The 42,464-nt window shown below is 73.8% G+C and carries 47 protein-coding genes; 29 read left to right on the top strand and 18 right to left on the bottom strand.

The annotated features are described in order from the left end of the window. The 8 genes from AB0B83_RS09640 to AB0B83_RS09605 all read left to right on the top strand — a co-directional run. A partial coding sequence (locus AB0B83_RS09640) for an LCP family protein (RefSeq protein WP_357577783.1) occupies positions 1 to 1,088 on the top strand: 1,088 nt, incomplete at its 5' end. A 231-nt stretch (positions 1,089 to 1,319) separates the two neighbouring features. Continuing rightward, positions 1,320 to 2,534 (top strand): LCP family protein, encoded by a 1,215-nt coding sequence (locus tag AB0B83_RS09635; protein ID WP_357577782.1) that lies wholly within the window; start codon positions 1,320 to 1,322, stop codon positions 2,532 to 2,534. A 221-nt stretch (positions 2,535 to 2,755) separates the two neighbouring features. Then, positions 2,756 to 3,694: an LCP family protein gene (locus tag AB0B83_RS09630; protein ID WP_357577781.1), complete on the top strand. Its 939-nt coding sequence runs from the start codon at positions 2,756 to 2,758 to the stop codon at positions 3,692 to 3,694. A gap of 53 nt (positions 3,695 to 3,747) precedes the next feature. After that, positions 3,748 to 4,083, top strand: a complete 336-nt coding sequence (locus AB0B83_RS09625) for a rhodanese-like domain-containing protein (protein ID WP_357577780.1) — start codon at positions 3,748 to 3,750, stop codon at positions 4,081 to 4,083. 10 nt (positions 4,084 to 4,093) lie between these two features. Then, on the top strand, positions 4,094 to 4,885 hold the full coding sequence (locus tag AB0B83_RS09620) for a glycerophosphodiester phosphodiesterase family protein (RefSeq protein WP_357577779.1): 792 nt from the start codon (positions 4,094 to 4,096) through the stop codon (positions 4,883 to 4,885). 73 nt (positions 4,886 to 4,958) lie between these two features. Next, entirely contained in the window at positions 4,959 to 6,416 is a 1,458-nt protein-coding gene (locus AB0B83_RS09615) for a PAS domain-containing sensor histidine kinase (protein ID WP_357577778.1), read from the top strand. Positions 6,417 to 6,452: 36 nt separating this feature from the next. Beyond that, positions 6,453 to 6,902: an ATP-binding protein gene (locus AB0B83_RS09610; protein WP_357577777.1), complete on the top strand. Its 450-nt coding sequence runs from the start codon at positions 6,453 to 6,455 to the stop codon at positions 6,900 to 6,902. Between the two features lie 60 nt (positions 6,903 to 6,962). Next, complete coding sequence (locus AB0B83_RS09605) at positions 6,963 to 7,847, top strand: DUF5926 family protein (RefSeq protein WP_357577776.1); 885 nt, start codon at positions 6,963 to 6,965, stop codon at positions 7,845 to 7,847. Positions 7,848 to 7,930: 83 nt separating this feature from the next. Here AB0B83_RS09605 and AB0B83_RS09600 read toward each other — a convergent pair whose 3' ends face one another. After that, a complete protein-coding gene (locus tag AB0B83_RS09600) occupies positions 7,931 to 9,148 on the bottom strand; it encodes an arginine deiminase (RefSeq protein WP_357577775.1) in 1,218 nt (405 codons plus the stop codon). 163 nt (positions 9,149 to 9,311) lie between these two features. On the opposite strand from AB0B83_RS09600, the gene AB0B83_RS09595 reads away from it, so the two are divergent. From AB0B83_RS09595 to pheA, 5 genes are all read left to right on the top strand, one after another. Next, a complete protein-coding gene (locus tag AB0B83_RS09595) occupies positions 9,312 to 10,052 on the top strand; it encodes a hypothetical protein (protein ID WP_357577774.1) in 741 nt (246 codons plus the stop codon). A gap of 176 nt (positions 10,053 to 10,228) precedes the next feature. Further along, positions 10,229 to 10,687, top strand: coding sequence for a hypothetical protein (locus tag AB0B83_RS09590; protein ID WP_327029994.1), 459 nt, complete (start codon positions 10,229 to 10,231; stop codon positions 10,685 to 10,687). A 75-nt stretch (positions 10,688 to 10,762) separates the two neighbouring features. Continuing rightward, positions 10,763 to 11,152 (top strand): ACT domain-containing protein, encoded by a 390-nt coding sequence (locus AB0B83_RS09585; protein WP_121397477.1) that lies wholly within the window; start codon positions 10,763 to 10,765, stop codon positions 11,150 to 11,152. Positions 11,153 to 11,400: 248 nt separating this feature from the next. Further along, positions 11,401 to 11,898: a hypothetical protein gene (locus AB0B83_RS09580; RefSeq protein WP_357577773.1), complete on the top strand. Its 498-nt coding sequence runs from the start codon at positions 11,401 to 11,403 to the stop codon at positions 11,896 to 11,898. 9 nt (positions 11,899 to 11,907) lie between these two features. Continuing rightward, a complete protein-coding gene (gene pheA / locus AB0B83_RS09575; protein ID WP_327029996.1) occupies positions 11,908 to 12,861 on the top strand; it encodes a prephenate dehydratase in 954 nt (317 codons plus the stop codon). Between the two features lie 126 nt (positions 12,862 to 12,987). On the opposite strand, the gene AB0B83_RS09570 is transcribed toward pheA, so the two are convergent. From AB0B83_RS09570 to AB0B83_RS09560, 3 genes are all read right to left on the bottom strand, one after another. Beyond that, on the bottom strand, positions 12,988 to 13,710 hold the full coding sequence (locus AB0B83_RS09570; RefSeq protein ID WP_311409901.1) for an AIM24 family protein: 723 nt from the start codon (positions 13,708 to 13,710) through the stop codon (positions 12,988 to 12,990). Between the two features lie 65 nt (positions 13,711 to 13,775). Continuing rightward, positions 13,776 to 14,120 (bottom strand): metallopeptidase family protein, encoded by a 345-nt coding sequence (locus AB0B83_RS09565; protein WP_172896728.1) that lies wholly within the window; start codon positions 14,118 to 14,120, stop codon positions 13,776 to 13,778. A 146-nt stretch (positions 14,121 to 14,266) separates the two neighbouring features. After that, positions 14,267 to 14,698 (bottom strand): OsmC family protein, encoded by a 432-nt coding sequence (locus tag AB0B83_RS09560; RefSeq protein WP_121397474.1) that lies wholly within the window; start codon positions 14,696 to 14,698, stop codon positions 14,267 to 14,269. 112 nt (positions 14,699 to 14,810) lie between these two features. Between AB0B83_RS09560 and AB0B83_RS09555 the strand changes: the two genes are divergently transcribed. Then, entirely contained in the window at positions 14,811 to 15,596 is a 786-nt protein-coding gene (locus AB0B83_RS09555) for a hypothetical protein (RefSeq protein ID WP_357577772.1), read from the top strand. Positions 15,597 to 15,691: 95 nt separating this feature from the next. Here the strand turns inward: AB0B83_RS09555 and AB0B83_RS09550 are convergent, their stop codons facing one another. Beyond that, entirely contained in the window at positions 15,692 to 16,213 is a 522-nt protein-coding gene (locus AB0B83_RS09550; protein ID WP_357577771.1) for a GNAT family N-acetyltransferase, read from the bottom strand. Between the two features lie 195 nt (positions 16,214 to 16,408). Here AB0B83_RS09550 and AB0B83_RS09545 point away from each other — a divergent pair, with 195 nt between their 5' ends. Together AB0B83_RS09545 and AB0B83_RS09540 are read left to right on the top strand one after the other, a co-directional pair. Next, a complete protein-coding gene (locus tag AB0B83_RS09545; RefSeq protein WP_357577770.1) occupies positions 16,409 to 17,230 on the top strand; it encodes an HAD family hydrolase in 822 nt (273 codons plus the stop codon). Continuing rightward, positions 17,230 to 18,042, top strand: coding sequence for an HAD family hydrolase (locus AB0B83_RS09540; protein ID WP_357577769.1), 813 nt, complete (start codon positions 17,230 to 17,232; stop codon positions 18,040 to 18,042). Before AB0B83_RS09545 ends, AB0B83_RS09540 begins: the two co-directional genes overlap by 1 nt. A gap of 33 nt (positions 18,043 to 18,075) precedes the next feature. Here AB0B83_RS09540 and AB0B83_RS09535 read toward each other — a convergent pair whose 3' ends face one another. Then, entirely contained in the window at positions 18,076 to 18,684 is a 609-nt protein-coding gene (locus tag AB0B83_RS09535; RefSeq protein ID WP_357577768.1) for a bacterial proteasome activator family protein, read from the bottom strand. A gap of 82 nt (positions 18,685 to 18,766) precedes the next feature. On the opposite strand from AB0B83_RS09535, the gene AB0B83_RS09530 reads away from it, so the two are divergent. Together AB0B83_RS09530 and AB0B83_RS09525 are read left to right on the top strand one after the other, a co-directional pair. Next, on the top strand, positions 18,767 to 19,564 hold the full coding sequence (locus AB0B83_RS09530; RefSeq protein ID WP_357577767.1) for a prolyl oligopeptidase family serine peptidase: 798 nt from the start codon (positions 18,767 to 18,769) through the stop codon (positions 19,562 to 19,564). A 79-nt stretch (positions 19,565 to 19,643) separates the two neighbouring features. After that, on the top strand, positions 19,644 to 20,837 hold the full coding sequence (locus AB0B83_RS09525) for an ABC transporter substrate-binding protein (protein WP_357577766.1): 1,194 nt from the start codon (positions 19,644 to 19,646) through the stop codon (positions 20,835 to 20,837). 58 nt (positions 20,838 to 20,895) lie between these two features. On the opposite strand, the gene ddaH is transcribed toward AB0B83_RS09525, so the two are convergent. Further along, positions 20,896 to 21,729 carry a dimethylargininase gene (gene ddaH / locus AB0B83_RS09520; protein WP_357577765.1) on the bottom strand — a complete coding sequence of 278 codons (834 nt, stop codon included), beginning with the start codon at positions 21,727 to 21,729 and terminating at the stop codon, positions 20,896 to 20,898. Positions 21,730 to 21,788: 59 nt separating this feature from the next. Between ddaH and AB0B83_RS09515 the strand changes: the two genes are divergently transcribed. Next, complete coding sequence (locus AB0B83_RS09515) at positions 21,789 to 22,247, top strand: Lrp/AsnC family transcriptional regulator (RefSeq protein WP_132240496.1); 459 nt, start codon at positions 21,789 to 21,791, stop codon at positions 22,245 to 22,247. A 78-nt stretch (positions 22,248 to 22,325) separates the two neighbouring features. Beyond that, positions 22,326 to 24,209, top strand: a complete 1,884-nt coding sequence (locus AB0B83_RS09510) for a beta-propeller domain-containing protein (protein WP_357577764.1) — start codon at positions 22,326 to 22,328, stop codon at positions 24,207 to 24,209. Between the two features lie 106 nt (positions 24,210 to 24,315). On the opposite strand, the gene AB0B83_RS09505 is transcribed toward AB0B83_RS09510, so the two are convergent. The 3 genes from AB0B83_RS09505 to AB0B83_RS09495 form a co-directional block, all read right to left on the bottom strand. Further along, the gene (locus AB0B83_RS09505; protein WP_357577763.1) at positions 24,316 to 25,422 is read right to left on the bottom strand and encodes a hypothetical protein; all 1,107 of its coding nucleotides are present in this window, start codon (positions 25,420 to 25,422) and stop codon (positions 24,316 to 24,318) included. Between the two features lie 80 nt (positions 25,423 to 25,502). Continuing rightward, positions 25,503 to 25,769, bottom strand: coding sequence for a DUF6457 domain-containing protein (locus AB0B83_RS09500; RefSeq protein WP_132240493.1), 267 nt, complete (start codon positions 25,767 to 25,769; stop codon positions 25,503 to 25,505). Further along, complete coding sequence (locus AB0B83_RS09495) at positions 25,766 to 26,386, bottom strand: NTP transferase domain-containing protein (RefSeq protein ID WP_357577762.1); 621 nt, start codon at positions 26,384 to 26,386, stop codon at positions 25,766 to 25,768. The genes AB0B83_RS09500 and AB0B83_RS09495 overlap by 4 nt, the downstream gene beginning before the upstream one ends. A gap of 50 nt (positions 26,387 to 26,436) precedes the next feature. Here AB0B83_RS09495 and fdhD point away from each other — a divergent pair, with 50 nt between their 5' ends. Beyond that, positions 26,437 to 27,291 carry a formate dehydrogenase accessory sulfurtransferase FdhD gene (fdhD, locus tag AB0B83_RS09490; RefSeq protein WP_357577761.1) on the top strand — a complete coding sequence of 285 codons (855 nt, stop codon included), beginning with the start codon at positions 26,437 to 26,439 and terminating at the stop codon, positions 27,289 to 27,291. Between the two features lie 8 nt (positions 27,292 to 27,299). Here the strand turns inward: fdhD and AB0B83_RS09485 are convergent, their stop codons facing one another. The 3 genes from AB0B83_RS09485 to AB0B83_RS09475 all read right to left on the bottom strand — a co-directional run bounded on the left by AB0B83_RS09485 (position 27,300) and on the right by AB0B83_RS09475 (position 28,642). Continuing rightward, on the bottom strand, positions 27,300 to 27,995 hold the full coding sequence (locus tag AB0B83_RS09485; protein WP_357577760.1) for a GAP family protein: 696 nt from the start codon (positions 27,993 to 27,995) through the stop codon (positions 27,300 to 27,302). Positions 27,996 to 28,136: 141 nt separating this feature from the next. Then, positions 28,137 to 28,382: a flavin reductase gene (locus AB0B83_RS09480; RefSeq protein WP_357577759.1), complete on the bottom strand. Its 246-nt coding sequence runs from the start codon at positions 28,380 to 28,382 to the stop codon at positions 28,137 to 28,139. Beyond that, a complete protein-coding gene (locus tag AB0B83_RS09475; RefSeq protein ID WP_357577789.1) occupies positions 28,379 to 28,642 on the bottom strand; it encodes a hypothetical protein in 264 nt (87 codons plus the stop codon). Before AB0B83_RS09475 ends, AB0B83_RS09480 begins: the two co-directional genes overlap by 4 nt. Positions 28,643 to 28,905: 263 nt before the next feature. On the opposite strand from AB0B83_RS09475, the gene AB0B83_RS09470 reads away from it, so the two are divergent. The 3 genes from AB0B83_RS09470 to AB0B83_RS09460 all read left to right on the top strand — a co-directional run bounded on the left by AB0B83_RS09470 (position 28,906) and on the right by AB0B83_RS09460 (position 31,104). Continuing rightward, positions 28,906 to 29,649: a helix-turn-helix transcriptional regulator gene (locus AB0B83_RS09470; RefSeq protein WP_357577758.1), complete on the top strand. Its 744-nt coding sequence runs from the start codon at positions 28,906 to 28,908 to the stop codon at positions 29,647 to 29,649. Next, positions 29,637 to 29,831 (top strand): DUF397 domain-containing protein, encoded by a 195-nt coding sequence (locus tag AB0B83_RS09465; protein WP_357577757.1) that lies wholly within the window; start codon positions 29,637 to 29,639, stop codon positions 29,829 to 29,831. The genes AB0B83_RS09470 and AB0B83_RS09465 overlap by 13 nt, the downstream gene beginning before the upstream one ends. 397 nt (positions 29,832 to 30,228) lie before the next feature. Continuing rightward, complete coding sequence (locus AB0B83_RS09460) at positions 30,229 to 31,104, top strand: alpha/beta hydrolase (RefSeq protein ID WP_357577756.1); 876 nt, start codon at positions 30,229 to 30,231, stop codon at positions 31,102 to 31,104. A gap of 117 nt (positions 31,105 to 31,221) precedes the next feature. On the opposite strand, the gene AB0B83_RS09455 is transcribed toward AB0B83_RS09460, so the two are convergent. Beyond that, the gene (locus AB0B83_RS09455) at positions 31,222 to 31,818 is read right to left on the bottom strand and encodes a methyltransferase domain-containing protein (protein WP_357577755.1); all 597 of its coding nucleotides are present in this window, start codon (positions 31,816 to 31,818) and stop codon (positions 31,222 to 31,224) included. Between the two features lie 77 nt (positions 31,819 to 31,895). On the opposite strand from AB0B83_RS09455, the gene coaD reads away from it, so the two are divergent. Together coaD and AB0B83_RS09445 are read left to right on the top strand one after the other, a co-directional pair. Then, positions 31,896 to 32,318 (top strand): pantetheine-phosphate adenylyltransferase, encoded by a 423-nt coding sequence (gene coaD, locus AB0B83_RS09450; protein ID WP_357577754.1) that lies wholly within the window; start codon positions 31,896 to 31,898, stop codon positions 32,316 to 32,318. Between the two features lie 69 nt (positions 32,319 to 32,387). Continuing rightward, entirely contained in the window at positions 32,388 to 33,638 is a 1,251-nt protein-coding gene (locus AB0B83_RS09445; RefSeq protein ID WP_357577753.1) for an MFS transporter, read from the top strand. Positions 33,639 to 33,707: 69 nt separating this feature from the next. On the opposite strand, the gene AB0B83_RS09440 is transcribed toward AB0B83_RS09445, so the two are convergent. Continuing rightward, the gene (locus AB0B83_RS09440; protein ID WP_357577752.1) at positions 33,708 to 34,214 is read right to left on the bottom strand and encodes a VOC family protein; all 507 of its coding nucleotides are present in this window, start codon (positions 34,212 to 34,214) and stop codon (positions 33,708 to 33,710) included. Positions 34,215 to 34,317: 103 nt separating this feature from the next. Here AB0B83_RS09440 and AB0B83_RS09435 point away from each other — a divergent pair, with 103 nt between their 5' ends. Both AB0B83_RS09435 and AB0B83_RS09430 read left to right on the top strand, forming a co-directional pair. Then, the gene (locus tag AB0B83_RS09435) at positions 34,318 to 35,082 is read left to right on the top strand and encodes a helix-turn-helix domain-containing protein (RefSeq protein ID WP_357577788.1); all 765 of its coding nucleotides are present in this window, start codon (positions 34,318 to 34,320) and stop codon (positions 35,080 to 35,082) included. A 107-nt stretch (positions 35,083 to 35,189) separates the two neighbouring features. Continuing rightward, positions 35,190 to 36,353, top strand: a complete 1,164-nt coding sequence (locus AB0B83_RS09430) for a serine hydrolase domain-containing protein (RefSeq protein ID WP_357577751.1) — start codon at positions 35,190 to 35,192, stop codon at positions 36,351 to 36,353. Between the two features lie 15 nt (positions 36,354 to 36,368). On the opposite strand, the gene AB0B83_RS09425 is transcribed toward AB0B83_RS09430, so the two are convergent. The 3 genes from AB0B83_RS09425 to AB0B83_RS09415 all read right to left on the bottom strand — a co-directional run bounded on the left by AB0B83_RS09425 (position 36,369) and on the right by AB0B83_RS09415 (position 40,857). Then, positions 36,369 to 37,409: a DUF4192 domain-containing protein gene (locus AB0B83_RS09425; RefSeq protein WP_357577750.1), complete on the bottom strand. Its 1,041-nt coding sequence runs from the start codon at positions 37,407 to 37,409 to the stop codon at positions 36,369 to 36,371. Positions 37,410 to 37,507: 98 nt separating this feature from the next. Beyond that, positions 37,508 to 40,198: an AAA family ATPase gene (locus tag AB0B83_RS09420; protein WP_357577749.1), complete on the bottom strand. Its 2,691-nt coding sequence runs from the start codon at positions 40,196 to 40,198 to the stop codon at positions 37,508 to 37,510. 77 nt (positions 40,199 to 40,275) lie between these two features. After that, complete coding sequence (locus tag AB0B83_RS09415) at positions 40,276 to 40,857, bottom strand: NAD(P)H-dependent oxidoreductase (protein ID WP_357577748.1); 582 nt, start codon at positions 40,855 to 40,857, stop codon at positions 40,276 to 40,278. Between the two features lie 167 nt (positions 40,858 to 41,024). Between AB0B83_RS09415 and AB0B83_RS09410 the strand changes: the two genes are divergently transcribed. After that, a complete protein-coding gene (locus tag AB0B83_RS09410; RefSeq protein ID WP_357577747.1) occupies positions 41,025 to 42,413 on the top strand; it encodes an MFS transporter in 1,389 nt (462 codons plus the stop codon). Positions 42,414 to 42,464 lie beyond the last annotated feature (51 nt).

Below are 42,464 nucleotides of genomic sequence, written 5' to 3'. Positions count from 1 at the left end.
GCCCGGGCGGTCCCGCGGGGCCGGGCGGACCGGCCGGGCCAGGCGGACCGACCGGACCGGACCGGCCGGGCCGGGGCGGCGTCCGCCCCCGCTGGGGCCGGATCGCCCTGGTGGCCGGCGTGGCAGTGCTGGTGCTCGCGCTGCTCGGCGGCGTGGGCGCCTGGTTCTACGCCCGCGGCCTCGACGACGACCTGGCCCGCACCGACCCGTTCTCGGAGATCACGGGGGGCCGCCCGGCCAAGGCTGTGGACGGCGCCCTGAACATCCTGCTGGTGGGCAGCGACTCCCGGGACCCGGACGCCCCGGTGGACAAGTCCAGCAAGTGGCGGGCCGACACGATCATCGTGATGCACATCCCGTCGGACCACCAGAAGGCCTACCTGGTCTCCATCCCCCGTGACCTCTACGTGCCGATCCCGGAGGGCGCCAACGCCGACTGCGGCAGCGGGCAGCGGGGGAAGATCAACGCCGCCTTCGCCTTCGGCGGGCTGCCGCTGGCCGTGCGGACGGTGGAGTGCTTCACCGACGTGCGGCTCGACCACGTGATGGCGATCGACTTCGCCGGCTTCAAGCAGGTCACCGACGCCCTCGGCGGCGTCGACCTGAAGGTCGAGCGGACCGTCACCTCGATCCACAAGCCGTACCGGACGTTCACCAAGGGCACCAACCACATGGACGGCGCCGAGGCGCTGGACTGGATCCGGCAGCGCAAGCAGTTCCCGGACGGCGACTTCGCCCGGATGCGGCACCAGCAGGAGTTCCTCCGCGCCCTGATGGACAAGGCGGCGAGCACGGGCACGCTGACCAATCCGAAGAAGCTGAACGACTTCCTCAAGTCGGTCACCGCCGCGGTCACCGTCGACCAGAGTTTCTCGCTTGTCGACATGGGGGTCCAGTTCCGCAACCTGCGCGGCGAGAACCTCACCTTCGTGACCAGCCCGCACGTCGGCAGCCAGACCATCGACGGTGAGTCGGTGGTGGTGTCGGACAAGGAGAAGGCGCTGACCATGTACAAGGCGATGTCGGCCGACACCATGACGGCGTGGGTCGAGGCCAACCAGAAGAAGAAGGACGGCACCGGAAACTGACCAGCTCCGCCGGCCGGCCCTCCCGTGATCGACGACCGTCATCACGATTCGGAGGGCCGGCCGAGCGCTTCCTGTGAGCCAACCGCCGACCAGCCGTATCGATCTGTCCGTTCGGTCAGTTCTCCTGGATGACGGCCGTACGAACGGCATTTGACGGTCGGACGACCTCGCCAGGACGGGAAAGCGTCCGTAAAGTGATCCCGCCCCCTGACAACGCGAGCTGGAGCACGCATGCCGGTTCAGACCAGCCGTCGCCCTCCGGCGCTGGAGTCCCCCCGTGGCCCGGTCCGGGCCTCCACGAGCATCCCGAAGCAGCCCGTCAAGGGCGGCAAGCCCGGTGGCGGGTCCGCGAAGAAGCGGTCGCGCCGCAAGGACCCGCTCTGGGCCCGACTCACCCTGATCTTCGGCGCCGTGCTGATGGTCGCCAGCGGTGCGGCCATCGTCGGCAGCAAGGCGCTGATCAGCAGCGCCACCGGCAACATCGCCCAGCGCAACCTCCTCGGTGACGCCGGCAAGACCGACGCCGAGGGTGGCGCCAGCCTGGACGGCCCGATCGACATGCTGCTGCTCGGTGTGGACGCCCGGGAGCGGTGGGCCGCCGACGACGTGCGGGCGGACAGCATCATCGTGCTGCACATCCCGGCGACGCACGACCAGGCGTACCTGATCTCGATCCCCCGGGACACCGAGGCCCAGATCCCGGCCTTCAAGCCGAGCGGCTACAAGGGCGGCACCGACAAGATCAACGCGGCGTTCCAGGCCGGCGCCCGCAACGGCGGCGGCTGGGAGGGCGGCGCCCAGCTGATGGCGCAGACGATCAAGAAGATGACCGGGATCAGCTTCGACGGCGCGGCCATCATCAACTTCGGCGGATTCAAGAACGTCATCGAAGCCCTCGGCACCGTGCGCATCTGCGTCAAGCAGGAGGTCGAGTCGATCCACATGTCGTACGTGGACGGCAAGCCGATGTGGAACGCGGACGCGAAGAAGACCGGCAAGCAGCGGACGCCCGTGGTGCACAAGAAGGGCTGCCGCGAAATGGAGGGCTGGGCGGCGCTGGACTACTCCCGGCAGCGCAAGAGCCTCAAGAACGGCGACTACGACCGGCAGCAGAACCAGCAGCAGCTGATCAAGGCGATGGCGAAGAAGGCCACCCAGGACGGGACGCTGACCAACCCGATCAAGCTGAACAAGCTGATCGACGCGGCCGGCAAGGCATTCATCCTCGACACCGCCGGCGTGCCGGTTCCCGACTTCGTCTTCACCATGCGCGGGGTGACCGGCAACGACCTCGTGATGCTGAAGACGAACGGCGGCACCTTCCACAGCGACGGCAGCCGCGAGACGCTCAGCGCCCAGACGATGGACATGTTCCGCGCGGTGAAACAGGACAAGCTGGCCGAATTCGTCTTCGCCAACCCCGAGGTGGTCTCCAGCCGCGAGTGACGCCGGCTGGGGCGGCCCGCCGGGCGATGTCGGCGAAGCGGCCCGGTCCGACGTGGTCGGCTCGTAGCCTGACGTGAGAGGGATTCACGTACGGGTCGCGGGGAGGCGTCACGTCCAGATCGACGGGCGACGGTCGGGGCCGGTCCGGGACCGACACCCGGCCCGCCCGGCCGCCCCGCGTCCGCTGGCCCCGGCTGCTGCTCGGCCTGGGCCTGGCCCTGGTGCTGCTGGCCGGGCTCGCCGTGGCGGGCCTGGAGGTGCTGAGCGACCGGTACGACCGCAGCGTCGTCCGGGAGCAACTGCTCGACCCCACCGCCCGCCAGAAGCGCACCGACCCCGACGGACCGCTGAACTACCTGCTGGTGGGGACCGACCGCTGGCAGAGCGGCAGCGCGGCGGACCGACGCTCGGACACCATCCTCATCGTGCACGTCCCCGCCGGCGGGCGCGAGGCGTACCTGGTCTCCGTCCCCCGGGACCTGCTCGTGGCCATCCCCGCCGGCAACGGCTACGGCGGCGGCCAGGACAAGATCAATGCGGCGTACGAGCACGGCGGCGGCGGCCAGCCGGGCACCCGCCTGCTCTCGGCCACCCTGTCCCGGTTGACCGGCATCCGCTTCGACGGCGCGGCCCTGATCGACTTCTCCGGTTTCCGCAAGGTCATCGACCTGCTCGGCGGCGTACGCATGTGCGTGGACACCGAGGTCCGCTCGATCCACACCGACCGCGTCTTCGCGCCCGGCTGCCAGCAGATGGACGGCGGTGAGGCGCTGGACTACGTCCGCCAGCGCTACGACCTGCCGGGCGGCGACTACGACAGGCAGACCCACCAGCAGCAACTGCTCCGGGCGGTGCTGGAGCGCACGAGTGAGACGTCGCTGCGGACCAACCCGGTCAAGCTGGACCAGGTGATCCGCGCCGTGGGCGGCTCGCTGACCGTGGACACCAACGGCGTACGGCTGGAGGACCTGGTCCTCGCGCTGCGCGACCTGCCGGCGGACGCGCTGCGTGGCGTGCAGGTCCCCTCCCACCCCCAGACCATCGACCAGGTGTCGTACGTGGTGCTCGACAACGGCGGGAACGGCCTCTTCGAGGCGGTACGCGGCACCCGCGTGCCGGACTGGGCGCGCGCCAACCCGCGGTGGGTCACCCGGCTGTGACGCCCGGGGGCGGCCCGCCACCGGCCGCCGGGGCGAGGATCTAGGCTTGGCCCGTGTTCGGATCCCAGGTTCCCACCGTGACCGTGACCGAGATCGCCGACGACGCGTACCTGCTCGACGTCCGGGAGGACGACGAGTGGAACGCCGGCCACGCCCCCGGCGCGCACCACCTGCCGATGATGGAGCTGCCGGCCCGGATCGCCGAGGTGCCGACCGACCGCGACGTCGCCGTCATCTGCCGCTCCGGCGGGCGCTCCGCACAGGTCGTCGCCTACCTGATGCGCAACGGCTGGGACCAGGTGCGCAACGTCGAGGGCGGGATGGGCGAGTGGGCCGCCGCCGGGCGAGGAGTGGTCCGCGAGGACGGGCAGCCGGGCCGGGTCGTCTAGGACGGTCGGGATGGACGCCCCTCTCGTCTTCGCGCACCGCGGTTCCTCCCACGACCTGCCCGAGCACACCCTCGCGGCCTACCTGCGGGCCCTCGACGAGGGCGCGGACGGGCTGGAGTGCGACGTCCGGCTGACCCGGGACGGCCACCTGGTCTGCGTGCACGACCGACGGCTCGACCGCACCAGCAACGGCCAGGGACTGGTCAGCGCCCGTACCCTCGCGGAGCTGGAGGCGCTGGACTTCGGCTCCTGGCACCCCGGCTGCGCGCCCGCCGACGGCGACGAGGTGCTCGACGAGTCGCACACGCGGCTGCTGACCCTGGAGCGGCTGCTGGACGCGGTGCTGGCCGCCGGCAGGCCGGTGCGGCTGCTGGTGGAGACCAAGCACCCCTCCCGGCACGGCGGGAACGTCGAGCGCCGGCTCGTCGCGATGCTGCGCCGGTACGGCCTGACCGAGCCGAAACCGGACGATCCGGTACGGGTCACCGTCATGTCGTTCTCGCCGCTGGCCGTACGCCGGGTCCGGGGGTTGGCCCCCGCGCTGCCCACGGTGCTGCTGCTGGATGTGCTGCCGCGCTGGGTGCGGCCGGGGCGGCTGCCGTTCGGCACCCGGATCGCCGGCCCCGGCGTCGCCCTGGTGCGCGCCCGCCCGCAGTTGGTGCCCGCCCTGCGGGCGGCGGGCAACCAGGTCTTCGTGTGGACCGTGAACGAGCCGGCGGACCTGGACCTCGTCCTGGCCGCCGGGGTGGACGGCATCATCACCGACCGGCCGGCGCACACGCTGGCCAGCCTGGGCCGCTGACCGGGGTGGCAGCGCGTGGAGGCCCGGTCGGGCAGGGGTGTCCCCGGGCTGGCCGGCGGGGCACACTCGGAGGATGCCGGAGCGCACCGACCTCTCCGCTCTCATCGCCGGCCACACCACCGTGATCGAAATGATCAACTCGGGCGGCACCGGCCTTCCGGTGCTCACCCACCTGCTCCGCGTGGCCCGGTCGGCGCTCGGCGCGGCGGGCACGGCGTTCGTCGAGTTCGCGCCGACCGGCGGCCGGGTGATCGCCGCGACCGGCGCCGCCGAGTGGGCCGTCGGCCACCCCGTGCCGGCCGACGACCCCGCCACCGTCTGCCTGCTCTCCGGCGCGCGGGTGCGCCAGGTCCGCACGGACGAGCTGACCGGCAGGCTCTCCGCCGAGCTCGCCGAACGGGGCCTGCTCCGGATGGTGGTCTCCCGCGCGGAGATCGGCGGGCTGACGGTCGGCAGCCTGCACGTGCTCTACCCCGACGGCGACGATCCGCCCGACGCCGAGCAGCACGCCGTCGCGGGCTACCTGGCCTCCTGCATCGCCCACATGTACGGCGACCAGACCGGGCTGCCCGTGCACGGCGACGGGCCGGTGGTGGCGGCGCTGGCGGACGGCCTGGCCGTGGTCGACCGGGACAACCACGTCCGGCTCTGGAACCCGGCCGCCGCCCGGGTCACCGGCCGTTCCGTGGCCCAGGCGCTCAACCGGCCGTTGCCCTTCCCCCTGCCCCCGTCCGGGCAGGTGCGCGACCACCGGATGCCGGACGGCCGCTGGCTCACGATCACCTCCGGCGAGCTGCCCGGCCCCGGCGCCCTGCGGGTGGTCACCTTCCGCGACATCACCGACCAGCAGCGCCGCGACCACGACCGGGACCTCTTCGTGGCGGTGACCAGCCACGAGCTGCGTACGCCGGTGACCGTGATCAAGGGCTACGCGGACACGCTGACCGACCACTGGGAGTCGCTGACCGAGACCGACCGGCGGCAGGCCGCCCGCGTGATCGGGCAACGCGCCAACGAGCTGGCCCGGCTGGTGGACCGGCTGCTCTCCTCCGCCGCCGAGGCGGGGCCGGGCGACCAGCCTCCCGCCCCGTACGACCTCGGTGACGCGCTGCGCGCGGCGGCGGTCGACCTCCCGGCGGAGCTGCGGCAGCGGCTCGTCCTCCGCCTCCCCGCGGACCTGCCCAAGGCGCTCGGCCACCGGCTGAGCCTCGCCACCGTGCTCACGGAGCTGTGCACGAACGCCGGCAAGTACTCCGAGGCCGGCTCGCTCATCGAGATCACCGCCGACGCGGACGGGTCGACGGTCTCCTTCCAGGTACGCGACCGGGGCATCGGCATCCGGCCGGAGCACGTGGAGCGGGCCTTCGACCGGTTCTGGCAGGGCGAGTCGGGCGACCGCCGCCGCTACGCCGGGGCCGGACTCGGCCTCTATCTCGTCCGTCGGATCGTTGAACAGCAGAATGGATGGGTATCCCTACGACCGAGGGCCGGTGGCGGTACGGTCGCAGAGGTGCGGCTGCCCTGCGGGTGACCGGCGACGGGCAACGGGGGCGGGAAAGGGACGAAGGTGTCGACGGGAGCTGCCGATCGGGCATGGTGCGTGGTGGTCCCCCACCACGCCGCGGGGGCGCGGGTGGCGCGGCGACGCCTCGCCGAGGAACTGGCCGACGTCGTACCCCCGCCGCTCCTGGCCGACCTCGTCGCGGTCCTCGCCGAGCTGGTCGGCAACGCGGTCCGGCACGCCGACCCGCTGCCCGGCGGAGTGGTCCGGGTGGCCTGGCGGCTGCGCGACTCGTCCGGCGGCCAGCAGGTGCAGCTCCGGGTGACCGACGGCGGCGCCGCCGCGGGCCCCACGATGCGGATCGCCGACATAGACGCCGTCGACGGCCGAGGGCTGCACATCATCTCGGGGCTGGCCGACCGCTGGGGCGTCGAGCGCGACGGCCTGGGCCAGAGCGTGTGGGCCGAGTTCGACCCCGCCGACGTCACCCGGTCGGACCTTGCCGTGGCCGGCTGACCGACCGCGAGGGCGGGTCCCGCCCCCGCCGGGCCGCCGGGGCCTCTAGGCTGTGTCGCCGTGAGCAAGCGTCGAAAGAGCCAGCGGGCCGCCGAAGCCACCCCCAAGCGGGAGAAGGTACGGGACACCTTCGTGCCCCGACCGTTCGAGGGGCTGACCGACGAGCCGGAGTGGATCGCCCTGCGGGAACTGGTGCCGGCCGCCTCCGCGCCGCTGCGGCTGGCCCCCGCCCTGGTCGAGGAGTTCGGCGACCGGGAGGTCACCCTGGCCACCGTGCTGCCGATGGCCACCCCGGCCATGACCAAGCCGGACGGGCGGGTCCTCATCGGGCTCCAGCGTCACCTCCAGTCGGGCGACGTCTCCCGGGACCTGGCCGAGGCGCTGCTCTGCGCGCTGCGGGCCGAGCCGGGCCGCCCGGTGCCCGTGCCGCCGCTGCCCGGCCCCGGCCCCCGGTTGCAGGACGTCCTCGCCGACGGCCCGCTGGAGGTCAGCATGCACGACGGGTTCGAGTTCTGGCTCGACCCGGGGGCCGGCGACGACCCGAACGTGCAGGCGTCCCTGGAGCGGGCGAACGCCGCGATCTACCCCACCGTACGGCTCGCCGCCGCCCGGGCCGCGTACTGGTGCCAGGTGCCGGAGAAGGCGCACGTGCGCTGGGTGCTGCCCGACGACGAGGACGCCGCGCTGGACGCGCTGTCCCGGCTGAGCGTCGCCGGCACGCTGGTGCTCGGCGAGAACACCCGCTTCGCGGGCATGTTCCGGGCCCACGGCCGGCTGGTGCCCGTCTGGGACCTGCCGGAGGACGTCCCGGCCGCCGACTGGGAGCAGCCGGTCGCCGACTTCGCCAAGCGGTACGCGGAGGCGCTCGCCGAGCCCACCCCGCTGGACGCCGCCGGCCGGCGGGCCCGCCACGGCCTGCTCGGCCGCCAACTCACCCTGCGCTGAGCCGGACACCCGGCCCACCCTCCGCCCCGCAGCCGCCGCGCCCGCCTCGCGCGGCGGCTGCGGTGTGAGGAAGGGGCCCTTCCTCACACCGGTGCGCCGAGCGGCTCGCGGACCAGCGGGCAGGACATGCAGCGTGGTCCGCCCCGGCCCGAGCCCAGCTCCGAGCCGGCGATCGGGATCACCTCGATGCCGGCCCGCTCCAGCTGCGCGTTGGTCTCCGTGTTGCGCTCGTAGCCCACGCAGAGCCGGGGCGCGATGGCCAGGGTGTTGTTGCCGTCGTCCCACTGCTCGCGTTCGGCGGTCACCGGGTCCAGGCCGGTGTCGATGACCCGGAGCTGGGGCAGGTCCATCGCGTCCGCGGCGGCCCGCAGGAACGGCGCCGGGCCGTCCACCCGCGGGTCCTCACCGTCCGCCCCGGCGATCACCGTGTACGCCGACAGCGTGTGGGCGATGTTCGGGTACATCAGCACGGCGTCGACGTCCACCATCGTGCAGACGGTGTCGAGGTGCATGGTCGCCCGTTCCTGGGCGATCGGGACGACGAGGATGGTGTGCGCGAGCCCGGCGGCGAAGACCTGCCGGGCGAGGCGTTCCGCGCCGGCGGGCGTGGTCCGCTCGCCCACCCCGACGGCCAGCACCCCCGGCGCGAGCAGCAGCACGTCGCCGCCCTCCAGGTGCTCCAGGCCGGGCTGGTAGACGAGCTCGGTGCCGGCGAAGCGCGGGTGGTGCCGGTAGATGGCGTCGGTCAGCGTGGTCTCCCGTCGCCGCGCAGGCATCGCCAGGCTGGTCACCCCGACCCGGTCGCCGACCCAGAACGAGGAGTCCCGGGTGAACAGCAGGTTCGGCAGCGGGTCGATGACGAAGTCGTGCCGGTCCATCAGGGTGTAGACGAGGCCGCCCGGCCGCTCCCGGCTGACCCGGAGCTCCTCGTGGGCCAGCCCGGCGATGAGCACGTCGGCGAGCGCGACGGGATCGAGGTACGCGAGGTGGTCGGCGACCCGGGCGCGCAGCGAGTCGCCGAGCCTGGGCGAGCGGAGCACCTCCCCGGTGAGCTCGGCGCGCGCGTCGGCGACGGCGAGCGTCTCGGCGAGGAGGGTGGAAAGGTAGAGCACCTCGACGCCGCGCTCGCGCAGGGCGGCGGCGAAGGCGTCATGCTCCTCCTGGGCCCGTCCGACCCATGGGATGGCGTCGAAGAGGAGCGAGTCGTTGTTCCGGGGGGTGAGCCGGGCCAACTCAGGACCGGGGCGGTGCAGCAGCACCGTCCCGAGCCGACCGACTTCGCTGTCCACGTAGTGGGTCACCCTCGCAGCGTAGGGCAGGGTTTGGCGGCATCCGATAAAACAGGGGTGGATGAATATGGCATTCATCCACACTCACTCCGGCGTTCCAACTTGCCGACACAGGGGACTGGCAACGTAGGGTAGTGAGGACATAACTTCGAGGGACCTTTTGCCGGAGGTCGCGATGACTGTCTTTCCCGCTCGTCAAGCCGTACCGTCCGCCCGGGCACTGCCGCCCGCAGCGGTGCCACACCCCCGCGTGGAGTCGCCGGAGGTGCTCGCACCCGTCCGTCCGTCCCCGTTGGAGTGGGCCCGCCGCCGCAGGGCGGAGCGGGGCGCCCGGCGGCTGGAGGCGGCCGGGGCACGGGCGCTCGGCCGGCTCGACCATCTCGGGCCCGCGTGGCACGTCATCGAGTGGCCCCGCACGGACGCCACCGATCTCCTGCTCGACCACGAGCGCGACGAACGCGCCGGCTTCCTCGCCATCGGGCCGAGCGGGCTCTTCGCGGTCACCATCGCCGACCACGGCCGGGCCCGGGTGCTGGTGGCCGGCGACGTGGTCCAGATCAACGGCAAGCGCCCGCCCTACGTGGCCGAGGCCCGCCGCGACGCCAAGCGGGCCAGCAAGGCCCTCTCCGACGCCGTGGGGCTGCCGATCCCGGTGACGCCGGTGCTGACCTTCGTCGGCTCCGGCGTCATCAGCGTCTACGGCCTGCCGAAGGACTGCCTCATGGCCACCCACCGCGAGCTGGACCGCCTGCTCGTCGCCGGGGGCAGCCGGATCAGTCCGGCCACGGCCGAGAAGCTCTCGCGGGTCGCACAGCACCCGGAGACCTGGGTGAACGGCGCGTACCGGCCGGCCGCGGACTACCGGTGGTACGAGGGCGGCCGAACGGCCGCTGACAAGCCGGCCAACCGACGGTAACGTCACCGGCGACGCCACGCACCCGGGTGCCGGTCGGCACCCGTCGGTCGCGCCGTCGCCGGCCGCCTGGTCAGGGCATTCCCTCACCCACCGGCGGCCCGGTGACCACGCGCGGTCGGCGTCACCCGCGACGACCGGCTAGCGTGGACGGACCGTCGGTGTACATAGGAGGCGCGGTGGCCCACGTCGAACTCTCGCTCTCTGACGTGTTCGTGCCGGCGGCGGGAACACCGACAGGCCAGGAGTTCGACAACCTCGGTCGGTGGTCGTCTACGGTCTCCCACGCCGACGAGCCGTGCCTGCTGATCGACGCCGGGACGAGGGTCGTCGCCGTCTCCGTCGCCGGCTGCGAGCTGCTCTTCCTGGGCGACCCGGAGGACGTGACCGGGCTGCCGCTGCTCGACGGCGGGCTACGGCTGCTCGACTTCACCGCCAACCGCTGCGAGCTGACCGAGCCCGAGATCGACAAGATCCCGCCGCTGCTGGCGCTCTCCTCCGGACGCCTGGCCCGAGGGCTGCTCCGGGTCCAGGCCGCGTCGACCGACGCGCCGGACTCGACCGTCGACGCGATCTCCACCCCGGTGTTCACCAGCGGGACGGTCGCCGGTTCACTCACGTTCTTCTCCCCGGTCTGACCAGCGGCGGGATGTGGCGTTCGCCGCACGCGGCGAATCTGGGGCGGGCCCGTACCGAGGCCGTAAGGTGCCCTCATGCTCGATATCGCTCTGCTGCCGGGGAAGTACGCCGTGTGCCGCCTGGCCGCCGGCTCCGCCCTGCCGCCCGAGTTGTCGGGCGGGCTGAGCAACGGCGACGTCGTCACGGTGAGCTGGACGGCCGACGGGATCTCGCTGATCTGCCCCGCCGACCGGGCGCCCGAGCAGGCCGTCGGCGAGACCGCCTGGCGCTGCCTGCGGGTCGCCGAACCGCTCGACCTGGCGGTCAGCGGCACCCTCGCCGCGCTTGTGGACCCCCTCGCCGCAGCCCGGGTCAGCGTGGTCGCCTTCTCCACTTACGACACCGACTACCTGCTGGTTCCCGCCGTGCGGCTCCGCGAGGCGACCGCCGCGCTGGAGCGTGCCGGCCATCGCGTCCTCGGCTGATCTTCACCCGCCCGCCGGTTCCTCCTAGGATGGGCTCGGCCTCCCGGCCGCAGTGACGCTCCCCGATGTCCCGAGGATCGGCCGTGCCGCCCACCCCCTCGCGCTCCGCCACACCCGCCCGACCGCCCGGCCCCCCGGCCCGGCCCGGAGCGGTTCGCGCGTGCGCCCCGTCGGCTCCGCCCCTGCCGCCCGTACGGGCCTCGTCGCGGCCGGCCCCGCCGGCGTACGCCCGCCGCCTCGCAGCCGTCGTGCTGCTGGCCGCGCTGCCCCTCGCCGGCTGCGGCACTCCACCGGAGCTGCGCCGCCCCGCCCCGACCACCGCCCCGACCCGCACCGCGCTCCCCGCCACGCCCAGCGCCGCGCCGACGCCCCCGCCCACCACCGGCCTGCCCGGCGGCGGAGGGATCACCCCCACTGTCGACCCCGGTCTGGTCGCGGTCCCGTGCCCGGACGGCCCCTCGGGCGCGCGGATCGTCGACCTGGTGCGGGGCCGGGGTGGCGTGCTGCCGAACGGCGTGCGGGTCCGGGTGCGGACCGGGCCGCTCTGCGCCGGCGAGTGGCACTACACGGTGCTCGACGTCACCGGGCACGAGACGCTCCAGGTGATCACCCAGGGTCGGCCGGGCGCCCCGCGACTGGTCACCGCCGGCACCGACGTCTGCACCGCCGAGGTCCGCGCCGCCGGGCCGCCCGGCATCCGGACGCGCGTCTGCGAGGGCGGGTCGCTCGGCGTACCGGGTGCGTAGGCTGTCGCCATGCCGGGAACACCGCCGACGCGCTTCGTCTATCTCGGGCCGGAGGGCACCTTCGCCGAGCAGGCGTTGAAGAGCATCCCCGCCGCCGAGCGGGGCAGCCGCACGCCGGCCCGCAGCGTCCCCGAGGCGCTGGAGGGCGTACGGACCGGGGAGGCCGACGCGGCCCTGGTGCCGCTGGAGAACTCGATCGGCGGCGCCGTCGGGGTGACCCTGGACGAACTCGCCGAGGGTGAACCCCTGGTGATCACCCGCGAGGTGGTCCTGCCGGTCGAGTTCGTGCTCGCCGCGCGGCCCGGCACGACGCTCCCGCACGTGCGCAGCGTCGCCGCCCACCCGCAGGCGTCCACCCAGTGCCGGGGCTGGCTGCGCGCGCACCTGCCCGACGCCGTCGTCGTCGACGTGCTCTCCAACGGCGCCGCCGCCGCCGGAGCAGCCACCGGCGAGTACGACGCGGCGATCTGCGCCCCGATCGGGGCCGGGCGGCACCGGCTCGACGTGCTCGCCGACAAGATCGCCGACCACCCGGACGCGGTGACCCGCTTCGCGCTGGTGTCCCGCCCCGGGCCGCCCCCGCCGCCGACGGGCGACGACGTGACGTCCCTGGCGGTCTACATCGCGCACGACCGGGTGGGCGCGCTGCTGTCGGTGCTGATGGAGCTGGCCGTCCGCGGGGTCAACATGAGCCGGATCGAGTCCCGCCCGACGGGTGAGGCGCTCGGCCGCTACGTCTTCTTCCTCGACTGCGCCGGGCACGTGGCGGACGTACGCCTCGGCGAGGCGTTGCAGGGGCTGCGCCGGGTCTGCGCCGACGTGCGCTTCCTGGGCTCGTACCCCCGGCACCGGTTCCCCGGGACGGGCGACCGCCCGATCCCGGCCCCCGCCGGCCTCTCGGACGCCGACTACGCCGACGCCGCCGCCTGGCTGGCCCGCCTGCGCGCCGGCGACCTCGGCTGACGGCAGGCCCGGGACCGCCCCGGAGCCGACTGCGGGCCCCGCAACGGCACCGCCCCCGACCGGCGTCGGATGCGGCGGGGCCGGTCGACGCGGGCGGGGGCGGTGCGGGGTGGTGCGGGGCGTGCCTCAGCTGAGCAGGCCGCCGAGGAGCCCGCCCTGCTGCTCCTGGGAGCCGCTGCCCATGACGGGCGGCTCCTCGGAGGGCTGGACGACGACGAAGCCCTGGCCGGCGAAGCTCATCGTGAACGCCTCGCCGGTGCTCCGGCCCAGCAGCGTGCCGAGGCCGAGCTGCTCGGCGCGGTGGTAGCCGGTCTGGAGGTTGGCCGACCAGCAGACCGCTGCCTGCGGGTCGACGTAGGTGGGGGCGTCGACGCTGAGCACCACCGGAGTGCCCTTGGTGGTGATGGCGATCCGGCCGTAACCGCTGAAGACGCAGTTGAACAGGCCCGACGAGGACGCCATGCCGGCCCCGCCGACCATCCGGATGTCGTACTGGAGGGTGGAGTCGAAGGCCAGCACGCTGGAGCCGTTGATGGAGAGCGCGTCGCCGGGCTCCAGGTCGATGACGTGCACGTCCTTGGCGAAGTCGGCGAGGAAGACGTCACCCCGGCCCGAGACCTTCATCAGCGGGACGCCCTCGCCGGTCAGCTTCTGCTTGAGGAACTTGCCGAGCCCGCCGGAGCCGAGCGCCTGGAACTGCACCTGCCCCTGGTAGGCGACCATCGACCCGACCCGGGCCATCACCTCACCGTTGAGTTCGACCTTCAACATCTTGGAGTTCTGCAGCCGCATGCCGGGCTGCGCGGACTCCTTCTCAAGGTTCTCCGCCGAGAACAGCTCGCTGCGCATTGGAAGTGCCTCCTGAGTTCGCGGTACCTGGACCGACGGTAGGCGACGGTGGCAACCGCCGCCCGTCAGCCCCAGCCCAGCTCGTGCAGGCGGGCGTCGTCGATGCCGAAGTGGTGGGCGATCTCGTGCACCACCGTCACCGCGACCTCGTCGACGACGTCCTCGTCGTCGTCGCAGATGCGCAGGATGGGGTTGCGGTAGATCAGGATGCGGTCCGGCAGCACGCCGGCGTAGTCCCAGCCGCGTTCGGTGAGGGCGTGCCCCTCGTAGAGGCCGAGCAGGTCCTCGCCGGGGGGCGGATCGTCCTCCACGAGGATCACGACGTTGCTCATCAGGGCGAGGAGTTCCTCGGGCACCTCGTCGAGCGCGTCGCCGACCAGCTCCTCGAAGCGCTCGCGACTCATCTCCACCGGCACCCCGCCCATTCTGCCCGACGACACGGCCCACCCGCGCCGGTCAGGCCCGCCGGTCCGAGCGCCGGGCCGCCTCGGTCCGGCTCGGCGGGCCGCCACGGGAGCGTGGTTCCCGTGGCGGTCGACGCCGACGACGGGGACGGTCAGGAGGCGAGGCGGGCGGTCAGGCTGATCTGGGCGCCCGGGGCGAGCAGGCGGGAGATCGGGCAGTTCTCCTTGGCGGTCTCCGCGAGCTTGGTGAACTGCGCCTCGTCGATGCCCGGTACCTGGCCGACGGTGTCCAGCTCGATCCGGGTCACCGTCATCCCGGCGTCGGTCTTGTCGAGGTGGACCTTGGCGGTGGTCTCCACGGAGGTGGGTGGCGAGCCGGCCTCGGCGAGCGCCTTGGAGAAGGCCATCGAGAAGCAGCCGGCGTGGGCCGCGCCGATCAGCTCCTCGGGGTTGGTGCCCTCACCCTCCTCGAAACGGGACTTGAAGGAGTAGTTCCCCTCCAGCCCGCCCTTGCCGGTGCGGATCGTGCCGGACCCCTCGGTGAGGTTGCCCTGCCATTGTGCGGAAGCGGTACGGATAGGCATGCACCCGACGCTAGCCCAACGGGCACCCTCCGGCGACCGTTCACGCTCCGCGTCACCGGGTGCGTACTGTGTCATGATTCGGGGCAGGCCCGCGAACGCGGAAGGGTGGCCGATGTCCCAGACTTCCCCCATTCCCCGGCAGGAACACCGGTCCGACGGTGCCGCCGTCCTGGAGTGGGGCACCGCCCAGCCGGACAGGCCGGGGCGGTTCGGGCGTACGTTCTCCGGCCTGGGCCGGGATCCCCGGCTCCCCGTGCTGCTCGCGGCGCTCGGCGCGGTGGCCGCCCTCGCCTCGATGCTCGGCGAGTGGCAGGTGATGACCATCCCCAACGGCGGCCCGCAGGGCAACACCCCGCTGCGGGTGCCGGGCGGGGTGTCCGACGTCGGCGGGTTCGGGGTGGGCTACCTGGTCGGGCTGTTCGCCCTGGTCTGCGCGGTGGTGCTCGCGCTGCGTGGCACTCCCGCGGTGCGTCCGAACGCCCGGCTCGCCGGGCTGGCCGTGGCCGGGGCGCTGCTGGGGCTGCTGGTCGCGGCCACCGCCTCGCTCGACGAGGCCGCCCAACGCGTCTTCTTCTACTCCACGGACGACGGGTTCCAGGTCGAGTACGGCCGGGGCCTGGTGACGGCGTTCCTGGCCTGCGCGCTCTTCGCGGCGGCGCTGAAGCTGGCCCCGGCCGGCACGGCCCGGATCGCCGGGAAGGCCGACGGCGGGACCGAGGTCGGCGCCGGGACCGAGGCGGGCGCCGGCAGCGAGGCGGACGGCGGAGCCGGGGCGGAGCCGGTGGGCTGGCGCCGCCGCAGGTCGCGGGACCTGGCGGACGACGGGCTGCCGCCCGCGCCGGCCGACCTCACCGTCGGGCCGGCCGCCCCCTTCGCCCGCCCCGAACTCCCGGACTGACCGGGGGCCGGTTCGCCACGACCAGTGTGACGAACGGCGGCCCGGCCGCTCGACGAGGACGACCTCGCCCGTACCGCTCGCCGGGGCGGCGTCCCTCAGAGGGCCACCCAGCGGACCTCGCCGTCCGCTCGCTCGTCGGTGGCCCGCAGGCCGAGCCGCTCGGCCACCCGTGCGGAGGCCCGGTGGTCGGGGTGCACGTGCGCGACCAGCGCCCGGATGTCGCGCTCCGCCAGCCAGCCGACCAGGCCGGCGGCGGCCTCGCCGGCGTAGCCGCGGCCCTGGTGCGGCGTCAGGACGACCCAGGCCAGCTCGGTGACCGGCCGGTCACCGTCGAGCCGCACGGTGGCCTGCACGGTGCCGACCGCGTCGCCGCTGTCCCGGTGCCGGACGACCCAGTTGAGCCAGCCCTCCCGGCCGTCCGGCGACCGCCCGACCGTCTGCCGGCGGTACCGCTCCCGGAGCTGCTCCAAGGTGGCCGGGCCGCCTCCGATGTACTCGTGCAGGGCAGGGTCGTCCAGGAGGGGGGCGAGTTCCTCGGCGTGGTCGACGCGGAGCGGCTCCAGCAGCAGCCGCTCGGTGTCGACGGCCTCCGCCACCGGCCAGTCCCGCTCTCCCATCCGTCCCACCCTACGGCCCGCGGCAGGGCCCCGGACGGGGACACCGGCGGGCCGTCGACCGTTGGCACGGCATTCGCCGCAACGCCATGGTGGGGGCCCGTTCCACGAGGTACGTTTGCTGCCCGCCGTCACTCAGGGTCGAGGCACCGAGGACCGAGACGGCTGGCTGCGACGGCGGCGGGCGAAGGAGGAACGATGACCCGCCCGGGCCTGCCCAAGCTGATCGCCACGGATCTCGACGGGACGCTCGTCCGCAGCGACGACACCGTCTCGGCGTACACCCACGCGGTGCTCGACCGGGTGCGGGCCGCCGGTATCCCGGTGGTCGGCGCCACCGGTCGCGGGCCCCGGCTGGCCGGAATGACCCGCAACGACATCCGGGCCGCGGACTTCCTGGTGATGGCCGGCGGCGGCCGGGTCGTCGACCAGAGCGACCCGGCCGGGCCGGTGGTGCTGCGCGACGAGCGCCTCTCCGCCGAGGTGCTGACCGCGCTGCTTGCCGACCTGGAGGCGGCCGTCGGGCCGCTGACCGTGATGGTCGAGGCGTCGGACGAGCACGGTGCCCCGCTCTGGGGCGACTACCACCCGAGCTGGCCCTACCAGCACGAGTTCGAGGCGCGCAGCCGCGCCGAGTGCCTCTCGTGCGACGTGATCAAGGCGTTCGTCCGGACCGCCGACCACCACGTCGACGAACTCCTCGCGGTCGCCCGGCGGATCGTCCCGCCGGAGGTCGCCACGCTCACCCAGGCGGGGCTGGGCTTCGTCGAGATCTGCCCGCCGGGGGTCGACAAGTCCACCGGGCTGACCGTGGTGGCGCAGCGCCTCGGCGTCGACCCGGCCGAGGTCCTGGTCTTCGGCGACATGCCCAACGACCTGCCGATGTTCGAGTGGGCCGGCTGGGCCCGGGTCGCGGTCTCCAACGCCCACCCGATGGTCCGCGCCGCCGCGGACGAGGTGACCCTGCGCAACGACGACGACGGGGTGGCGGTGTACCTCGATCGGCTACTGTCCCGCTGATGGGAGAGGCACCACGGCTGATCGCCACCGACATCGACGGCACCCTGCTCCGGGACGACCGCACGCTCAGCCCGCACACCGCCGACGTGCTGGCCCGGCTGTCCGCGCGGGGCACGCCGGTCGTGCTGGTCACCGGCCGCCCCATCCGGTGGCTCAAGATGGTGTACGAGCAGCTCGCCGAGCCGCTTCCGGCGATCTGCGCCAACGGCGCGGTGGTCTACGACCCGGTCGCGGACGAGGTGGTACGGGCCGACCCGCTCGCCCCGGAGCTGCTCGCCGAGGTGGCCCGGCGGCTGCGCGCCGAGGTGCCGGAGATCAGCTTCGCGGTGGAGATCGTCGACAGCCGGCAGATGCGGCACGAGGCGCACTACCCGCTGCGCTGGGACGCCGACCACGACGCGATCCGGGCGGTCGAGACCCCCGAGGAGCTGCTGGCGGCACCGGCGGTGAAGCTGTTGGCCCGGTCCGCCGAGCAGGATCCGGACGCGTTCGTCGCGCTGGTGGCCGCGGCCCTCGAAGGGCTGGCCGAGGCGACCCACTCGTCGTACTCGGGGCTGGTGGAGATCTCCGCCGCCGGCGTGACCAAGGCGGCCGGGCTGGCGTGGTACTGCGCGCGGCTCGGCATCGACGCCCGGGACGTGCTCGCCTTCGGCGACATGCCGAACGACGTGCCGATGCTGACCTGGGCCGGGCGGGGAGTGGCGGTGGCGAACGCGCACCGCGCCGTCCTGGAGATCGCCGACGAGGTCACGGCGGCGAACTCGGCGGACGGCGTGGCGGCGTACCTGGAGAAGGTCTTCGGGGTGGGGTGAGCGGCCGGCCGGCGTCCCCGGCCGGCCGCGCGGTCAGAGGTACTGGCCGGTGCTGTGCCCCTCGCCGCCCTGCGGCGGCTGGCCCATCCCCGGCATGCCCGGCAGCATGCCGACGCCGGGGCCGCTGGGCAGCGCCTGCCGGCCGGAACGCATCTGCTCCAGCTGCACCCGGGCGGCCATCTGCTGGGCGACCAGGGCCGCCTGGATGCCGTGGAACAGGCCCTCCAGCCAGCCGACGAGCTGGGCGTGCGCGATGCGCAGCTCGCCCTCGCTGGGCGCCTTCTCCTCGGTGAAGGGCAGCGAGATGCGTTCCAGCTCCTCGCGCAGCTCGGGGGCGAGCCCCTCCTTCAGCTCGACGATCGACCGCTGGTGGATCTCCCGCATCCGGTGCCGGCTGGCGTCGTCGAGCGGGGCGGCCTTGACCTCCTCGAGCAGCTGCTTGATCATGCTGCCGATCCGCATCACCTTGGCCGGCTGCTCGACCAGTCGGGTCGGGTCCTCGCCGTGTGCCTCGTCGGTCTGCACGGTGCCGACGGGCCGCCCGTCCGGGCCGACCACCACCACCGTTCCGGAGTGACCGGTGCCATCCTGGCCCGGCTCGTCGTTCTGTCCAGCGGAGTGCGCTTCGGTCATGGGACCCATCTTTACCCAGCGGCGAGCGCCCATGCGCCCGGGGACCGATCCCGACGGCGGATCCGCGCGTGATCCGCGCTACGGTCGCGCCATGCCCGCCGACCCCCGCGACGTGCTCAGCCGCCCCGCTCCGGCCCCGGACGTCACCGTCTCCTACGGCGACCACCCGGACCAGCTCGCCGACCTGCGCGTCCCCGCCGGGTCGGGCCCGGCCCGGCCGCTGGTCGTGGTGGTGCACGGCGGCTTCTGGCGGGCCGGGTACGACCGGCGGCACACCGACCCGCTGGCCGCCGCGCTGGCCGGGCTGGGCCACCCGGTGGCGCAGGTGGAGTACCGCCGGACGGGGCAGCCGGGTGGCGGCTGGCCCGCGACGCTGACCGACGTGCTGACCGGCGTGACGGAGCTGCCCCGGCTCGCGGCCGAGGCGCTGCCCGGCCGGGTCGCCGCCGGGCCGCCGCTGCTGGTGGGCCACTCGGCGGGGGGACACCTCGCGCTGTACGTGGCGGCGACCGCCCCGGACGCCGTCGGCGGCGTGCTGGCGCTGGCCCCGGTGTCGAACCTCGCGGAGGCGTACCGGCTGGATCTGGACGAGGGGGCGGTGGCCGCGCTGCTGGGCGGCGGCCCGGCGGACCACCCCGAGCGGTACGCCGCGGCGGATCCACGTTCATTGGTGCCCATTCCGACACGCACAGTAGTCGCGCACGGCTCACTCGATGAGCAGGTTCCGGTCGGGATGAGTCGGGAGTTCGTCGCCGCCAGCCGGGCGGCGGGCGGCGACGTTCACCTCGTTGAGCTGCCGGAATGCGAGCATTTCGGGCTCATCGATCCGGAGTCCGCCGCGTGGCCACAGATCACGGCTGCTTTCCGATCGCTGCGGAAAGATCGCTAAGCATTGACGCAGCGTCGCTGACCGGGTAGAACGCCGAGGGGGCGTGATCCGCCCTGCAACGCTCCCCGGAAGGAACTCGGTGTCGCAGATGAACCGCAGGCGGGCCCTCCAACTGCTGGCCGCTCTCGGTACGGCCGGACTGGTCGCCGGGTGCGGCACCGACGACGCCGACGGCGAGGCGGGCACGGGAAGCCCGATCAAGATCGGCCTCGTGGCGCCGACCAGCGGCGGCCTCAAGGCGATCGGCGACGAGATCACCAACGGCTTCCAGCTCTTCCTCGAGCTCAACGACAAGCTGCTGGGCGGGCACCCCACCACCCTGCTCACCGCCGACGAGGGCGAGAGCGTCAAGACCGGCAAGGCCGCCGTCGAGGGGCTGCTGAAGCAGGGCGTGCTCGCCCTCACCGGCGTGGTCGACGCGAACGTCATGTCCGGCATCCGGGACACCGTCGAACAGGCCCGGGTGCCCCTGATCGGTTCCAACGCCTCGCCGTCCAGCCTCCAGAGCGTCGTCTACATCTGGCGGACGTCGTACGTGCTCGACGAGGCCGGCCGGGCGCTGGGCCGCTACCTGCGCGAACAGCTGGAGTCGTCGGCGCGGCTGGCGATCATCGCGCCGGACAGCGTCGGCAGCCAGGACGTGGTGCGGGGCTTCCGGCAGGAGTTCGGCGAGTCCGACCCCCGGATCAAGGACGCGGTGGTCTCGACGGAGGTCTTCACCAACCCGTCGAAGTCCGCGTACCGGGCCGACATCCGCAAGGCGCTGGGCCGGAACCCGACGGCGGTGTTCTGCTTCTTCGCCGGGCCGGCCGCCGTCGAGTTCATCAAGCAGCTGCGCATCGAGGGGTTCACCGGCAAGGTCTACGCCCCCGGCTTCCTCACCGAGGGCGCCGTGCTGAGCAGCGTCAAGGCCGAGGACGCCCTGGGCATCCAGACGGCGCTCAACTACTCGTCCGACCTGAACAACACGGCCAACCGCCGGTTCGCCTCGGCGTACCGCAAGAAGCACGGCACCTCGCCGACCACCTACGCGATGGCCTCGTACGACGCCGCGCAGGTGCTCGACCAGGCGATCCGGATCGCCGGCGGGTCGCCCACCCCGCAGCAGGTCAACCTGGCCCTCGGCAAGATCGGCCAGATCGACAGCCCGCGCGGGGTGTGGCAGTTCAACCAGCCCCGTACGCCGCAGCAGAGGTGGTACCTGCGCGAGGTCCAGCTCGACGGCCAGGTGCTGTCCAACGTCCTCGTGACCGAGCTGGCCACGCTCGGCTGAACCACCACCCCGCCCCACCCCCACGCGTCCGGTGGAGGTGGGGCGGCGGAGCGGCAGGTCAGTGGCGGAGTTCGGCGATGCAGCACTTCACGCTGCCGCCGCCCTTCTTCAGCTCGGCCAGCTCGACCGGGACCGGGTGGTAGCCGGCCGCCTTCAGCTTCCCGGCCAGGCGGGTCGCCTCGCTGTTCAGCACGACGTTGAGCCCGTCGCTGACCAGGTTGAGGCCGAAGGCCAGGGCGTCCTCGGCGTCGGCGACCACCGCGTCGGGGAAGAGCTGCGTGAGCACCCGCTGGCTGGCGGCCGAGAAGGCGCCCGGGTAGTAGACGACGTTCTCGTCGTCGATCGAGGCGAGCGCGACGTCCAGGTGGTAGAAGCGCGGGTCGACCAGGCGCAGCGACACCACGGGCCGACCGAGCGCCTCCTGCGCCTCGGCGTGCGCCGGCAGCTCGGTGCGGAAGCCGTGCCCGGCGAGGATCAGCCCGCCGTGCGCCTCCGGCAGGTACGCGAAGTCGCCCTCGCCCTCGTTGGTCTCGATCGGCGCGATGAACCGCCAGCCCTGCGCCTCGTAGAACGCCCGGTGCGCGGCGGCCTCGGCGGCCCGCTGCTCGTGCTTGAACTGCGCGCCGTAGACCGTGCCGTCGACCACGAACGCCCCGTTGGCCGCGTAGACCATGTCGGGCAGGCCCTGCTCGGGGGTCAGCAGGTGCACCTCGTGGCCGAGACCGACCAGGGTCTCCCGCAGCCGGTCCCACTGCTTGACCGCAAGCTGCGAGTCGACCGGGGTGGTCACGTCCATCCACGGATTGATCGCGTACTCGACCGCGAAGTGCTCGGGCGAGCACATGAGATATGTCCGCTTTCGCGCGACTCGCTGCTGGTTCACGATGACCAAGGGTAGGTACCCTCGAACTTTGGTAACAGCCACAACCGTTGCTTCCCAGAGGCGGAACGTTGCAGATAGATGACGTGGACCAGCGGATCATTGCGTTGCTCGTCGCGGACGCCCGCGCCTCGTACGCCGACATCGGTCAGCGGGTGTCGCTCTCCGCTCCGGCGGTCAAACGGCGGGTGGACCGGCTGCGGGCGGCCGGCGTGATCCGGGGCTTCACCGCCGTCGTCGACCCCGCCGCCGTCGGCTGGACCACCGAGGCGTTCGTCGAGCTGTTCTGCGCCGGTCGGACCACCCCGGCCCAGATCGGGGTCGCCACCCGCCGGCACCCCGAGGTGGTCGGCGCGTACACCGTCTCGGGCGAGGCCGACGCCCTCGTACACCTGCGGGCCGCCGACATCGGGCACCTGGAGGCGGCGCTGGAACGGCTGCGGGCCGAGTCCTTCGTGACCTCGACCCGGAGCACCATCGTGCTCTCCCGGCTCGTGGACTCCCCCGGCGTCGGCCCCTCGCCCCGCTGACCCGGACGCGGCGGAACGCGGCGCGGAAGGTCGGCGGAGGGCCGGAACCACCCGCCGGCCGGGCGCGTCGAACCGGCCATGACACGGGGAGCCCACATCTTCGCGGTCGGCACGCTGGCCGCGCTCACCCTGCTCGGCGGCAGCGCGATCCCGGCGGCGCCGCCCGATCCACCGGGCCCAAGGCAGCCGACGGCCGCGCCCGTGCTGGTCTCCTACGACTCCTGCGCCCAGGCGCTGGGCGGGCTCCGCGCCGCCGCCGACGCGTCCGTCGGCCCGTGGGGCTTCGGCAACGGCTGGCGCACCGGGGCCGCCTTCGGCGACGTGGCCAAGGACGCGTCCGGTTCCCGGGCGTCGGCCCAGTCCGCCCAGCCCGCCCAGGAGCACTCCACGACCAACGTGCACGAGGCCGGCGCGGACGAACCCGACCTGGTCAAGACCGACGGGCGGCGGATCGTGACCGTCACCCGGGGCGTGCTGCGGGTGGTGGACCCGGCCGCCCGCCGGGAGACCGGCCGCCTCGACCTCACACGGACGCTGCCGGAGCTGGCGTGGGGTGAGCAGGCGACCCTGCTGTTGCACGGCGACCGGGCGCTGGTGCTGACCCAGATCGGCGCGGAACTCCAGTCGACGACCCGCGCCGCGCGGGCCCGCACCGCGCCGCGCCTGATCCTCGTCGACCTCGCGGGCACGCCGCGGGTGCTCGGCACCTACCGGATGGACGGCAACCTCGTCGACGCCCGGCAGACCGGGAACACCGCCCGGGTCGTGGTCCGCAGCCGCCCCCAGCTGGTCTTCCCGTACGCCGAACGGGGCACCGACGCGACGCGGACCGCCGCCAACCGCGCGGTCATCGCCGCCGCCGGCGTGGAGGCGTGGCTGCCGGCGTACGAGTGGACGGCCGGAACGGAACGGCACACCGGCCGCGTCGGCTGCGACCGGTTGAGCCGGCCGCCCGCCTGGTCCGGCACGTCGATGCTGACCGTGCTCAGCTTCGACCTCGCCGGCGACCGCCTCGGCGACGGCGACCCGGTCAGCGTCGCCGCCGACGCCACCACCGTCTACGGCACCGGGAGCAGCCTCTACCTCGCCGGGGAACGGCCGGTGCCGCCCCGGCCCGGCTCGTTCCGTGGGGACGTCCGGCGGCCCGACCCGCAGGTCACCGAGATCCACCGGTTCGACACCGGCGCGCCAGGGCGTCCCCGCTACGTGGCCTCCGGTTCGGTGCCCGGGTCGCTCGTCAACCAGTACGCCCTCTCGGAGTGGCAGGGGCACCTGCGGGTGGCCACCACCACGGGCGACGCCTGGGGCACCCGGCCGGACTCGGAGTCCGCCGTCCACGTGCTGCGTCCCGACGGGCACACGCTGGTCCGGACGGGCGCGGTCACCGGCCTCGGCCCCGGCGAGCGGATCTACTCCGTGCGCTTCCTCGGCGGCTCCGCGTACGTGGTCACGTTCCGGCTCACCGATCCGCTCTACGCCGTCGACCTGACCGACCCGACCGCGCCCCGGGTCACCGGGGAGCTGAAGATCACCGGGTACTCGGCGTACCTGCACCCGCTGCCGGAGGGCCGGCTGCTCGGGGTGGGCCAGGAGGCCGACCGGCGGGGACGGGCGCAGGGGCTCCAGGTCTCGCTGTTCGACGTACGCGACCCGGCCCGGCCGAGCCGGCTCGACCAGTGGCACGTGCCGAAGGCGTACTCCGCGCTGGAACACGACACGCACGCCTTCCTGCACCACCCGGAGACGGGCCTGGTCGCGCTGCCGGTCGGCGACGACGTACGCCTGCTGCGGGTGTCCGGGACCGACATCGGCGAGGTCGGCACGGTCTCCCACACCGGCCCGGCGGGCCCGGTCCTGCGGTCGCTGCTGGTCGGGGACGTGCTCTGGACCGTCTCCGCCGCCGGCCTGCGGGCCACCGATCCGACCACCGCCCGGAGCCTCGACTGGCTCCCCGTGACCTGATCCTCCCTCCCCGGCGGGTGGGGCCCGGTTTCTCGGGGTTTCCGGGCTCCACCCGCCACCACCGCTCCGGGCTCCACCCCGCCGTCCACCGGTGGTGGGGCGTGGATCAGAGGTACATGCCGGTGCGGTGTTCCTCCTGATCAAGCTTGACCGGCTTGTCGCCCTCGCCGAAGAACCGCTTCCCGCCGAACTCGCCGTGCAGGCGGTCGTCCAGCTCGTCCGCGAGACCGGTCATCACCTGGACCGCGAGCATGAGGTGGGTGGCCTGGAAGTTACGGCCGAAGACGGGGATGGACGCCCACACGGTGTCGTCGGCGCAGTAGAGCCGGCCGATGGGCATCCGGTTGGTCAGCTCGGAGAGCTTCACGTAGAGCCGCTCGGTCGGCTCGACCTCGGTCAGCACCGGGGAGAAGACGTCCACCAGCGGCGGGTTGTCGCGGACCCGGACGAAGACCATCGCCGAACCGGCGCGGATGTTGATGTCGCCGTCGGAGTCGACCTGCAACCGGTCCGGCTCCGACTTGAGCATGGTCGAGACGACGGTGCGGACCTGCTCGGCGAGCGCGGCCGCGTCGTGCTCGGGCGCCTGGGTCGCGGCGGCCGCCGCGAGCGCCTCGTCCAGGTCGGCCTCCACGTTGCGGTCGGGGCCGAACTCGCTGCGCGCGGTGCCCAGCGGCTCCACCGGTAGCGCTTCGCCCTCGGCGTCGTGGATGAGGTAGACGAGGAAGGCGGGGTGCGGGGCGCCGTAGACGTCGCGCAGCGTCCGGGTGAGCAGGGCGGCCAGCCGGGTGGCCTCGGCGGTGCCGCTGTCCAGCCCGAAGTGCTCGCCGGAGCCCGGCACCACGCCGGGCGGCGACCAGCCGAGCGCGATCATGTCCGCCACGGCGGCCCGGTCCAGCCGGTAGCCGTCCGGCAGGGTGGCGTTGCCGACCGCGCGGGCGGCCAGCCGGCCCTCCTCGCCGACGTCGATGCTGACCGAGTAGACCGCGTCGCCGGTGCCGGAGGCGGTCGGGTCGAGCGTCAGCTCCACGTGCGTGCCAGTGGGCAGCGCCGCCAACCGCTCGGCGAGTGCCCGGGCGAACTCGTGCCAGGCCTGGGTGACCTTGGCCCGCAGGTCGGCCGTGCTGGGCTCGTCGAGCAGGATCGGCTCGTGGTGCGCCGGCAGGGTGCCGGGCGAGTCGCCGCCCGGCGCCGAGGGGTGGTCTGCCGTCATGATCGCCTCCGTCCGTCACGGTCACCCTACCCACGCAACGGGGGAGACGAATCAGCCCGACCGTGATCGGACAACGGAGGTCAGGCGGGTGTCCCGCCCGGGCGTTCGGCGCCGAGACCGACCGGCCAGGCGGCGGCCAGCGCGCTGAGCCGGGCCGCCGCGCCGGCCGGGTCCGCGCCCCGCCCGACCGCCAGCCCCAGCAGGTACGCGGTGACGGGCGCGCCCGGCCGCAGCACCTGGTGCGCCACGTCCTTGGCCAGGTCGAGCACGGCCGGCACCGGCACCTGGGCGGGATCCAGGTCCAGCTCGGCACAGGCCGCCGTCACCCAGTCGTCCATGACCGTCATCGCGCCCACTCCTCCGCCCGGCGTACGTCCTCGTCAGTGTCGCAGTCGAACCAGGGCGGCGGGCCGGCACCGGCCCACGGCACCTCGCGCACCCGCAGCCCGGCGAGCAGCGCCCTGATCGGTGCCCCCGCCAGCGGCGCGGCGGACCCGTCGCGCTGCCCGCTGGCGCGCTCGGCGGCGAGGCGGTCCAGGGCGGCGCGCAACGGGGCCACCCGCCACACGCCGCAGAGGGTCTGCCGCCGCCCGTCGCCGTCGACGTAGCAGACGCCGTCGTGACCGGCGTCGAGGTGGCCGAGCAACTCCCCGACCGCCGCGCGGGTGAGCAGGGGCAGGTCGGCGGCGAGCAGGGCGACCACCGGCGTACCGGGGTCGAGCAGGGCCAGCCCGGCCGCCGCGGCGGCGACGGGGCCGCTGCCCGGCGGCTCCTCCCGGGTCACCCGCACCCCGGCGGGCACCGGTCCGGCCGGCCCGACCAGGATGCGCGGCGCGGCATCGGCGACCGCGGCGAGCACCCGGTCCCGCATGGGCCGCCCGCCGACCGTCCGGGCGGGCTTGTCGACGCCCCCCATCCGGCGCGCGGCCCCGCCCGCCAGCACCACCGCCGCGTACGCGTCCATCCGGTCACGGTAGCCGCGCGACGGATCGGGCGGGGGTGCAGGATGGCGGGATGGGACGGGCGACTGACCGGCGCGGCGTGCTCCGCATCGACCTCGACGCGGCGGCGACGGGCCGCGCCTCGGTACGCCGGCAGGACAGCCTCGCCGTGGAGGAGCCGCTGGAGATCCGGGTCGGTGCGGCCGGTCCCGGCCGGCGACGGCCGCTCGCGGTGACCATGCGCACGCCGGGCGACGACCTCGACCTGGCGATCGGCTTCCTGCTGACCGAGGGGCTGATCCGCTCCGCCGACGACGTGCGCACCGCGCAGCTCTGCGCCGGCGCGGAGACACCCAACACGTACAACGTGGTGGACGTGGTGCTGGCGCCCGGCGTGCCCGAACCCGCCGTCGATCCGGCCCGGAACTTCTACACCACCAGCTCCTGCGGGGTGTGCGGCAAGGCGAGCATCGACGCCGTGCGTACCCGATCGGTCTTCGCGGTGGGCGACGACCCGCTGACCGTGCCGGCGGCGGTCCTGACCGCGCTGCCGGACCGGCTGCGCGCGGCGCAGCGCGGCTTCGACCGCACGGGCGGCCTGCACGCGGCGGGCCTGTTCACCGCCGACGGCGACCTGGTGGTGCTGCGCGAGGACGTGGGCCGGCACAACGCCGTCGACAAGGTGGTCGGCTGGGCGGTCCGCGAGCGGCGGCTGCCGCTGGCCGGGCACGTCCTGCTGGTCTCCGGGCGGGCGAGCTTCGAGCTGACCCAGAAGGCGTGGATGGCGGGGGTGCCGCTGCTCGCGGCGGTCTCCGCGCCGAGCACCCTGGCGGTGGAACTGGCCGAGGAGGCCGGGCTGACGCTGGTCGGCTTCCTGCGCGGCGAGGCGATGAACGTCTACACCCGCCCCGACCGGATCACCACCTGATCCGCCCGCTAGCCGAAGAGCCCCAGCCGGAACGCGGCGTCGCGGGCCACCAGGAAGCCGGCGATGCCGAGGATCCAGCCGAGCATGCTGCCCGAGGTTCGCATGATCCAGGCGTTGAGCCGGGCCAGCACCGGCTCGATCAGCCTCGGCAGCGCCATCCGGGCCGCCAGCAGCAGCACCGCCGGCAGGACCATGACCAGGCAGTAGCCGGCAAGCAGCCCCACCATCTCGGCCGCGCCGAGCCCCGAGGTGGTCAGCAGGCCGACCGCGCCGAGGTACGGCAGCATCGTCGCCACCTCCGCGAGCGCGGCGAGCAGCGCCAGCCCCACCAGCCACCGCGCGGAGGAGTCGCCGGCGGTGGCCCGGTCCCGCCAGCGCAGCACCCCGCCACTGCGCGGACGCCGCTTGCTGTCGTAGCGGAAGCTGAGCAGGAACAGCCCGACCCCGAGGACGAGCTGCGCCCAGAGCACCGGCCGGTTGTCCATCGCGCCGCCGAGGACGTCGGCCAGCCGGCTGCCGCCGAGGGCGAGCAGCAGCCCGACGCCGAAGTAGAAGACGACGATCGTGCCGAGGTAGACGAGGATCCGGCGGGCGTTGACCTGCCCGGGAGCGAGCAGCAGCCAGACGGGGATGAAGAGCGTGCCGATGCTCGTGCTGTCGACCAGGGCCAGGCCGGCGAGCGACAGCAGCAGTCCGACGCTCATGCGGTGCTTGCGATGGGTTGGGGCACGGACCCATTCTGTGCCGGCGTCGAACCCACCGACTCGCCTTACGGAACGAACATCCCCTACATCTTTCGACGGAGAACGCCACACCGTCGCTCCCGGTGGCGCCTTCGGCGGCGGTCAGCGCGGGCGGGCCCAGGCGGTGAAGCGGGCGGTCAGACCGGCCGGCGTCGTGGCGTGGTCCAGCGCGGCCAGTTCCTCGCCCGCCTCGGCCTGAAGGGTCGCCAGGTGCATCAGCAGGGCCGGTCGGTCCGTCCGGTACTCGGCGAGCAGCCGCAGCTTCGCCGCCGAGCACGGCCAGCCGATCCCGCAGGCCGCACAGCGCCAGGTAGGCCGGGTGGGCAGATGGGCGCGGCGCCGGTTCATGCCGGGACCCGCCGGCGGGCCGTCGCCAGCGAGGCCGAAGCTGCGGTACGCCAGCGGACCCCCTCGCACCACACGTAGAGCGAGCGCCGGTCCACGGCGTCGCCGCGTGCGTCCAGCTGGTAGACGTCGATCCAGCACCAACCGTGGTACGTGTGCCAGTCGGTCAGGACCCGGATCACGCGCACCACGATCGGGCGGACGAACTGCGGGCTCGCGGACCGGGTCAGGTGCAGGACGTCACCCGACCTGATCTGCCGCAGCACGGGCTTCGGGTCCGGCTTCGGGTCCGGCTTTGGCGGCGGCTGGCGCTCCGGCAAGGTCTTTCCCCTCGTCCATCGGTGGAGGAGGGGGCCGCCACGGACGCTCGCCCGGCGGCGACCCCCTCGCGGCACGACCGGCGGGCCTCGGGATGCCTCCACCGGCTCGCGCCGTCTACAAAGCACCCTGCCGAGGGTTGCCAGCCGATCACACCGCGTAGCAGTCTGTACCGGGGATATTCAGGACGTTCAGGCGAGGAGCGGGAATGAACCGGGCGGTTCAGATAGCGATGGCGAAGGCCGGCGAGACTGCGGAGAGCCTCGCAGCTCAGATCGGCGTCGACCCGAAAACGGCGGCACGCTGGGTGAGCCAGGGACGAATCCCGCAGACCCGACACCGTGCCCGGGTCGCCGAGATCCTCAACAAGGACATAGAAGAGCTCTGGCCGGACGCACTGAAGCGAAGAGAGCCAGCGTGGTTCAGACCGTGGACCGAGATCGAGCGTGAGGCGTCCGGGCTGCGGTGGTTCGAGTCAGCCGTTCTCCCGGGCCTCCTACAGACCGAGGACTACGCCAGGGCGGTCCTCACCAGCGGGCCGCTGATGGCTGACGCGGAAGCCTATGTCGACGCCCGGCTACGCCGGCAGGCCGCCGTGCTCGACCGTCCGCGTCCTCCTCTCCTGGTCTTCGTGATCGACGAGGCTGCGCTCCGGCGGGGAGAGCCCGAGGTCATGCACTCGCAGCTCGATCACCTGATCGAGCTTGCCCGACGTCCGAACGTCATGATCCACGTTCTTCCTCTCCGTGCCGGGCTCCACCCCGGCCAGGCCGGGCCGTTCATCATCGCCAGCACGCCCGACGGCGAGGTCGGCTACCTCGATGACCAAGCCACCGGCCGTCTCACGAATGACGTTGCTCCGCTCTGGGCGGTCTGGGATACCGTGAGATCGGTCGCGCTTCCGCGAGACCAGACCATCGACCTGTTGAGAGCGCGATCATGGATGACCTGACCAGCGCGCAGTGGCGCAAGAGCACCCGCAGCAGCTCGAACGGCGGCGCCTGCGTCGAGGTCGCCGACAATCTTTCCGGCGTCGTCGCCGTCCGTGACTCGAAGGACCCGGCCGGCCCGGCGCTCACCTTCGCACCGGCGGCGTGGCGCGCGTTCGTCGCCGAACTGGCCGAGCGGGCCTGACGACCGAAGCGCACGTCGGGCCCGGCGCGGGCGAGCAGGATCGCGGACACCCAGCCAAACCCGAGCGCCGCGCGGGAGACGTCTCGTGACCGCCAGCAGTCGAGCTGGTGCCTCGTCACGCAGCCTCGACCGGGTGATTCGCGCCTCGTGCGGCGGTGGCGGAGCCCGCCCGCGGGCGAACAGGTCGCGCGACGCTGTCGAGCTGAGTCGTCTGTGACATCAGGCGATGCCTGGTTCGCTGCGACACCGGATGGCGGTGAATCGTCTGCGACATCAGCTCGACAGTCCCACGCGAGCCGCAAGGGCCGCCCGATCCCGGCGGTGGACCGCATCGGCGCGCCGCCAGCTCCTCCACCGGGCGAGACGGAGACGCCCGGTCGGTGCTTGACTGCCCGGCATGGAGCTGAGCGTCGGCGAGCAGCAACTCCCCGCCACCCTGACCCTGCCGGCCGGGCCGGCCCGGGGCGCCCTCGCCGTACTGCACGGCTCCCACGCCGACAACCGGTCGTACTTCCTCTATGAGCACCTGGCCCGGCTGCTGCCGCCTGCCGGCATCGCGGTGCTGCGCTACGACCGGCGCCCCCGGATCGACGGACGCGACGTGCCGATGAACGCCCAGGCCGACGATGCGGCGGCGGCCCTGGACGTGCTGCGCCGGCAGGTCGGTGACGTCCCGGTCGGACTGTGGGGGTTCAGCCAGGGGGCCTGGGCGGCGGCGCTGACCGCCAGCCGCCACCCGGTCGACCTCCTCGTGCTCGTCGGGTGCAGCGGGGTCAGCCCCGCCCGGCAGATGCGGTACGGCACCGCCGAGCAACTGCGCCGCCACGGGTACGGCGACGCCGACCTCGCCGAGCTGGGCCGGCTGCGTGGGGTCGCAGAGGCGTACCTTCGCGGCGGGCTGTCCCGGGCGGTCGCCCAGGCGGAGCTGGACGCCGCCGTCGAGCGGCCCTGGTTCCCGCTGGCGTTCCTGCCGCGCGAGGTGCCGGAGCCCGGCGCCTGGGCCGACATGGACTTCGATCCGGAACCGGTGTTCGCGGCGCTGACCTGCCCGGTGCTGCTCTGCTACGGCGACACCGACGCCTGGATCCCGATCGAGGAGAGCCTGACGGTGTGGCGCCGGGCGGCCGTTGCGGCAGACCTGACCATCGCCCGGCTGGCCGGCTGCGACCACGCACCCACCCTGCACGAGGCCGAGAACCTGGCCGGCATCAGCCCGCAGTACGCACAGATCCTGCTCTCCTGGCTGGACCGGCGGCTCCCCACAGTTCGATGACGTGGCGGCCTGGCACGCGTTCGTCGCCGAGTTGGCCGAGCGGGCCTGACCGTCCGGGGCGCGCTCCGATGCCCGGCGGCCGTGGAGATGGAAGGCTTGGCTGGGCGACGTGTGGCTTCAGTCGGGCGTACCGAACTGGAGCCAGACGCGGACCCGCTCGGTGACCTCGTCGCGTCCGCCGAGGGCGTCGCGCACCTCTGCGGCAAACGTGGCTCGGCCCTGCGTGGACGGCAGCCGGTCGGTCGACAGGGCGGAGAAGACGCCGCCCACCATGTCATCGACGGTGAGCGGCGCGTCGTACCGCACCGACGACTCCGCGTACCGGTAGCTGGCGCGAACGAGGGCGTCCCGGTCCATGAAGTGGATGGCGACGGCGGCGGTCAGCGCGCCGATCGTCCGTCCGTCGAGTAGCCGACCCAGCGCGGGCAGGTCGTTGTCGGTACCGAGCATCCACACGGTGTTGACCGTCGCGGCGTCGAGGGCGGCCTGGCGGGCCAGAACCAGCATGTCCGGCTCCGGGTCCACGCCGATGACGGTCCCGACCCGGGCGGCGAGCGGGAGGCTCAACTGGGCGGTGCCGCAGCCGAGGTCGACCACCGTGTCCTCGGCGCTGAGGCCGAACGCTCCGACGAGGGCGTCGAGCGCCTCGGGCGGGTAACCACGCCGGTGCCTCGCGTAGTACGTCGCCACCTCACCGCTGAAACTCGCCTTCATCTCGACAGCCTGCCCGCGGCGCAGTTCGGAAAGCGAGCGATTCTGCTCAGGGCATGGCCGGCGCCTACAGTCGGGCCATGAGCACCGGCAGAGGCGTGCGGGCGGTCTACCCCGGCAGCTTCGATCCCTTCACTCCCGGGCATCTGAACGTGGTGGACCGGGCACGCCGCCTCTTCGACGAAGTGGTCGTGCTCGTCGCCGTCAACAGCCTCAAGAATCCGGGCACCGACGAAGAGGAGCGAGCGGCCGCTGTCCGGGCCGTTCTGCCGGTCGGGTGGACCTCCGTCAGCGTTGCGGCCTGGAGCGGGTTGACCTCCGCCTACTGCCGTCGCCACGAGGTAGGAGTGATCGTCCGCGGCTTGCGGAACACCACCGACATGCAGAGCGAGTACCGGCTCGCCGCGATGAACGAGTCGCTCGGTGTCCCCACGGTGTTCCTGCCTGCGCAGCCCGAACTGACCGCGGTGTCCTCGACCGCGGTACGCACGCTGGGAAAGTGACCTTCGTCCACGCAACCGCAGACGGCTGGGTGTCACGCGAGCGGTTCCCACCGAGGAGGAAGGAGAGCGGTGATCTTCATCAGGAACCGGCGTTTCGGCCTGCTCTGGAGCAGCACGCTACTGTCCAACTTGGGCAACTGGCTGATGATCGTCGCGGTGCCGGTCTACGTCTACACGATGACCGGGTCGACGTTCAGCAGTGGTCTCGCCTTCGTCGCGCAGACCCTGCCCGCGATCGCCTTCGCGCCCCTGGCCGGGGTGCTGGTCGACCGGTGGGACCGGCGAGCGGTCATGGTCGGAGCGGATTTGCTGCGCATGGTCATCGTGCTGGCACTGCTCGTGGTCGACGATCCGGGCATGCTGTGGCTGCTCTACACGGCGATGTTCTTCGAGAGCGCGATCGGCCACTTCTTCCAGCCGGCGGCCCGGGCGGCGGTGCCCGCAGTCGTCGGTCGGGGCGGTGACCTGGACGCGGCGAACGCCTGGAACACGGTTGCGAGCGGCATCGTCCGCCTCGCCGGCGCACCCCTGGGCGGCGCGCTCTACGCCCTCTTGGGTTTCGACGGTCTGGTGCTGATCGACTCCGCGACGTATCTGCTCTCCGCCGTGCTGATCTTCGGAATGGGCCCACTGCGGGTGGCCGACAATGGGCGCCAGCCGGAAAAGTCCTCCTGGCTGGCCGCCTTCTGGGGGCAGGTCCAGGAGGGCCTGGCCTTCCTGCTCAGGCACTCCGTCCTCCGCGCGACGCTCCTCGTCTCCAGCCTCTTCCTGTTGGCCAACGCCGCTCTGAACGTACTTCTGGTGCCGTATGTCATCGATGTCCTCGGCGGCGACGCCAGCGACGTGGGCATCCTGATGGCGGCACTTGGCGTCGGCTTCCTGGCCAGCGCATACGTTGGCAACGTGCTGTCCCGCAGCGGGCTTCTCCGGCTGTCGTTCACCGGTTGCCTGGCGGTGATCACCCTCTGCTTCGCCGGGCTCTTCCTCATCCACCACTTCGTCGCCGCATTGGTCTTCATCGCCCTGGCCGGTCTGCCCGGTGGCGCGCTGCTGATGCTGGTCCAGGTCCAGGTTCAACGTCAGACCCCGGACCGCCAGCTCGGTCGGGTCGGATCCGCTTTCACGGCTGCCGAGATGGCCGCAACCGTCGTCGGCGCGTCGGCGGGCAGTGTCGCCGGACAACACCTGCCCCTCACCACCACGGTCTGGCTCGTGATCGGCGTGTTGGCAACCAGCGCGGTGCTCGCCGCCGTGCTGCTACCCACCCGGCCCACGCCGGCGGCGGAGCCGGAGGCAGCGGAACCGGTGATGGCGGACTGACTTCGTGGTGGCCGAGCCGCCACGCACAGCACCGGTTCTGCCGCCGCAGCCCGAATACCGTGCCCCGTGTCAGCTCGCCTGGTTCTGCTGCTCGGCCCATTCGGCGACCCGTCGCGCGCTCTCCTCCTCGGAGAGATCCTCCACCCGGGTCATGACCGACCACCGTACGCCGAAGGGGTCCCTGATGCTGGCGAACCGGTCGCCGGACACGAACGTGGACGGCGCCTCACGGACGACGGCGCCGGCCGCCTCGGCCCGGGCGACGACGGCGTCCACGTCGGGGCAGTAGAGGCCCATCGAGTAGCAGTCCTGGTCCCCTTCGGGGGCCGCGACGAGGCCGTAGTCGGGCATCGGCTCGCCGAGTTGCAGCAGCCCGTGGCCGAAGTCGAGGACGGCGTGGGCCACGACCCCGCCCATCTCGGTCACGTCGACCACGCGGGCACCGAAGATGTCCCGATAGAAGTCGATGGCGCCGCGCGCGTCGGGGATCGCCAGGAAGGGGGTCAGGCTGGTGGCGCCGTGCGGCGTACCGTTCGTGGTGTGCGCACCGTCGGCGGCTCGGGTCGTTGCAGTCATGTGACCGATCGTAGGAACGGCGGGCGTGGGCCGGCTTGAAGATTCGCGCCAGGTGCCCGCCCCGGGTGCGGCGAGCCCACGGGGTGTCCTCTATCCGGCGCGGCTGCCCACGTTCGACCGGCTCCCGCCGCCGGACGCGGTGCGGCAGCTGGTGCGGTGGTTCTGGATCCCGGAGTGGCAGATCCAGCCGGGGCGGTCCTCCCGGCAGCACCTGATCGCCTTCCCCGCCTGCAACCTCGTCGTCGAACCGGACGCGGTCGGCATCTCCGGGCCGACGACCGGCAGTTCGCACCGTGACCTCACCGGAACGGGCTGGGCCGTCGGCGCCCTGCTGCGGCCGGCGGCCGTGCCCCATCTCGTCGCGGACCCGGCGGCCCTGCGGGACCGCTACGAGGCCGTGGACCTGCCCGTCCTGCACGAGCGGGTGCAGCGCGAGATGACCGGGCCGGGCGACCGGCAGAGCCGGCACCGCCGGGCCGTCGACGCCTTCGCGGGGTGGCTCAGCGACGCGATCCCACCGCCGAACGACGAGGCGCTGCTGGCCAACGCGATGGCCGAGGCCATCGACACGGATCCGGCGATCCGGACGGTCGAGGATGCCGCCGTACGCGTGCGCCTGTCCACCCGCTCGTTGCAGCGGCTCGCGGGACGGTACGTCGGGCTGCCGCCGTCGACGATGATCCGCAGGCGTCGGCTACAGGAGGCGGCCGAGCGCCTGCGTACCGACCCGGACACGACCCTGGCCGCTGTCGCCGCCGACCTTGGCTACAGCGACCACGCCCACCTCGCCAACGAGTTCCGGTCGGTCCTCGGCCTCTCCCTGAGCAGTTACCGGCAGCGGGTCACGCGCGAGGACGGCGGGGTGTGACAGGACGGATGACCGGGTTCTCCCCGGTCGTCCGATCCGGGTGCGCCAGGGGAATCTCCCCGATGCCCGGCCGACATCGGGAGACGAGGCTCGATGTCATGAAAATCATGAACAGCCGGACCGCCCTCGTGGCGACGGCGCTCGCCACCGTGTTGACCGTCGTGGCCCCCGGCGCGGTCAACGCCGCGCCCCCGGCCCGCTCCGCCGCCGACTGCCGCCCCGGCACCCTCGACCCCGGCCCACTCCGGCAGGCGATCGCCGGATTACCCAACTCCGACGCCACAAGCGCCCAGGTCCGGATCACCACCCCGGACGGCTGCTGGACCGGCGCCACCGGCGTCCGTGACCTGCGCAGTGAGGCCCCCGTGCCGCCGCACGCACGCTTCCGGATCGGCAGCGTCACCAAGGTCTTCACCGCCGCGCTGGTGCTGCAACTGGTCGCCGAGGGCCGCATCGACCTGGCCGACCCGGTGCAGCGGCACCTGCCCGGGCTGCTGCCCGCCGACTACCCGACCGTCACCGTCCGCCAGCTGCTCGACCACACCAACGGCATCCCCAGCCCGACCATGCCGGACGGCATCGAGTGGCAGCTCGCCCAACGGTACGACCGGTGGACCCCGGAGCAGATCGTGCGACTCGGCCTGCGCAACCCCCGGGAGTTCGAGCCCGGGACGAAGCAGCACTACACCAACATGGGCTACATCGTCGCCGGCCTGCTGGTGGAGAAGGTCACCGGCCACCCGTACGCGCGGGAACTGGACCGGCGGATCGCCCGCCCGCTCGGCCTGCGGGACACGTACGCCCCCGGCGACGACCCGCGCATCCTCGGTCCGCACGCGCACGGGTACCAGGCTGTCGTGCGCGACGGGGCCACCGAGCTGGTCGACGTCACGACGTGGAGCCAGACCTTCACCCCGGCCGCTGGCAACGTCATCTCCAGCCTCGCCGACCTGGACACGTTCGTCGCCGCGCTCTTCGCCGGCCGGGTCGTGCCGCCGGCCCAGTTGGCCGAGATGTTCACCCTGCCCGGGGTCCCCGACGTCGCCGGTGGTCCGGCCCGGTACAGCGCCGGGCTCACCGCGTTCCCGCTGCCCGGAGGTGAATTCCTGTGGATCAAGACGGGTTCCCGGTTCGGCTACCTGACCGGCGTGGCGGCCACCCGCGACGGCCGGTTCCGGACGCAGTACTCGATCACCGGGACCGACGCCAAGGGTGAGGAGCTCAGCCGTACCGCTCAGGCTGTCATCGGCGCCGCGCTCGGGATGCTCTGACGGGGGTCAGCGGGGTCAGCGGGGGCCGCGTCGGCGGCGCCGGCGCCGTAGCACTCCGGGGTTTCCCACCGCCGGCCAGCCGTCCAGCTCGGACGGCGGCACGCCCCGGCGCAGCAGGTCGTCGAGGAGCAGCGCCATCGAGTGACCGGGGTGCTCGGCCAGGGCCCGTTCCAGGGCCACGGCCGCCAGCGCGCCCTGCCCCGCCCGCCAGGCGGCAAACGCCAGCAGCGCGGCCGGCACGGCGATCAGTTCCGGCTCGGCCCGGCGCAGCACGTCGGTCCAGAGTGCGATGTCCTCGTCGCGCCCGTCGGTGCGCTCCCAGGCATGGTCGCGGACGGGCACGTGGGTCAGCAGCACGCTCAGCCAGGCGACCTCGTCGTCGGTGAGCCGCTGACCCCGCCGGTGCCGGCGCAGCGTGGTGCGTACCGCCGCCGCCCCCGCGGACCGCACCGTCCGCTCGCCGCGCAGGTCGGTCGCGGGCGCCCGGTCGAGCAGGTCCGCGAGGCGTCGCTCGGCGCGGGCGGTGGCCCGGCGTACCGCCGTACGGGCCTGACCGGTCACCGGGGCGACCTGCGCGACCAGGGCGGCCCGGTCGGGCAGGGCGACCTGGCCGGCGAAGACGGCTGCCGCGCTGACCTCGCTGGCGCCGACGTCGTAGGGGGTGCCGTCGGGCGGGCAGCACGCCGGCTCGGTGCAGAGGTACGACCAGTAGCGGCCCTCGGTGACGCGCAGGGCGTCGAGCACGGGGAGCCCGGCGGCGGTGAGCGCGGCGCGCACGGCGTCGACCGCCGGGGTGACCAGCGGCGCCGGGCCGTAGCCGAGGACCGTGGCGGTCTCGGCGTGCTGCCGGGCGATGACGCCGGCGAGGTGCCCGGCGGGGTCGCGCGGGTCGGCGAGGTCGGGCAGGTCCGCGCGGGCGGCGAAGGTGATCCGGCGGTCCCGCATCGCCACCACGACGACGCTGTCGGTCGGGTGGAAGCCGAGCAGGTAGGGCACGGCGGCGATGAGGTCGGCGGGGGAACGGACGGCGAGCCGGGGGCGGTCGGTCGGGGTCATGGCTGGCAGCCTGCGACGGGTGCGTCGCGGTCGCCGGCCCCTGTGGACGACACGCGCGTTATCCACAGTCACGGAACGTATCGTCGCAGCTCAGGGGCTTACGTCCCGACGCGGGTCGAGTGATCGGGCCGGGTCGCCACCAGGGATGCCAGCTCGCTGCGGGAGCCGACGCCCAGCTTGGGATACGCCTTGTAGAGGTGGTAGCCGACCGTCCGGGGGCTCAGGAAGAGCTGCGCGCCGATCTCCCGGTTGCTCAGCCCGCGCGCCGCCAACTGCACCACCTGGTGTTCCTGCGGGGTCAACCGCTGCACGGCGCCCGGGTCGGCGGCCCGCACGCTCTCCCCGGCGGCGCGCAGCTCGCCACGCGCTCGCGCGCTCCAGGGGTGGGCCTGGAGCCGGTCGAAGATCTCCAGCGCCGAGTGCAGCACGATCCGGGCCTCGCTGATCCGGCGTGCCCGGCGCAGCCACTCGCCGTACAGCAGCTCCGTGCGGGCCCGCTCGAACGGGGTGCCGCCCTCCTGGTGCAGCGCCACCGCCCGGGCGTACCGGCCATCGGCGTTGCCGTCCAGCAGCGCCTGGCAGCGCAGCGCGACCGCCCGCGTCCACGGCTGCCGGACGCGCCCGGCCCATTCGGCGTACTGCCGGGCGGCGGCCAGCCCGTCTTCCCGCCGGTCCACCCGGATCGCGGCCTCCACCAGGTCGGGAAGGCTGGCCATCGCGCCGCCCCGGTGCCGCGCGCCCAGCATGCCGGAGAGTCGGCCGAAGGCTGCCTCGTACCGGCCGAGGCCCAGGTCGAGCAGGCTCAGCGCGCCGGCGGCGTGGACGTTGCCCGGCGTCACGCCCCGCGCGATCGGTGCCGCCGCAAGCTCGACGCACCGCTGTTCCTCACCCCGGATGGCGGCCAGGCCGGCGAGCACGGTGGTCAGGTAGACCGCGTGCCGGCGCTGCCCGGTGTCGGCGGCGATCCGCAGCCCCTCCGTCGCGTTGGCCTCCGCGTCGTCGTGCCGGCCCCGCATGAGCTGGGCGCGGGCGAGCAGCGGCAGCACCGAGGCCAGCAGGCCGGCGGCACCCTGCTGACGGGCCACGGCGGCCAGCCGCGACGCGACGTCGTCCGCGCTGTCAAGGTCGGCCAGCATGAGGTGCCACCACCCGATGTCGAGCAGTTCGAGGTGCCGGTCGCACCTGGTCGTCTCCTCGACCAGCACCCGCAGCGGTGCGATGGCGGCGTCGGTGAGGGCGTTCTGCGCGGCGAACGCACGCGACAGCGCGGTGACCAGGTGGGCGCTGGGCACGCCGAGTTCCTCGGCCCGGGCGGCGGTGCGGTCCAGCGCGTCGAAGTCGCCCGCGTGGGCGGCCGCCCGGCCGGCGCGGAAGAGCAGGTGACCGGCCAGGCTCAGGTCGAGGGCGGCCACCGCCACGGCGGCGTCGGAGAGCAGGCGGTGGGCCTCCCTGGGGCGGTCCCGCGAGTCCAGCACGGTGGCGCGGACCAAGGCGATGTCGGCCAGTTGCACGGGATCGGTGACGTGGTCGGCGGCCTGGTCGGCCAGCGTCGCGGCCCGGTCCAGCTGGCCGGTGTCGGCCGCCGCCTCCGCCGCGACGGTCAGCCGCCGCCCGCGCCGGGCCCGGTCCGCGGTGAGCCCGGCGGCCCGTTCGTACATCGCCGAGACCACGGCACTTCCCCGGGCCGACCCGCTCCGCGCGGCGGTCTCCAGGGCGGCCGCCGCCTCCTCGTCCGGCCCGGTCGCCATCGCCGACCGGTGCCAGGCGTACGAGCAGACGTCGCCCCGGGCCGCGTGGACCGCCGCGAGCGCCTCGTGCGCCGCCATCCGGCTGCCGGCCTCCACGGTGTCCCGCAGTGCCGAGAACACCAGCGGGTGACGGAACACCAGCCGGCCGTCCACCAGCCGCACGAGCTGTGCCTGCTCGGCGGGGGCCAGGTCGTCCCGGGTGCAGCCGAGGCGCTCGGCGGCCGGGAACACCACGGAGGCGTCGGCGGAGGACGCGTCGGCGACGACGCCGAGCAGCCGCCGGGTCGCCTCGGGCAGCCGCCGCACCCGCTCGGCGAAGACCTCGTGGAGTCGCTGGTAGCGCGAGGACGGCAGCCGGCGCGGCATGCCGTCGACCGGCAACTCCAGCAGGGCGAGCGGATTGCCCTGCGCCTCGGTGAGCAGATCGGGCCGGAGGTGGCCGGGTACCGGCTCCGACCGCTGCGCCAGCACCTCGGCGGCGGCCGACTCGCCCAACGGCCCGACCGGCAGCTCCGGCAGACCGGCCGGGTCGAACGGGGACACCTCGTCGGTGCGGACCGCGACGATCACCGCGACCGGCTCGGCGTCGAGCCGTCGGACGGCGAAGAGCAGCGCCTGCGCCGAGGCCGGGTCGAGCCAGTGCGCGTCGTCGACCAGGCAGAGCAGCGGGCGTTCCTCGGCCAGCTCGGCCAGCAGGGTCAGCACGGCCAGCCCGACCAGGTAGCGGTCGACGTCGCCGCCGGCCTCCTGACCGAGCGCCACCCGCAACGCCCGGACCTGCGGGGCGGGCAGGGCGTCGATCCGGTCGATCTCGCGGCCCAGGAGCAGGTGCAGCCCGGCGAACGGGAAGCCCGCCTCCGACTCGATGCCGTCGGTGCGCAGCACCCGCATGTCGTCGGCGCGGGCAGCGGCGTCGCCGAGCAGCGCCGACTTGCCGATGCCGGCCTCACCCCGCAGGACGAGCACACCACTGCGTCCGGCCCGCGCCTGCCGGAGCAGGGCGTCGATCCGGGCGGTCTCCTCGCTTCGGCCGTGCAGCACGGGGGTCAACGCTACGCGGGCACCGGGCCCGTCGACACGTACCGCGCGCTGTTCGGCAGCGCTCTCCCGCGCGGACCTCAGGCCGCGTACGGGACGCGCTGGCGGGCCTCCCGCAGTGCCCGCCCCCACCAGCCGAGCTGGTCCAGGACGGTCTTGGCGGCGTTGTCGCAGCCCTGTGGTTCCACCGGCGCCCCCGCCTCGTCGAACCTGTCCCAGCAGCCGTGGAAGCTGACGGTGTCCCGCACCGTCGTCGCGTGCACCTCGGCGAACACCGGGCGCAGGTGCTCCACCGCGCGCAGCCCGCCGGAGACCCCGCCGTAGGAGACGAAACCGACCGGCTTGGCGCGCCACTCGTCGCGGTACCAGTCGATCGCGGTCTTGATCGAGGCCGGGTAGCTGTGGTTGTACTCGGGTGTCACCACCACGAAGGCGTCGGCGGCGGCCAGCCGTGGCGCGAGCGCGTCCACCGCCGCCGGCTGCGGGGCGCCGAACGCGGTGAGGGTCGGCGGCAGGTCGACCTCGGCCAGGTCGACCACGTCGATCTCGAAGCCGTCGTGCCGACGCGCCCGGTCGACGAACCAGTCGGCCACGACCGGACCGAACCGGCCCTCGCGGGTGCTGCCGACGATGACGGCGAGCCGCAGCTTCTGCATGGTCATGGTGCTCTCCCAGTGCGTTCGGGGGGGGTGTGCCGACCACGCTAGGCAGCCGGCGGGGCCCCGCCATCTGTCAACTGACCGGTCGACCGGGCCGGTCCCGCGCCGGTGGCCGGTACGGTCGTTCGACAGATGCCCGACGAGGGTTCGCGTCCCTACCGTCGGTGCCCATGACCACCGCACCCGCACCGCAGTCGTCGGCTCCGGCCGTCCGCACCCGCTGGGCCCCGGTCGTGGCGGTCGCCCTCGCCATGCTCGTGGCGACCTCCGAGATGAGCATGGCCGGCGTCGTACTGCCCTCGATCGGCGCCGACCTGGGCGCCGACCCGGCCGCCACGACCTGGGTGCTGCTCGCGTACGCGCTGCCGATGGCCGCTATCGCCATCCCGGCCGGCCGCTGGGCCGACCGGGCGGATCCCCGGCTGATCCTCGCCGTGTCCATGACCGGTGTCGGGGTCACCAGCGTGCTCGCCGCCCTCGCCCCGGCGCTGTGGGTGCTGCTGGCCGTACGGCTGCTCCAGGGCGTCGCGGGCGGGCTCACCCTGGCGGTCTACCTGCCGGTTGTCGCCGCGACCGTGCGGGCGGACCAGCGGGCCCGCGCGATCGGCGCGGTGGTGACGATCATGACCGTCGGCGGGATGGCCGGCACCTCTTTCGGCGGGCTGGTCGCCGGCGCCGTCGGTTGGCGTGCGGTGTTCCTGCTGAAGCTGCCCCTCGTCGCGGTCGCGCTCCTGCTGGGCCTGCGGGCGTTGCCCAGCGACGGCCGGGGGCTGCCCGCCCCGGGGCTGCCGCTGCTGCGCGAGGCGGTGCTGCTGGGCGGCACGGTCGCCGCGGTGCTCGTCGCCGTCGACGAGATCGCGGCCCGGCCGGTGCTGGCCGCCGGGCTCGGCGCGCTGGCCGTGGGGCTCGGCCTGACCTGGGCGCGGTTGCCCGCCTCACGGCCGGTCGTCGCGCTGGTCCGCGCCCGCCGTTTCGGGTTCACCACCCTCGGGCTGTTCCTGGTGTGCTTCAACGTCGCGGTGACTGTCTTCCTGCTGCCGTACTTCGTCGCCGACGTGCTGCACGAGGGCCCCGAGGTCGCCGGGATGCTGCTGCTGGTCCAGATCGGCGCCATGACGGTCACCTCGCCCGTCGCCGGCTGGCTCGCCGACCGGGTCGGCGCGCTCCCGACGGCGGCGACGGGCGCCGGGCTGACCGCCGGGGCCACGCTGCTGCCGGTCACCCTCTCCGCCGACGCCGGGCTGGTGCACCTCGGCTGGCAGGTCGCGCTGATCGGCGTCGGATTCGGCCTGTTCAACACCCCGGTCATCGCGGCGGTCATGGCGACGGCGCCGACCGGCTCGACCGGTGCCGCCGGCGGCGTCGGCGGCACCGTCCGGATGATCGCGACGACGCTCGCGCCGGCGGTCGCCGCGCTGTGCTGGACCGTCGCCGGGGGCGGGCTGGCCGGATTCCGTACCGCCCTGGTGGTGCTCACGGTGATCCAGGCCGCCGGCGGGCTGGCGCTGCTGGCCGCCCGGCGGCGCACCGCCCCCGGGCCCGCCCGCGCCGACGACTGAGGTCGCGCGGGGTGCGGGGGGCCCGCCCCGCGGGCGCGGCCGGGGCCCCCG

This window comes from Micromonospora sp. NPDC049060, assembly GCF_040649055.1.
Taxonomy (GTDB): Bacteria; Actinomycetota; Actinomycetes; order Mycobacteriales; family Micromonosporaceae; genus Micromonospora; species Micromonospora reichwaldensis.
The sequence above is the reverse complement of the archived record's forward strand: the minus strand, read 5'-3'. Positions and strand labels throughout refer to the sequence as shown.

Bases quoted from the DNA above. Each gene is read 5' to 3' on its own strand.
- AB0B83_RS09635 (WP_357577782.1), top strand. From the start codon at position 1,320: ATGCCGGTTCAGACCAGCCGTCGCCCTCCGGCGCTGGAGTCCCCCCGT.
- AB0B83_RS09620 (WP_357577779.1), top strand. From the start codon at position 4,094: ATGGACGCCCCTCTCGTCTTCGCGCACCGCGGTTCCTCCCACGACCTG.
- AB0B83_RS09615 (WP_357577778.1), top strand. From the start codon at position 4,959: ATGCCGGAGCGCACCGACCTCTCCGCTCTCATCGCCGGCCACACCACC.
- AB0B83_RS09595 (WP_357577774.1), top strand. From the start codon at position 9,312: ATGACTGTCTTTCCCGCTCGTCAAGCCGTACCGTCCGCCCGGGCACTG.
- AB0B83_RS09585 (WP_121397477.1), top strand. From the start codon at position 10,763: ATGCTCGATATCGCTCTGCTGCCGGGGAAGTACGCCGTGTGCCGCCTG.
- pheA (WP_327029996.1), top strand. From the start codon at position 11,908: ATGCCGGGAACACCGCCGACGCGCTTCGTCTATCTCGGGCCGGAGGGC.
- AB0B83_RS09570 (WP_311409901.1), bottom strand. From the start codon at position 13,710: ATGCGCAGCGAGCTGTTCTCGGCGGAGAACCTTGAGAAGGAGTCCGCG.
- AB0B83_RS09560 (WP_121397474.1), bottom strand. From the start codon at position 14,698: ATGCCTATCCGTACCGCTTCCGCACAATGGCAGGGCAACCTCACCGAG.
- AB0B83_RS09555 (WP_357577772.1), top strand. From the start codon at position 14,811: ATGTCCCAGACTTCCCCCATTCCCCGGCAGGAACACCGGTCCGACGGT.
- AB0B83_RS09550 (WP_357577771.1), bottom strand. From the start codon at position 16,213: ATGGGAGAGCGGGACTGGCCGGTGGCGGAGGCCGTCGACACCGAGCGG.
- AB0B83_RS09545 (WP_357577770.1), top strand. From the start codon at position 16,409: ATGACCCGCCCGGGCCTGCCCAAGCTGATCGCCACGGATCTCGACGGG.
- AB0B83_RS09540 (WP_357577769.1), top strand. From the start codon at position 17,230: ATGGGAGAGGCACCACGGCTGATCGCCACCGACATCGACGGCACCCTG.
- AB0B83_RS09535 (WP_357577768.1), bottom strand. From the start codon at position 18,684: ATGGGTCCCATGACCGAAGCGCACTCCGCTGGACAGAACGACGAGCCG.
- AB0B83_RS09530 (WP_357577767.1), top strand. From the start codon at position 18,767: ATGCCCGCCGACCCCCGCGACGTGCTCAGCCGCCCCGCTCCGGCCCCG.
- AB0B83_RS09510 (WP_357577764.1), top strand. From the start codon at position 22,326: ATGACACGGGGAGCCCACATCTTCGCGGTCGGCACGCTGGCCGCGCTC.
- AB0B83_RS09505 (WP_357577763.1), bottom strand. From the start codon at position 25,422: ATGACGGCAGACCACCCCTCGGCGCCGGGCGGCGACTCGCCCGGCACC.
- AB0B83_RS09500 (WP_132240493.1), bottom strand. From the start codon at position 25,769: ATGACGGTCATGGACGACTGGGTGACGGCGGCCTGTGCCGAGCTGGAC.
- AB0B83_RS09495 (WP_357577762.1), bottom strand. From the start codon at position 26,386: ATGGACGCGTACGCGGCGGTGGTGCTGGCGGGCGGGGCCGCGCGCCGG.
- fdhD (WP_357577761.1), top strand. From the start codon at position 26,437: ATGGGACGGGCGACTGACCGGCGCGGCGTGCTCCGCATCGACCTCGAC.
- AB0B83_RS09485 (WP_357577760.1), bottom strand. From the start codon at position 27,995: ATGAGCGTCGGACTGCTGCTGTCGCTCGCCGGCCTGGCCCTGGTCGAC.
- AB0B83_RS09480 (WP_357577759.1), bottom strand. From the start codon at position 28,382: ATGAACCGGCGCCGCGCCCATCTGCCCACCCGGCCTACCTGGCGCTGT.
- AB0B83_RS09470 (WP_357577758.1), top strand. From the start codon at position 28,906: ATGAACCGGGCGGTTCAGATAGCGATGGCGAAGGCCGGCGAGACTGCG.
- AB0B83_RS09465 (WP_357577757.1), top strand. From the start codon at position 29,637: ATGGATGACCTGACCAGCGCGCAGTGGCGCAAGAGCACCCGCAGCAGC.
- AB0B83_RS09460 (WP_357577756.1), top strand. From the start codon at position 30,229: ATGGAGCTGAGCGTCGGCGAGCAGCAACTCCCCGCCACCCTGACCCTG.
- AB0B83_RS09455 (WP_357577755.1), bottom strand. From the start codon at position 31,818: ATGAAGGCGAGTTTCAGCGGTGAGGTGGCGACGTACTACGCGAGGCAC.
- coaD (WP_357577754.1), top strand. From the start codon at position 31,896: ATGAGCACCGGCAGAGGCGTGCGGGCGGTCTACCCCGGCAGCTTCGAT.
- AB0B83_RS09440 (WP_357577752.1), bottom strand. From the start codon at position 34,214: ATGACTGCAACGACCCGAGCCGCCGACGGTGCGCACACCACGAACGGT.
- AB0B83_RS09430 (WP_357577751.1), top strand. From the start codon at position 35,190: ATGAACAGCCGGACCGCCCTCGTGGCGACGGCGCTCGCCACCGTGTTG.
- AB0B83_RS09425 (WP_357577750.1), bottom strand. From the start codon at position 37,409: ATGACCCCGACCGACCGCCCCCGGCTCGCCGTCCGTTCCCCCGCCGAC.
- AB0B83_RS09415 (WP_357577748.1), bottom strand. From the start codon at position 40,857: ATGACCATGCAGAAGCTGCGGCTCGCCGTCATCGTCGGCAGCACCCGC.
- AB0B83_RS09410 (WP_357577747.1), top strand. From the start codon at position 41,025: ATGACCACCGCACCCGCACCGCAGTCGTCGGCTCCGGCCGTCCGCACC.